Source organism: Flavobacterium frigidum (assembly GCF_048286795.2).
Genome location: NZ_JBLVPT020000001.1, coordinates 1 through 57671 on the forward strand (window position 1 = coordinate 1; position 57671 = coordinate 57671).

Annotated in this window: 52 protein-coding genes, 2 tRNA genes and 1 pseudogene (1 of these 55 running past the window's edge); 21 read left to right on the top strand and 34 right to left on the bottom strand. The window is 33.7% G+C overall.

The window, feature by feature from the left end; translation table 11 throughout:
* The first annotated feature begins 295 nt into the window (after positions 1-295).
* Positions 296-811, top strand: a complete 516-nt coding sequence (locus ACNQGB_RS00005) for a hypothetical protein (protein WP_417946265.1) — start codon at positions 296-298, stop codon at positions 809-811.
* Between the two features lie 117 nt (positions 812-928).
* Here the strand turns inward: ACNQGB_RS00005 and ACNQGB_RS00010 are convergent, their stop codons facing one another.
* Positions 929-2452 carry a DUF4394 domain-containing protein gene (locus ACNQGB_RS00010; protein ID WP_417946263.1) on the bottom strand — a complete coding sequence of 508 codons (1524 nt, stop codon included), beginning with the start codon at positions 2450-2452 and terminating at the stop codon, positions 929-931.
* Positions 2453-2720: 268 nt separating this feature from the next.
* Between ACNQGB_RS00010 and ACNQGB_RS00015 the strand changes: the two genes are divergently transcribed.
* Entirely contained in the window at positions 2721-3185 is a 465-nt protein-coding gene (locus ACNQGB_RS00015; protein WP_417946261.1) for a hypothetical protein, read from the top strand.
* Between the two features lie 63 nt (positions 3186-3248).
* Here the strand turns inward: ACNQGB_RS00015 and hemL are convergent, their stop codons facing one another.
* From hemL to ACNQGB_RS00035, 4 genes are all read right to left on the bottom strand, one after another.
* On the bottom strand, positions 3249-4535 hold the full coding sequence (gene hemL, locus ACNQGB_RS00020) for a glutamate-1-semialdehyde 2,1-aminomutase (protein ID WP_417946260.1): 1287 nt from the start codon (positions 4533-4535) through the stop codon (positions 3249-3251).
* 29 nt (positions 4536-4564) lie between these two features.
* Entirely contained in the window at positions 4565-5473 is a 909-nt protein-coding gene (locus tag ACNQGB_RS00025; protein ID WP_417946258.1) for a glucosaminidase domain-containing protein, read from the bottom strand.
* Positions 5466-6362 carry a 1-aminocyclopropane-1-carboxylate deaminase/D-cysteine desulfhydrase gene (locus tag ACNQGB_RS00030; protein WP_417946256.1) on the bottom strand — a complete coding sequence of 299 codons (897 nt, stop codon included), beginning with the start codon at positions 6360-6362 and terminating at the stop codon, positions 5466-5468. Before ACNQGB_RS00030 ends, ACNQGB_RS00025 begins: the two co-directional genes overlap by 8 nt.
* A gap of 89 nt (positions 6363-6451) precedes the next feature.
* Positions 6452-8284 carry a T9SS sorting signal type C domain-containing protein gene (locus tag ACNQGB_RS00035; protein ID WP_417946254.1) on the bottom strand — a complete coding sequence of 611 codons (1833 nt, stop codon included), beginning with the start codon at positions 8282-8284 and terminating at the stop codon, positions 6452-6454.
* A gap of 890 nt (positions 8285-9174) precedes the next feature.
* Between ACNQGB_RS00035 and ACNQGB_RS00040 the strand changes: the two genes are divergently transcribed.
* The 5 genes from ACNQGB_RS00040 (at position 9175) to ACNQGB_RS00060 (ending at position 13631) form a co-directional block, all read left to right on the top strand.
* Positions 9175-9351 (top strand): DUF5522 domain-containing protein, encoded by a 177-nt coding sequence (locus ACNQGB_RS00040; RefSeq protein WP_309756217.1) that lies wholly within the window; start codon positions 9175-9177, stop codon positions 9349-9351.
* 76 nt (positions 9352-9427) lie between these two features.
* A complete protein-coding gene (locus tag ACNQGB_RS00045; RefSeq protein WP_417946251.1) occupies positions 9428-11410 on the top strand; it encodes a urocanate hydratase in 1983 nt (660 codons plus the stop codon).
* Between the two features lie 38 nt (positions 11411-11448).
* Positions 11449-11985, top strand: a complete 537-nt coding sequence (locus ACNQGB_RS00050) for a DUF4136 domain-containing protein (RefSeq protein ID WP_309756215.1) — start codon at positions 11449-11451, stop codon at positions 11983-11985.
* A gap of 59 nt (positions 11986-12044) precedes the next feature.
* A complete protein-coding gene (locus ACNQGB_RS00055) occupies positions 12045-12446 on the top strand; it encodes a group III truncated hemoglobin (protein ID WP_417946249.1) in 402 nt (133 codons plus the stop codon).
* 153 nt (positions 12447-12599) lie between these two features.
* Positions 12600-13631, top strand: coding sequence for an esterase-like activity of phytase family protein (locus ACNQGB_RS00060; protein WP_417946247.1), 1032 nt, complete (start codon positions 12600-12602; stop codon positions 13629-13631).
* Positions 13632-13688: 57 nt separating this feature from the next.
* Here the strand turns inward: ACNQGB_RS00060 and ACNQGB_RS00065 are convergent, their stop codons facing one another.
* Complete coding sequence (locus ACNQGB_RS00065; protein ID WP_309756209.1) at positions 13689-13982, bottom strand: type II toxin-antitoxin system RelE/ParE family toxin; 294 nt, start codon at positions 13980-13982, stop codon at positions 13689-13691.
* On the bottom strand, positions 13979-14296 hold the full coding sequence (locus ACNQGB_RS00070) for a hypothetical protein (RefSeq protein WP_417946245.1): 318 nt from the start codon (positions 14294-14296) through the stop codon (positions 13979-13981). Before ACNQGB_RS00070 ends, ACNQGB_RS00065 begins: the two co-directional genes overlap by 4 nt.
* Positions 14297-14545: 249 nt before the next feature.
* On the opposite strand from ACNQGB_RS00070, the gene ACNQGB_RS00075 reads away from it, so the two are divergent.
* Positions 14546-16303, top strand: a complete 1758-nt coding sequence (locus tag ACNQGB_RS00075) for an aromatic amino acid hydroxylase (protein ID WP_417946243.1) — start codon at positions 14546-14548, stop codon at positions 16301-16303.
* A gap of 70 nt (positions 16304-16373) precedes the next feature.
* On the opposite strand, the gene ACNQGB_RS00080 is transcribed toward ACNQGB_RS00075, so the two are convergent.
* From ACNQGB_RS00080 to alaS, 6 genes and pseudogenes are all read right to left on the bottom strand, one after another.
* Positions 16374-16994 (bottom strand): DUF4230 domain-containing protein, encoded by a 621-nt coding sequence (locus tag ACNQGB_RS00080; RefSeq protein ID WP_417946241.1) that lies wholly within the window; start codon positions 16992-16994, stop codon positions 16374-16376.
* A gap of 2 nt (positions 16995-16996) precedes the next feature.
* Positions 16997-17947 carry a GSCFA domain-containing protein gene (locus ACNQGB_RS00085; protein ID WP_417946267.1) on the bottom strand — a complete coding sequence of 317 codons (951 nt, stop codon included), beginning with the start codon at positions 17945-17947 and terminating at the stop codon, positions 16997-16999.
* A gap of 126 nt (positions 17948-18073) precedes the next feature.
* Complete coding sequence (locus ACNQGB_RS00090; RefSeq protein ID WP_417946240.1) at positions 18074-18829, bottom strand: hypothetical protein; 756 nt, start codon at positions 18827-18829, stop codon at positions 18074-18076.
* Positions 18830-19094: 265 nt separating this feature from the next.
* Positions 19095-19424: pseudogene (locus ACNQGB_RS00095) on the bottom strand (DHHA1 domain-containing protein); the annotation flags it as partial.
* 238 nt (positions 19425-19662) lie between these two features.
* A complete protein-coding gene (locus tag ACNQGB_RS00100; RefSeq protein ID WP_417946239.1) occupies positions 19663-20400 on the bottom strand; it encodes a hypothetical protein in 738 nt (245 codons plus the stop codon).
* Positions 20401-20685: 285 nt separating this feature from the next.
* Positions 20686-23367, bottom strand: a complete 2682-nt coding sequence (gene alaS / locus ACNQGB_RS00105; protein ID WP_417946237.1) for an alanine--tRNA ligase — start codon at positions 23365-23367, stop codon at positions 20686-20688.
* Between the two features lie 339 nt (positions 23368-23706).
* Here alaS and ACNQGB_RS00110 point away from each other — a divergent pair, with 339 nt between their 5' ends.
* The 6 genes from ACNQGB_RS00110 to ACNQGB_RS00135 all read left to right on the top strand — a co-directional run bounded on the left by ACNQGB_RS00110 (position 23707) and on the right by ACNQGB_RS00135 (position 27834).
* Positions 23707-24684: a M23 family metallopeptidase gene (locus ACNQGB_RS00110; protein ID WP_417946235.1), complete on the top strand. Its 978-nt coding sequence runs from the start codon at positions 23707-23709 to the stop codon at positions 24682-24684.
* Positions 24685-24757: 73 nt separating this feature from the next.
* Positions 24758-25090 (top strand): MerR family transcriptional regulator, encoded by a 333-nt coding sequence (locus ACNQGB_RS00115; RefSeq protein WP_091165014.1) that lies wholly within the window; start codon positions 24758-24760, stop codon positions 25088-25090.
* Between the two features lie 68 nt (positions 25091-25158).
* On the top strand, positions 25159-25758 hold the full coding sequence (locus ACNQGB_RS00120; protein WP_417946232.1) for a LemA family protein: 600 nt from the start codon (positions 25159-25161) through the stop codon (positions 25756-25758).
* A 9-nt stretch (positions 25759-25767) separates the two neighbouring features.
* Positions 25768-26205 (top strand): TPM domain-containing protein, encoded by a 438-nt coding sequence (locus ACNQGB_RS00125; RefSeq protein WP_417946229.1) that lies wholly within the window; start codon positions 25768-25770, stop codon positions 26203-26205.
* Positions 26202-27011 (top strand): TPM domain-containing protein, encoded by an 810-nt coding sequence (locus ACNQGB_RS00130; protein ID WP_417946227.1) that lies wholly within the window; start codon positions 26202-26204, stop codon positions 27009-27011. The genes ACNQGB_RS00125 and ACNQGB_RS00130 overlap by 4 nt, the downstream gene beginning before the upstream one ends.
* Before the next feature lie 79 nt (positions 27012-27090).
* On the top strand, positions 27091-27834 hold the full coding sequence (locus tag ACNQGB_RS00135) for a DUF2490 domain-containing protein (RefSeq protein ID WP_417946224.1): 744 nt from the start codon (positions 27091-27093) through the stop codon (positions 27832-27834).
* A gap of 537 nt (positions 27835-28371) precedes the next feature.
* On the opposite strand, the gene ACNQGB_RS00140 is transcribed toward ACNQGB_RS00135, so the two are convergent.
* The 7 genes from ACNQGB_RS00140 to era form a co-directional block, all read right to left on the bottom strand.
* On the bottom strand, positions 28372-29025 hold the full coding sequence (locus ACNQGB_RS00140; protein WP_417946657.1) for a SatD family protein: 654 nt from the start codon (positions 29023-29025) through the stop codon (positions 28372-28374).
* A 369-nt stretch (positions 29026-29394) separates the two neighbouring features.
* Complete coding sequence (locus ACNQGB_RS00145; RefSeq protein ID WP_417946656.1) at positions 29395-30393, bottom strand: hypothetical protein; 999 nt, start codon at positions 30391-30393, stop codon at positions 29395-29397.
* A gap of 519 nt (positions 30394-30912) precedes the next feature.
* Positions 30913-31323, bottom strand: coding sequence for a hypothetical protein (locus ACNQGB_RS00150; RefSeq protein WP_144889162.1), 411 nt, complete (start codon positions 31321-31323; stop codon positions 30913-30915).
* A 110-nt stretch (positions 31324-31433) separates the two neighbouring features.
* A complete protein-coding gene (locus ACNQGB_RS00155) occupies positions 31434-32222 on the bottom strand; it encodes a hypothetical protein (protein ID WP_417946654.1) in 789 nt (262 codons plus the stop codon).
* A 56-nt stretch (positions 32223-32278) separates the two neighbouring features.
* Positions 32279-32761 (bottom strand): hypothetical protein, encoded by a 483-nt coding sequence (locus tag ACNQGB_RS00160; protein ID WP_417946652.1) that lies wholly within the window; start codon positions 32759-32761, stop codon positions 32279-32281.
* 99 nt (positions 32762-32860) lie between these two features.
* The gene (gene der / locus ACNQGB_RS00165; RefSeq protein ID WP_417946650.1) at positions 32861-34171 is read right to left on the bottom strand and encodes a ribosome biogenesis GTPase Der; all 1311 of its coding nucleotides are present in this window, start codon (positions 34169-34171) and stop codon (positions 32861-32863) included.
* Positions 34172-34631: 460 nt separating this feature from the next.
* Entirely contained in the window at positions 34632-35513 is an 882-nt protein-coding gene (era, locus tag ACNQGB_RS00170) for a GTPase Era (RefSeq protein WP_417946648.1), read from the bottom strand.
* A gap of 117 nt (positions 35514-35630) precedes the next feature.
* Here era and ACNQGB_RS00175 point away from each other — a divergent pair.
* Positions 35631-35703: transfer RNA gene (locus ACNQGB_RS00175), tRNA-Met, on the top strand.
* A 34-nt stretch (positions 35704-35737) separates the two neighbouring features.
* Positions 35738-35810 (top strand) — tRNA-Met (locus ACNQGB_RS00180).
* Between the two features lie 135 nt (positions 35811-35945).
* On the opposite strand, the gene ACNQGB_RS00185 is transcribed toward ACNQGB_RS00180, so the two are convergent.
* From ACNQGB_RS00185 to ACNQGB_RS00200, 4 genes are all read right to left on the bottom strand, one after another.
* Positions 35946-36482, bottom strand: a complete 537-nt coding sequence (locus ACNQGB_RS00185) for a hypothetical protein (protein ID WP_417946646.1) — start codon at positions 36480-36482, stop codon at positions 35946-35948.
* 36 nt (positions 36483-36518) lie between these two features.
* Positions 36519-37475, bottom strand: a complete 957-nt coding sequence (locus ACNQGB_RS00190; protein ID WP_417946645.1) for a hypothetical protein — start codon at positions 37473-37475, stop codon at positions 36519-36521.
* Positions 37475-37999 (bottom strand): hypothetical protein, encoded by a 525-nt coding sequence (locus tag ACNQGB_RS00195; RefSeq protein ID WP_417946643.1) that lies wholly within the window; start codon positions 37997-37999, stop codon positions 37475-37477. The genes ACNQGB_RS00190 and ACNQGB_RS00195 overlap by 1 nt, the downstream gene beginning before the upstream one ends.
* A gap of 738 nt (positions 38000-38737) precedes the next feature.
* Positions 38738-39592: a leucine-rich repeat domain-containing protein gene (locus tag ACNQGB_RS00200; RefSeq protein ID WP_417946642.1), complete on the bottom strand. Its 855-nt coding sequence runs from the start codon at positions 39590-39592 to the stop codon at positions 38738-38740.
* Between the two features lie 179 nt (positions 39593-39771).
* Between ACNQGB_RS00200 and ACNQGB_RS00205 the strand changes: the two genes are divergently transcribed.
* Positions 39772-40254 (top strand): DUF1761 domain-containing protein, encoded by a 483-nt coding sequence (locus ACNQGB_RS00205; protein WP_417946641.1) that lies wholly within the window; start codon positions 39772-39774, stop codon positions 40252-40254.
* A gap of 52 nt (positions 40255-40306) precedes the next feature.
* Here the strand turns inward: ACNQGB_RS00205 and ACNQGB_RS00210 are convergent, their stop codons facing one another.
* Complete coding sequence (locus ACNQGB_RS00210) at positions 40307-40582, bottom strand: 4a-hydroxytetrahydrobiopterin dehydratase (RefSeq protein ID WP_417946639.1); 276 nt, start codon at positions 40580-40582, stop codon at positions 40307-40309.
* A 97-nt stretch (positions 40583-40679) separates the two neighbouring features.
* Here ACNQGB_RS00210 and ACNQGB_RS00215 point away from each other — a divergent pair, with 97 nt between their 5' ends.
* On the top strand, positions 40680-41828 hold the full coding sequence (locus ACNQGB_RS00215; RefSeq protein WP_417946638.1) for a peptidogalycan biosysnthesis protein: 1149 nt from the start codon (positions 40680-40682) through the stop codon (positions 41826-41828).
* Here the strand turns inward: ACNQGB_RS00215 and ACNQGB_RS00220 are convergent.
* Positions 41821-42711, bottom strand: a complete 891-nt coding sequence (locus ACNQGB_RS00220; protein WP_417946636.1) for a diacylglycerol/lipid kinase family protein — start codon at positions 42709-42711, stop codon at positions 41821-41823. The genes ACNQGB_RS00215 and ACNQGB_RS00220 overlap by 8 nt on opposite strands.
* A gap of 64 nt (positions 42712-42775) precedes the next feature.
* On the opposite strand from ACNQGB_RS00220, the gene ACNQGB_RS00225 reads away from it, so the two are divergent.
* Positions 42776-43741 carry an App1 family protein gene (locus tag ACNQGB_RS00225; RefSeq protein ID WP_417946635.1) on the top strand — a complete coding sequence of 322 codons (966 nt, stop codon included), beginning with the start codon at positions 42776-42778 and terminating at the stop codon, positions 43739-43741.
* Between the two features lie 165 nt (positions 43742-43906).
* Here the strand turns inward: ACNQGB_RS00225 and ACNQGB_RS00230 are convergent, their stop codons facing one another.
* Positions 43907-45814, bottom strand: coding sequence for an ABC transporter ATP-binding protein (locus ACNQGB_RS00230; protein WP_309756159.1), 1908 nt, complete (start codon positions 45812-45814; stop codon positions 43907-43909).
* 84 nt (positions 45815-45898) lie between these two features.
* Between ACNQGB_RS00230 and ACNQGB_RS00235 the strand changes: the two genes are divergently transcribed.
* Positions 45899-46276: a DUF983 domain-containing protein gene (locus ACNQGB_RS00235; protein ID WP_417946634.1), complete on the top strand. Its 378-nt coding sequence runs from the start codon at positions 45899-45901 to the stop codon at positions 46274-46276.
* 2 nt (positions 46277-46278) lie between these two features.
* Here ACNQGB_RS00235 and ACNQGB_RS00240 read toward each other — a convergent pair whose 3' ends face one another.
* The 7 genes from ACNQGB_RS00240 to topA form a co-directional block, all read right to left on the bottom strand.
* A complete protein-coding gene (locus tag ACNQGB_RS00240; RefSeq protein ID WP_417946633.1) occupies positions 46279-47331 on the bottom strand; it encodes an NAD(P)/FAD-dependent oxidoreductase in 1053 nt (350 codons plus the stop codon).
* Between the two features lie 97 nt (positions 47332-47428).
* Positions 47429-48319 carry a type IX secretion system ring subunit PorN/GldN gene (porN, locus tag ACNQGB_RS00245; protein WP_417946659.1) on the bottom strand — a complete coding sequence of 297 codons (891 nt, stop codon included), beginning with the start codon at positions 48317-48319 and terminating at the stop codon, positions 47429-47431.
* A 52-nt stretch (positions 48320-48371) separates the two neighbouring features.
* On the bottom strand, positions 48372-49913 hold the full coding sequence (porM, locus tag ACNQGB_RS00250; protein ID WP_417946632.1) for a type IX secretion system motor protein PorM/GldM: 1542 nt from the start codon (positions 49911-49913) through the stop codon (positions 48372-48374).
* A 54-nt stretch (positions 49914-49967) separates the two neighbouring features.
* Positions 49968-50618 (bottom strand): type IX secretion system motor protein PorL/GldL, encoded by a 651-nt coding sequence (gene porL, locus ACNQGB_RS00255; protein ID WP_417943600.1) that lies wholly within the window; start codon positions 50616-50618, stop codon positions 49968-49970.
* A 44-nt stretch (positions 50619-50662) separates the two neighbouring features.
* A complete protein-coding gene (gene porK / locus ACNQGB_RS00260) occupies positions 50663-52069 on the bottom strand; it encodes a T9SS ring complex lipoprotein PorK/GldK (protein ID WP_417943599.1) in 1407 nt (468 codons plus the stop codon).
* Positions 52070-52329: 260 nt separating this feature from the next.
* On the bottom strand, positions 52330-53481 hold the full coding sequence (locus ACNQGB_RS00265) for a formimidoylglutamase (RefSeq protein ID WP_417943598.1): 1152 nt from the start codon (positions 53479-53481) through the stop codon (positions 52330-52332).
* Positions 53482-53563: 82 nt separating this feature from the next.
* Positions 53564-56095 carry a type I DNA topoisomerase gene (topA, locus tag ACNQGB_RS00270; protein WP_417943597.1) on the bottom strand — a complete coding sequence of 844 codons (2532 nt, stop codon included), beginning with the start codon at positions 56093-56095 and terminating at the stop codon, positions 53564-53566.
* 368 nt (positions 56096-56463) lie between these two features.
* Here topA and miaB point away from each other — a divergent pair, with 368 nt between their 5' ends.
* On the top strand, positions 56464-57671 hold the 5' portion of the coding sequence (gene miaB, locus ACNQGB_RS00275) for a tRNA (N6-isopentenyl adenosine(37)-C2)-methylthiotransferase MiaB (RefSeq protein WP_417943596.1). 238 nt of this gene lie beyond the right edge of the window; the window shows 1208 of its 1446 coding nt (coding positions 1-1208); its start codon is at positions 56464-56466; its stop codon lies off the right edge, out of view.

Consider the following 57671-nt stretch of genomic DNA (forward strand, 5'->3'; position numbering starts at 1 on the left):
TTGTAATTTAAAAGACATTGAATAATCTTTTTGAGTCCGCTTCACATAGTGTGTTTCTTTATGTTTTTCCATTAGGATACTTTTTGTGTATCGCTATTTCAGGACGGGACATATATCAGAATATTAAAAAGGAACTTCGTAATGGAGTTCCTTTTTTTTATGCCTATTTAAGATTTAAAATACTTTCCTTATGATAAAAAATTAAACCAATAATCACAAAAGGTTAAATAAGTCATAAAATTCATACGTTAATCAATTTTAAAACTATTTTTGGATGAACAAAAAACAAATCAATATGAAAAAAATTACTGTATCGATCTTAGCCTTATTTGCTTTTGCCTTTGCCAATGGTCAAGCCAAAGAAGGTCAAGTATCAAAAGGAAAATGGCTTATTGAAGCGAATACTGGCTTTGGTACAAATGTAGGAACTACCGCAATACATTTTAGCTCTTCAGACGGGATCACTTCCTACAACATTGGAGCTGAAGGAGGTTATTTTATCAAAGATAATCTGGCGCTTAAATTAGGTTTAGGTTACGGTGAAATAGATGGAAATGGAGAACCGATTGCTTACAAAATTGGAGCCAAATATTATTTGAAAACGATGATTCCTATCGAACTATCTTATAATGGAGTAGGTTTTGGTGACGCAGATGCTAATCCAACCTACCTAGGTGCGCAAATTGGTTATGCGGTATTTTTAGGGAAAAATGTAAGTATCGAACCCGGTATTCGTTATAATCTAGCTACTCACAAACAATATTACGACAACAGTTTGCAATTTAATATTGGTTTTGCTTTGCATTTTTAAAATAGTCAGTGCAAAATCATAACAAAAATAACACTAAATACTTATTGCTTTATCAAAAAAAACCGACTCTAAAATAAAGAGTCGGTTTAATTACTAAATCAAAACTATTTCTTTATATTAAAAACCTAAACCTACAGCCATTGCTGTAGCTTGAATATTTAAATCTCCCACTTTAGTTGCAGCGCCAGTTACCGTGTTAATAGTATAGATACCAGTAACATTGTTTACTTTTAGTAATGCAAAAGCAGTAGTACTCGTTCCACCAATATCAAATCCGCTATCTGCATCAACATTTACTCCTAAATTTCCAATAGAAACTAATGTTCCGTTATTTGGGGGATCTTGACGAAATAAAGCATCCATCTGAGAATCTATTACAAACAAAGCAGTTGTTGTTGCTCCCGCAAAATTATTAGTGTATGCAGCGCCTGTCACGAATGGAGTTCCTGGATTCAAGTTCACATCAGTAGCCACTACTGTACCTAAATCTGGATGTAATCGTAAGTTTTGGCCTGTGTTACTCACCAATCTAATTCGATCAACTGTTGGATTAAAATCAAATCCAAAAGACGTACCTGATAATGCTGGCGTCAAACCTGCTCCAATAGCAGTTAATGCACCGCTAGCTGTATTTACAGTAAACAATCTACTCTGGTTAGAAACTGCATACAAACTTCCGTTTGCTGGTCTAAAATCGATACCAACAATCGTTTCATTTGTTGCTAAACCTGTTAACGCTACCGAATTATTATTTCCATTGGTTGGGTTAAAACGTACCAACATATTTGTCGCAGTTGTAGCATAAGCAATTGGATTGGTTTTGAGTGCAATACTGATTACTGACGCAGTGAATTTACCAACATTAACCGCTTTACCAGTCATTAAATCTATAGTGAACAAGCTAGAAATTGAATTACTATTTGTTACCGCAAGAGCTGTAGTATTGTCCGGCATAATATCCATATCGCCTACTCCTTCAAAATTTACTCCTAAATTACCTACTAGTTGCAACGCTCCATCATTCGGTGGATTTTGCATATATAGTTTATCTTGATCAAAATCAATATCATACAACACAGTCGTTGAAGCGCCAGCCATACTATTGGTATAAGCTATCGCACCAATTTTAGCATTAGCTCCACCATTTATAACTCCATCAGTAGCTACAACGATACCAAGCTCAGGATGTAATCTTAAGTTCTGTCCTGAATCAGTTACTAATCGTATTCTGTCTACTGTAGGATTAAAATCTACAGATGCATTGGTACTTGCAATTGTAGGAGAGAAAGAGGCAGATCCTAATGCTGTTGCTACTCCACTTTTTTCATTAATTAGATAAAGTCTACTTGAAGACCCTAGTCCGTACAATTGACCTGTAGCTGGTCTATAATCAATACTTACAATATTTTCTGATGCTGGTAAACCAACAATTGCAGTGCTTGAAGTTGATGTAGCTAAATTTTTAGCATTGTACGTAAGAATCGTGTTATTACTTGCTAATGCTGTAAAATTTACATCTGGTGCCGTAGCCGAAGACATCATATCGCTTGTATCATCATTATTACAAGAAATTGCAGTAAGAGATAACAAGGCCAATCCCATAATGGAGGCAATTCCTAAATTGACGGTTTTGTTTTTCATTGTTGTGTGATTTATAGTTTATTGAATTAGTTACGATATAAACCTATTTTTGGTTTTAAAAGTTGTAATAAGTATCAAATTACGTTACTTCCTTCGCTGCTAATACGTTTTCAAGCTGCTCAAAACTTTGCTACAAATGAAGTTTTAAGTTCTTAAAACGATGATTCATAGACTATGTAATCAAGACAATTAAACGATAAACTTTTGTTAACGATTAAACTTTTTAAGTATATGATTATCTTATAACTATAAACTTTAAAAAATACAAATGAAAAAAGTACTTATCGCCTTAGTCTTACTTGTTGGAATGACAAGCTTGGCACAAGAAAAAAAAGTAAGATTTGAAAGAACCCAAATGGAACAGATGACCTCTGAACAAAGAAATGAGTTACACTTAAAAAATATGACTTTAGATTTGGACTTAACAGCCACTCAACAAAAAGAGATGAGCAAGATTATAGCCGAGCAAGGCACTAAAAAAGAAGCTCGAATGACTGAACGCAAGGCTAACAAGGATACAACTAAAATACAACTCACTGCTGATGAAAAGTTTGCTAAAAAAAGTCGAATGCTAGACGAGCAAATCGTGATGAAAGAAAGAATGAAAAAAGTACTTTCTGCTGATCAATTTAAAAGATGGGAGACTATGAAAGACCAACGAAATCATCGTATGAACAAAAGAATGGCCTATCATAAAAACCGAAAACCAGCTACAATGCATGGAAAAAAGTAGTTCATTCACGAGACTTATTTCATCACATATCATAAAAAAGACCCTTTCGGGTCTTTTTTAATTTTAAAATGTTTTTGAAACTTTATTAATAGCCTGAATCGTAAAATCAAGGTCTTCGTAGGTTAATGCATCGGTGATAAACCACGTTTCATATGCCGAGGGAGCAATATAAATCCCTTCGTGTAACAAGCCATGGAAAAATTTCTTGAATGTTTCGTTATCACCCTTTGCTGCGGTTTGAAAATCAACCACTGGAGCAGCATCAAAATGTATTGAAATCATCGATCCAATTGTATTTATGGTAAAAGCAACACCGTTTGCTGTAAGCACTTTATCAATTCCTGCAGCCAAATATGCTGTTTTCTCTGCTAAGCGGGTGAAAATTTCACGGTTTGCATTTAACGCTTGCAACATGGCTAATCCTGCGGCCATGGCCAAAGGGTTTCCTGATAATGTCCCTGCTTGGTAAACAGGACCTAGTGGAGCTAAATAATCCATTATTTCAGCACGTGCAGCAAAAGCGCCAACAGGTAATCCTCCGCCTATTACTTTTCCAAAGCAAACAATATCTGAAGTAACGTTTAGCAATTCCTGAACACCACCCGCTGAAAGTCTAAATCCAGTCATTACCTCATCAAAAATCAACAGTATGCCATTATCAGTACACATTTGGCGTAAGCCTTCTAAAAATCCATTATTTGGCGGAATACAGCCCATATTCCCTGCTACCGGTTCTACAATAATAGCCGCTATTTCATCTTTATTGGCTTGAATCAATGTTGCTACACTTTCTAGATCATTGTAACGAGCCAATAACGTATCCTTTGCAGTTCCTGCTGTAACTCCGGGACTATTTGGTGAACCAAATGTAATCGCTCCACTTCCCGCTTGAATTAAAAAAGAGTCGGAATGACCATGATAACAGCCAGCAAATTTTATTATTTTATCTCTTTTTGTATATCCACGAGCTAGTCTTATGGCGCTCATACAAGCCTCAGTACCCGAGTTTACAAATCGAATTTTATCGATTCCTGGGACCATGGCAACCGCTAAAGCTGCAATTTGCGTTTCTAATTCTGTTGGCATTCCAAACGAGGTACCTAACTTCGCTTTCTCTATCACGGCTTGTACTACCGGTTCATACGCGTGTCCTAAAATCATTGGTCCCCAAGAATTGATATAATCTATCAAACGGTTTCCATCTTCATCATATAAATAAGCGCCTTTCGCACTTTTTACAAAAATTGGGGTTCCTCCTACTGCTCTAAAAGCTCGAACAGGAGAATTGACGCCTCCAGGTATTACTTTTTCTGCTTCAGCAAAAAGCTGACTACTTCTTTGATATAACATGTAACGAAATATATTTTTGTGTTATTTACTTAATTCACGACTAATCTTTGTCCGATGGAAAGGGTATTATCAGGTAGATTATTTTTTTGTTTTAAAACCTCAACTTTTAAATCGAATTTTTTTGAAATAGAATAAAGGGTATCTCCTTTTTGAACCACATAGGACAACAAATCGGTTGCTGCTATTTCCCTTGATTCGACTGTTAAATCTTCTACCATTTCTTTTTCTTTTGCCACATAATTATCATCCAAAACCTGCTTGTCATATTGATTTAATTTGTAACGTTCAATGTAAGAAATCAGTTTGTCTGGATATCTAGGATCTGTAGCATAACCTGCAGTTCGCAGCCCTTTGGCCCAAGCCTTGTAATCGCCTTTTGAAAAATCAAACAATTTAGAATATCTAGGGCGTCCAGTCAAAAACAGGGCGTGATCTTTAAATGATTCTGATGGATTGTTGTATTTTCTAAAACACTCTTGATCAGAGTCATCATCGTGTTTAACGCTTTCTCCTTTCCAACTTTCATGACATTTGATTCCAAAGTGATTGTTTGCACTTACAGCTAGATCTCCTCTTCCAGCACCAGATTCTAAAATCCCTTGAGCCAAAATAATACTGGCCGGAATTCCATAATTTCTCATGTTTGCCATTGCAATTTCTTTAAATTTGAAAATGTAAGAAACAATCACATCATTTGTAACTACTGTCTTAGAAGTGGATACAATTACTTCTGTTTCTCTAGTATTGGCATCCTTTTTCACGGGTTTTACAACAGTTGTAATTTCTTTAGTAATACTTGGCTCTGAAGGTTTTTTTATTGCACGAGCTACCTCAGATTTAGGTTTTAAAGGAGGCTTCTTTGTAACTATAACTGGCTTTGTAGCATTGCAAGCTATCAAAGTAAGTAGTACAAAAATTAGTAGTATTTTTTTAACCATTATTATTGATTGTTGGTAAATGTTTGTTTTTTAATTTCATATTCATTCCTTGAATCCCTTGAAGTCCACCAGTGTGAATTAGTAAAATTTTTGAACCAGCACGGAAATAGTTTTTCTGAATCAAATCTAAAACGCCAAAAACCATCTTACCCGTGTAAATGGGATCCAAAGGAATTTTATATTCAGCATAAAAATGATTAATAAACTGTATTAATATTGGGTTAACTTTCGCGTACCCTCCAAAATGATACTCGTTCATCAACTCCCAATTGTCATTGTGGACAAAATTACGAATTTCATCTTTCAAAAAATCACCTTTTAAAGCCGGAAATCCTAAAACTTTTTGGTGCGGTAAAACACTATTGATAATTCCTGAAATCGTTCCTCCTGTTCCTATGGAGCAACAAATATAGTCAAATTCAGCATCTTCCGGAGTTAGAATTTCCTGGCAACCCTTTATGGCTAGTGAATTTGTCCCGCCTTCAGGTATTAGATAAAAAGCACCAAATTGCTGTTTTAAGTTTTCTAAAAAAGACGTTTCGCTTTTTGACCGATACGCTTCTCTTGAAATAAATTCAAATTGCATGCCACAGTTTTGAGCAAATAGCAAGGTTGGATTTTCGGTTATTTTATCTTGGAGCTCTTCGCCACGAATGATACCGATTGTTTTAAATCCATTTTCTTTGCCAGCATAGGCTACTGCTGCAATATGATTTGAAAAAGCGCCTCCAAAAGTAAGCAGCGTTTCATATTTTCCCTTTTTAGCTTCGAGCAAATTATACTTCAGCTTTCTAAATTTATTTCCGGAAACAAAAGGGTGAATCAAATCTTCCCGTTTAATGGCTACTGAAATGGAGTCTAGAAACGAAGCTGCTAGGTGTTGATTCAAGATAAATAATTTTGGCACAAAGGTAAAATTATATATACCAAAAATGCAACCTAAAGAGATTGCATTTCGTTTAATTCGTGTCTTTCTTTCTATTCGATAATTATTTTTTGACCCACTTCAATTTTATCTTTAGTTGCTATTTTAACAATGTAAATACCCGCGCTAAGTCCCGAGGTAGGAAAACTGTATGTGGCATTGGCTCCTAAATTTTTTTTACTGAAAATTAATTTTCCTGCCACATCATAAAGGTTACATGCTGCTAACTCAGTCAATAATGGATTACTAATCATTAAATTCTTTGCCTTGTTATCTTGATAGACTACAAAGCTCTCACGCGTTGTTTCGTCTACACCTAGGGTTACATTTTTTTTAAAAGTTATTTCGAAACGGGTATTGTTTACTCCCCCAGGCAATGTTAAATCGTAAAAACTATTTTTAATATCATGGTATAAGTCTGTTGTTTTATCGTGTAAATAAACCGCGTTTGTACCTGTAAAATTTGCTATTCCTTTGACCGTAATCTTGAAATTTGCTGTATCCGTATTTTTAAATCCGATTGGAATTTTTTTGTCTATATCAAAATTTACTGCATTGATAAGATACTCATCGTCGTTGATAACAAAATACACATCAGCTGGCATTTCATCACTGGAGGATAGGGCATCCATGGCTCGATCTACACCATCTGTAGCTCCAGGGATAAATGCCAAGACCATTTGGCGAACCCCTTGATTATTCAGCAATGTATTAAATCGTATTTGTGGCGTAGGTGCTATGCTAACCGTTTTATAATCAAATCCAGATACCGATTTAATACTAGAAAGGTAAGCCTCAGTTGTTTTTGGTTTACTAGAATTGGAGGTTCTTTCAAATTGAGAATTGTTTGCTATTCCCTCTTTTACAAAAACTCTGTAACTATTTTTCATTTGTACAGTACCGTTTACTAATCCATCAATTATAAAACCCTGCCCAACCGGAGAAAAACGTCTTTCAAAAGGGTTTCCTGTACCGGTCGCCGAACCTTCATTACCAGAACCATCATAGGAATAGAAGGTTGCTGGAACATAAATACCCGTCCCGCCTCTTTCAACTGGTGAAAAAATACCATAACCGCCTTTATAATCCGCAATAAAATGTGAATTTACTGTTTTGTCTTGTTCCCAGAAATAGGCAATTCCAGTACAGTTGGTTTGTTCAATTAAAAAAGCTGATAAATCGATTGCAGATGGATAAGGGTTTCCTGTCAAGGTAAATTGCAGATTTAAAACAGTAATTGGAATATTACCATCATTAGGTTTTCCTCTAAAATCATAGCGCTGCTTGCTACCTGGATTATTTAGAACCCCATTTACAGTAGTTGTGTTTACTCCTGAAGTTCCTTTCATCGTAAATCCTTCACCTGCATTTATAGCTGAAGATGATCCAACTTGTGCCCAACTGGTGTAACCTGATGAAGCCACTAGCTTGTTTATCCAAAAAGGGGCAATTGCAAAAGGACTTGCTGTCCCATTATAGTTGTTCATTGCCAAAATACCCGGATTATTACTCGTTGTTAAGTTCACTACATCTTTGAGTTGAATTATCCCAAAAGGAGAATTTCCTGCTGTGGCAACATTTCCACCTACAGGAGAACACCAATAATTATATTGAAAATTGTTGGTAGAACCTTCTTGAAAAACCGATAGATTACCTACTCCACTATTTGTACTAGCAGTTGTAGCGCCTTGCACTAGTTGAGCATCATTCCTTAAATAGAAATTACTATTCGCAGCATTTAGCTCTAATTGTTGCTTAACAAAAACAACCTCATTGCTTGCAAAAACAGAACTACCAGGACTTACGTACAATTGCGCATTCGCAGTTTGCTGCAAGAATAATACACTACTTATAAACAACATTCTTTTGAGTAATTTTGGGTACATAAATTTGTATTTAAAATTAATTACCTAGAAATAAATAATATTCTAATTCTCCAATTGAAATAGTATTAATGTTTAAAAATCCACTAAACCTCTAATGAGTTTTGAAACAGCTAATTAGCAAATGGATTTTCCAAATAAGACCTAATTCAAATTGTTTTAATAAAATTACAAAAAAAAGAACATACATAATTGATTAAACACCGTTAAAAAGTGTAAAAAATCGATGAAATACATATATTTTAATTTTAAGAATATAATTTCTTACAATTAAATATAAATAAAAAAGATACCTTTATGGAAGGCTTATAATTGAAAAAACTAAAAGTTAAGACTAAAATAGAAGTAGAAAAATTCAAAAAAAAAACTAAAAAACATTTTTGAAAGCGTGTTTTTATATGTAATTCTGGGTCAAAAGAATACTTAGCGCTGATAATACTGCAGTTATTAAAAAAATTTACAAAAACGATAAAAAGGTCTGTTATTTAGATATAACAAATTTGATTCCTCTGAATAGGCCTCTCTTTCAAAACTAATGTTTCTATAGGCCCGATTTGCATTCCTATATTGAAGCAACCGAACAAAATATTCTGATAAGTACCAGATAAAAAAAGGAATAATTAAAAGTTCAACTTGCTGCCGTATGTGAATTTTTTCATGATTGATAAAAATACTATCATTCAAATCTTCCCGATATTTTACCAGAACAAATGGGTAAATTGTTACCCCACGAAATCCTTTCGGTATTAAATATTTAGCAACAATCAGAAACATTCGCATTAAAATTATAAATTTGTGATACTATTTTGATTCTATTTAGAAATAAACGCAATAGTTTGACTGCCTTATTTTCTTGACCAAAGGCAATCTCTAACACATCAACACCACCGTATATGATGCACCAAAGTAATGAAAATAAAATGACTGAGGGCGAAGATTTCTATTTTACACCTGAAGGATATAAATGCTTTACCGCAAAATACCATTTAAAACGAGGTCATTGCTGCAAAAGTGGCTGTCGCCATTGTCCGTATGGCTTTGATAAAAAAACAGGAACTAATAAAAAGTAAGCATTGTTCAGTATTCTTTTTCAGTATCATTAATTGTATAAATGCAGTTTTACAACAACACAATACACCTCTAAAAATGACTTTTCAAGAACAAATACAACAAGGAATTCCGTCGGTTTTACCAAAACAAAAACCCTACGAAACAGATATCAATCACGCACCAAAACGCAAAGAAATTCTTTCGTCTGAAGAAAAAAAACTGGCACTACGCAATGCCTTACGGTATTTTGAACCGCAACATCACGCCGAATTAATTCAAGAGTTTTCAGAAGAACTGGAAACCTACGGACGCATTTACATGTACCGTTTGCGTCCTGATTATGAAATACGTGCGCGTCCAATTAATGAATATCCCGGAAAATCTGAACAGGCCAAAGCCATTATGCTCATGATTCAAAACAACTTGGATTACGCCGTGGCACAACATCCGCATGAATTGATAACATACGGAGGCAATGGCGCTGTGTTCCAAAACTGGGCGCAGTATCTATTGACCATGCAATACCTATCTGAAATGACCGAGGAACAAACCTTGACCATGTATTCAGGTCACCCAATGGGACTTTTTCCTTCTCATAAAGAAGCGCCACGAGTGGTAGTTACTAACGGAATGGTAATCCCGAATTACTCTAAACCAGATGATTGGGAGAAAATGAATGCTTTGGGCGTTTCTCAATACGGACAAATGACGGCAGGAAGTTACATGTACATAGGACCGCAAGGAATTGTGCATGGAACTACAATAACCGTTTTAAATGGTTTTCGTAAAATAAAACGCAGCCCAAAAGGTGGATTATTCGTTACCTCTGGGTTAGGCGGAATGAGTGGTGCACAACCAAAAGCAGGAAATATTGCAGGTTGCATCACGGTTTGTGCTGAGGTAAATCCAAAAATTACACACATTCGTCACAGTCAAGGCTGGATCAACGAAGTGATAGAAAATGTGGATGAATTAGTAAAAAGAGTTGCTTTGGCGCAAGCCAATAATGAAATTGTTTCTATAGGATATCGAGGGAATGTAGTTGACGTTTGGGAAAAATTTGAGCAAGAAAACATCCACATCGATTTAGGCTCTGATCAGACTTCGCTACACAATCCTTGGGCGGGCGGTTATTATCCTTCTGATATTTCCTTTGAAGAAGCGAATATAATGATGGCTGAAAAACCTGAATTATTCAAAATAAAAGTTCAAGAAACACTACGCCGTCATACTACAGCAATTAATAAACATACCGCCAAAGGAACGTATTTCTTCGATTACGGAAATGCTTTCTTGCTAGAAGCTTCTCGATCAGGTGCTGATGTTATGGCTGAAAATCACATCGATTTTAGGTATCCAAGTTATGTACAGGACATTATGGGACCCATGTGTTTTGATTACGGTTTTGGCCCTTTTCGTTGGGTATGTGCTTCGGGGAAACCAGAAGATCTGGTCAAAACTGATGCTATTGCCTGTGAGGTTCTTGAAGAAATGGCAAAAACTGCTCCAGAAGAAATTCAGCAACAAATGCAGGATAATATTCAATGGATAAAGGGTGCACAAGAAAATAAATTAGTAGTAGGTTCACAAGCCCGAATCCTTTATGCGGATGCGGAAGGACGCGTAAAAATTGCCGAAGCATTTAATCAGGGTATTGCCAAAGGTGAAATAGGTACTGTGATTTTAGGTAGAGATCATCATGATGTTTCTGGGACTGATTCACCGTATAGAGAAACGTCAAATATTTATGATGGCTCCCGTTTTACCGCTGATATGGCCATTCAAAACGTAATAGGAGATAGTTTTCGTGGTGCCACTTGGGTATCTATTCACAACGGCGGAGGTGTAGGTTGGGGCGAGGTAATTAACGGTGGTTTTGGTATGGTTCTTGATGGTTCAAAAGAGGCTTCAAAACGCTTAGCATCAATGCTTTTCTGGGATGTAAACAATGGGATTTCAAGACGAAGCTGGGCAAGAAATGAAGGTGCCATTTTTGCAATAAAAAGAGCAATGGAAACGCAACCTTTATTAAAAGTAACCATCCCTAATCTAATTGCAGATGATTTATTAGAATTCTAAAATTGAAAAACAACGTTAATTACTTAATACTATACATTATGAAAACTATCAAACTACTCACCGCAGTATTTCTCCTTGTATTTGCATCCTGCACTTCTGTTCGGGTATATTCTGATTTTGACAACAAAGTAGATTTTACTCCTTATAAAACCTACGCTTTTCACAAAAACGGAATTGACAAAGCCGAAATATCACAATTAGACAAAAAAAGAATATTGAACGCAATAGATCGTGAACTAAGCAATAAAGGCATGACCAAAAGCGAAAATCCTGACTTATTGATCAATATTTTCACTAAAGAACGAGAAAAAATAGATGTCAATCAATTCAATATGGGTTGGGGATACGGCTGGGGCTGGGGTTGGAATCCTTTCTTGTGGGGTGGACAAAACACTTTTGCTACTTCCTCTACTGAAGGCACCTTGTTTATTGATTTAATTGATGCCAAGAAAAAAGAACTGGTTTGGCAAGGCGAAGGTATCGGTTATCTTAACCAAAATCGGGGAGATAAAGAAAAACGAATCAATGAATTTGTTGCAGCGATTTTAAAACAATATCCACCGCAAGTAAAATAGTTTCTCTTAAGATTCAAACAGAAAAGCCTACCTTTGCGTAGGTTTTTTTACACCCAATTATGACTACAAAAAACGATATTGCTTCACTCGAAGACATCAAATTATTAGTAAATACTTTTTACTCTCAAGTTCAAACAGATGATTTCCTTGGTTCTATTTTCAATGAAAAAATAGGCAATCGATGGCCAGAACATCTTGAAAAAATGTATCGCTTTTGGCAAACCATCTTGCTAGAAGTACACACGTATTCTGGAAGTCCTTTTCCGCCTCACAAACAATTACCTGTGTCAAAAGAACATTTTGACCGCTGGATGGAACTATTTACTCAAACTACCGATAGTTTATTTACTGGTGCGCTAGCTGATGAAGCTAAATTTCGCGCAAAGAACATGGCAGAAATGTTTAATTACAAAATTGAATATTTCCGAAACGAAGAGAAAAACCAAAAGAATCATTCCTAAATTTTACCTGAAGTATCAAGCTGATTTTTTTTAATTGTAACACCTATTTCTATGCGCAAATTAACGTTTCTTTTAATTTTTTCTTCTTTTATTTTTTCGTGTTCAAATTTAAAAAACAGTACTAAAAACGGATCGGTTCCCAGTTTAAAATTAATGAGTGTTACCGAAATCCCCTTTGACAAAACTTTTCAAAATACAAAAGTGGGCGGTTTATCAGGTATCGATTATGATGCAAAAAACGATTTGTATTACCTGATATGTGATGACAGATCGGTGTTTAACGATTCCAGGTTTTACACCGCTAAAATTCCGCTATTTGAAAATAAAATACAAAGTGTCGATTTTCAAAGTGTTACTGCTTTAAAAAATGAAAGTAGAACTGCTTTTGGCAATTGGAATTCCAGTCCTAGCACCTCAGCAGATCCCGAAGACATTCGATTCAACCCAAAAACAAATACTTTGATTTGGAGTAGCGAAGGTACTCGAGTTGTCACTGCTGAAAAGCAAATCTTGCAAAACCCTTCGTTGAATTTTATGGATTTAAAAGGAAATTTTCTAAACGCTTTCACCTTACCAGATAATTTAAAAATGCAAGAAGTAGAAAAAGGACCAAGAAATAATGGAACTTTAGAAGGAATTGCATTTGATTCGAAATTCAAAACGATATACTCGCATACTGGAGAACCTTTATTTGAGGATGGTGATCAAGCTACTACCGGCAAAGGAGGTTTAATCAGATTGTATCAATTTGATGTCAAAACTAAAAAGAACATAACACAATTTGGTTATCAGTTAGAACCTATTGCTCTTGAACCCGATCCGAAAGGTAGCTTTGCTGTCAATGGTGTTTCGGCGATTCAGTATTATGGTAAAAATCAGTTATTGGTAGTAGAACGTTCCTACTCGACCGGGACACAAGCTTGCACGGTAAAAGTATTTTTATGCGATATGAATAATGCAACCAATGTTATGGATTATCCTTCCTTACAGAATCAAAAATTCAAATTAGCTTCAAAAAAACTAATTCTGAATATGGATGATTTGGGAATTTTTATTGATAATGTTGAGGGAATTACTTTTGGTCCAAAACTGGCTAATGGCAATCAATCTTTGGTTTTAGTAACCGATAATAATTTTTCTGACAAACAAAAAACGCAGGTTTTAGTGTTTGAGGTAGTGAAGTAGTAAAATACAACTTTAAAACACATACGTAAAAAACCGTAATAGTAACGTTACGATTTTTTAATATTTTTTTAGTTTATCAGGATTTTGTTTTCCGTTAAAAATATCCAAAATTAAGACTTTATTTGTTGTTCGCTCATATATGATTTTGTAAGTCCAAATACTTATATGGCGGAATTTCTCTTTATTGATAATAGGGTCAATTGCATAATCATAGCGCTCATCCTGCAACGACTCTGCCAAATCAATTATCTTATTCAACACTTTCTCTGCATTTTGTGGACTATCTTCAAAAATATAATTATAAATTTCAGAAAGCGATTTTTTAGCTTCCAGAGACCAAACTACAATCACTTCTTTCGAGATAAAACATGACTTCTAACTTGTTCCGAAGTATAGGTTTCTGCTCCATCTGCCACAGATTGACTAATAGATTCTATGTGCTCTATGTACTGGGATTTAGTCAAAGACTTACCTTCAAAAGTATTTGCAACAACAGAATTTCCGTTTAAAACAGATTCTATTTGCTCTAATAGCTTCTGATCTTGAACATCTATTAATTTAGCGATTATCTGGTTTTTATATGCCTCAATATTCATTTTATTTTTATTTAATATAGTAAAGGTACGAATTTTATAACGCACCGTATAGCTGACGATATCGTGCATTTGTAACCCTTAGAAAAACCTAATAAAATTTGAATGGTACTATTTCATGAACCCGAACTCCCTAGCCCCGAGTGAAATGAAAAGCTTTTTGCGAAAGCCGTTTTTGTTTTTCTTGTTTATAAAAAGCGACCGGAGGAAGCTCTTTTATGAACTTTGGAAAAACTAACGGGTTTGCAAAAACTTGCAATGAAAAGCGGGAAATAGCTCCTGAAATTCGTACTTTTGCAACTGAACTACAACGTTTTCGATATGAACTCAACAATAGAAAGCAATCTGTTATTAGAACGATTGCCTCAACACTTACGACAATTTATTAAGCCTCAGGATTATAGCGATTACACGCCTATAAACCAAGCAGTATGGCGTTATGTGATGCGCAAAAATGTAGATTATTTATCGAAAGTGGCGCATAGTTCGTACTTGGAAGGTTTGAAGAAAACAGGAATTGAAGTAGATAACATTCCGAGTATGTACGGAATGAATCGGATTTTAACCGAAATTGGTTGGGCTGCCGTTGCGGTAGACGGTTTTATTCCGCCTAATGCGTTTATGGAGTTTCAAGCGTATAATGTGCTTGTTATTGCATCGGATATCCGCCAACTAGAACATATAGAATACACACCTGCACCAGATATTATTCACGAAGGTGCTGGACATGCACCCATTATTGCGAATCCTGAATATGCAGAATACTTACGCCGTTTTGGAGAGATAGGCTGCAAAGCAATCTCTTCGCACAAAGACTACGAAATGTATGAGGCTATCCGATTGCTTTCGATTGTGAAAGAGGCCGAGGATACGCCACAAGCTACGATTGATGCCGCTGAAAAAGCAGTAGAGCATTTGCAGCATAATATGGGAGAACTGTCTGAGATGGCCCAAATACGCAACCTTCACTGGTGGACGGTGGAATACGGATTGATTGGAACGGTAGAAAATCCAAAGATTTATGGTGCTGGATTGCTGTCATCTATAGGCGAGAGTGCGCACTGCATGACTCCTGAGGTTACTAAAATTCCTTATGATATTTCGGCTGCTACACAAAATTTTGATATTACTAAACTCCAACCGCAGTTGTATGTTACGCCTACATTTGCGTATTTGAATTTGGTTTTAGAGGAATTTGCGAATAAAATGGCGTTGCGCACCGGTGGTTTATCTGGAATTAATAAATTGATAGACTCGAATGCTTTGGGAACAATTGAATTGAGTACCGGTTTACAAATTTCGGGGATTTTCAGCTCGGTTATTGAGTATGAAGGCAAACCAATTTACATACAAACAACTGGAAAAACAGCGTTAGCTTACCGAGAAAAAGAACTAGTAGGACATGGAACTTCGACACACCCAGAAGGTTTTGGAAGCCCGATAGGAAAATTAGAAGGAATCAATCTTGCTATTGAAGACATGAGTCCAAAAGATCTAAATGCGTACGATATCTTAGAATCTAAAACAGTGAAGCTGGAGTTTGAAGGCGGTATTATTGTTGAAGGTGAGATTGTTACAGGTTCTAGAAACTTACAAGGAGAAATCACGCTGATTCGCTTTAAAAATTGTATTGTGACTCACGGCAAAACCGTTTTATTTCAACCAGAATGGGGCGTTTATGATATGGCTGTAGGAAAGAAAGTGACTTCTGCTTTCTCAGGTCCAGCCGATGTAAATAGCTTTGACTTGATTTCACATCTTCCGTCTAGCAAAACGATTAAAGCCAAACATTCTGCGGAACGTGATGATCTTGAAATTTTATACCAAACGGTTCGAAACATAAGAGTAACCAATGATACGCAAACGTCATTAGCTCCAATTTTTGAAAAATTAGTTACCAATCATCCAAAGGATTGGTTGTTGGCCATTGAGATTACTGAGCTTTTGAAAAACCGAAACAAACCTCAATTACTTCAGGAAATAATGGTTTATCTGGATCAATTAAAACAAAAAAGACCCAAAGTGGCACATTTAATTTCAGGTGGTTTAGACTTGATTTTTGATAAAGAGAAAGCTTAAAAAAAGGAACTACAAATTCACAAACTTTAGACAACTCTTATAATTTGTGAATTTGCGGTTCCTTTTTTAATTATAATTTTATTTGCTTTCCAAAATCTTTCTCGCTTTCGATAACTTTTCCTTCGTATTTTAAAGTCCAACCCAATTGACTCGTTGTGATTAATAGTTTAGACAATTCACTAATTAATCTATTTTGAGCATTCGTTTTTAAGGACGATTTTTCAATTTTTTTGGCTAAGTTCGCTTTTACTGATTTATTAATTTTATTGTAATCGTCTCCCGTAAATGGATTTAACTTGCTTTGCTCTACATCATAAAACTGAATATCCGGGCTGATTTTAATTTCTTCTTTAGGAATGCTTACAATCGTAATGGTCTTGTTGACCTCATCAATGTCGTATTTCATTTTGTGCAAATCATACGCAACGGTGACATCAGCATTGACAATTACTAACGCTTTTTTCTCAAAAGAAAGCATATCCATCAAGTATTTTTGCTGATTTTTATAGGTAATAACCTCAGAAAAATGCCCTTCAGTTACAACCAATTTCCCTACGTTTAGGATTTGTTGTTGAATTAAATTCGTATTATAGGTGATGTCTTGATCCTCATTTTTTTTAAAATCGCAATTTTTAAACAATAAAAATATTCCAACTATAACTCCTACCACTATAAGTATTCTTTTAAGCATAACTAAAATTTCATGAATGAATATTGATTCTCCAATGTAGTGATTTTTTCTTTGACTTTGGACTCAAACTTTAAATGACTTTCAGAATTTGGGTTAAAAGGCTTGTGTGACAGGCTTTTTTGAATACTTTCTACTTCTTCCATCACAGCAAAAGCAGCTTCAGAAATAGTAGTTTCTACGAAACGTTTCCAGATATAATCGATTGCCACTTGATTGGGATGCAACATATCTTCGGCATAAAAGCGGTAATCCCGTAATTCATCCATCATGATTTCGTAGCTGGGAAAGTAATTTATTTTCGAAAGTCGAAAGTCAAATGTCTTATGAAGCGCACTAATTATATTGGCTTTGCTCCATTGGTTTTCAACAAAACCATCTTTGATGTGTCGCACCGGCGAAACCGTAATAAAAATAGTACCATTTGGATTTACAGAATGAATTAATTTGATTGTATTTGCAATACTCTTTTCTATTTCTTCAACAGAAAGTAATTCCTTCTTAAATTGTTTTTGTGGCACTTTATGGCAATTCGCCACAATGGCATCCCTTTCTAAATTCCGATATACCCATGAAGTTCCATACGTGATGATACTATGTGTTGATTCTGTTAATTGCTGATTTGTTGATTCGAGTATGGAGTTTAATGATTTTAATAATCCCTCTTTACTTGAATTACTCAAATCAGAATGCACATCAAAACAATGCCAGCGTTCATTAAAGAAGAAAACATCCTCCTCGGTGAATAATGTTCCATTTACGGCTTTGTGGATAATTTTTTCAATAGAAACTGGATTGAAAATGATTCCGAACGGATTTATGAAATTTTGGAATTTATAATAGTGGAATTTATCTCCCATATTTTCAGCAAAACAGGAGCCTAATGAAACTATTTTGGAATTATAGTCTAAAGTGGAACTACTTTTAGGAATTGGAATTTGAGTTCTAAAATGCATCGCCGTTTTATTTAATGCAAATTTCAATTATTTTGAACAATAAAATTGAATTTAAATCTTTTTTCATAAGTACAAAAAACCCTTTCATCGTTTGGCACCAATGAAAGGGTTTTGATAACATTTTTTTTAATAGAAATATTCTGTTTTTAGATATCCCGTTTTCCCATTTGATAACACAGCTGTTTCTGAAATTTTTTCTAAAGGATATCCTGCAACATCATATTTAAAAAAAGTAATGTGCATTTTAGCAGAAGAAGTAATTTGATCATTCGGATAAATAGTGCTATCCTCTACAATACTCATTAGACTATTATTGACAGACATTAAATCATCGCAGGTTAAAAGCTTTTCAAAACCAAAAATATCCAACATTGGATTGATTTTTTGATCGTATTTAAAAGTCCTATTGTTTTTAACAATTAATCCTTCTTTAACATTGTCAAAAATTCGTTTGTCATACATTAAATTACCATTTTCGATAGATAAAATACCATGATATTCTTTACGTATTTGATTGTTTGTAGTACTTGAAAATCGTTCATAAGCAATCGTTTTATCTGGATTATGAATGTATTTGATAATATACTTCCCCTCAGATTCAACTTGAACTAAATTACCTAGATCGTATGAATATTCAATTATCTCTTTAATCTTATTTTTCTTATTCAGCAATACCATCTTGGAGATGAGACCATCAGTATATGTAAAAGCTGTACGACTATTAGCACTGTTAATTGAAGTTATTTTGTTTCCATCGTATGCAAACAAAGTTGTTTCTGAAAGACCATCTTCTGTAGTTTCCACCATCTTCTGTAGCAATTTTTGACTACTAACATTTTCATTAGAACATGAATAGAATGCTATTATAAAAAGTGATAGCATCCAAAATATATTTTTTGATTTTTTCATCTTACATAAAATAAAGTCATTCTGCTAGCACACCATCACATCCAGCAACGAATTTAAAATTATAGATTTAAAGTAAATACCGCAATAATTATCGGTACAAGCCCAATATTATCGATAAACTACTATCGATAAACACTTGCATAACAACTACATACAATCAACCCTGTAATTACCTGTAATAAAAAACCCTTTTAGAATTTAAGTTCTAAAAGGGTTTCAATGATAAAAAATATAAATCCTACTTTACAAAATCAATTGCTTTCTCTAAAGCTTGAGGAATACCCGAAATATTCTTCCCTCCTGCTGTTGCAAAAAACGGTTGTCCACCGCCACCACCTTGTATAAATTTACCTAATTCACGTACTACTTGACCGGCGTTTAGGTTTTTCTCTGCCACTAATTCTTTAGAAACATAACACGTTAACATTGGTTTTTCTCCCGAAGCTTCGGGATTCACTGTTGCCAAAACCAGAAATAAGTTATTCCCTAAATTCCCTAATTCATACGCCAAATCTTTTGCTCCTTCCGGACTCAAATCGACTTGTTTTGCTAAGAATTGTATGCCGTTTTTTAACTAGTATGCATGATGATAAAATCTTAGTATTAATAAGGCTAAATTATTAAACAATATAAAAACGAGACACTATTGAAAGAAAAAAAATTGTACTAAGCCATCTGGCGACAGCAGATTGGTGAGAGAAAAATAGTTTTAAAATACAATCGGGTACAATTTAGGAATTTCTTAAACTATACCAAAGCTCTTTCATCTGCATGAAAGGGCTTTGGCTTTTACAACACTTTTTTTATTAATACGTGTACTCGTAAGTTTCATCACCCTGTACAGCTTTAATTAGGTATTTGTAAGAATTATATGTATTTACATAATTAAAAGTATTCGCAGAAAATCCCATCTTTGTTTCTGTAACTTTTGAGATATTATTAACTGAGTTAGTTTCCTGATCAAAAATAGATGAATCTAACAACAAAGTGTAACCTGTTATACTTTTAAAAGGGCTGTTATTAGTGTCATAATCAACTATATCTACTAAATCATCAAACTCCGCTTTAATTACATTACCATTAGCATCTAAAGTTAATATGCTAGTTTCATATTTTGTCTCTTGCAGTGTAATTGGATCAATTAAAACTGTAATTGTTGAGATTGTACCGTTAGCATTATAAGTATAAGTTTTCTTTCTTCTTTTTGCGTTTTCTGGGACCTCCAAAAAAGACTTCAATTTATTATTTTCATACGTAAAAGTTGTAGTTGTTGAAAATACGTTAGCTCCATCTATTTCAGTATAAATTGCTTTTGTTATAAGTTCTCCCGTATAAGTAAACACTACTTTACTGCCGTCATCATACGTATAATCAACAATTTTGTTTGCATCATAAGAATATGTTATTGAATTATTCTCCAATGGTTGAGAGGCATTCGTGTATATCTGTGTTTTAGGTAAAAGCGATTTTTCTTCAGAATCATCATTCGTACAGGACGTAAGTACTACTATAAAAGCACCAAATAAGGATAAAATTTTTTTCATTTGAAAAGGTTTTAATTAAAAATTTCTTACAAATTAAATGCTATTTAAATAAAAAACCTAACTCATTTTAAAATAAAACCCAAAAAAGTTAAGACACTTTTTTGGGTTTTTACTATCCAAACTTATGAAAATAAATTTAATCTAGACTCTACTTCACAAAATCAATTACTTTCTCTAAAGCTTGTTGAATTCCTGCTGCATTTTTCCCTCCTGCTGTTGCAAAAAAACGGTTGTCCGCCGCCAAATCTCGGATGTGTTTTTTTCCAAAATCAGATGTAAAAGTTATTAATTACGAATCAAAATGCTAGCAACACTATTTAATGCTTCAGTAATTCCAGCTACATTTTTTCCTTTTCCAGACGCAAAAAAGGGTTGACCACCACCATTTCCATCGATATATTTTCCTAATTCTTTGATTACTTTATTTGCATTTAAACCTTTTTTCTCAACCACATCTTTAGCAATATAACAATGAATATTTGGTAAACCATCTTCAACAGAAGCTAAAACAACAAATGAATTTGGTTTTGCGTTTCCTAGTGCTTGTGTTAAATCTTTAGTAGCACTCATAGATAATTCCACGCGTCTATCTAAAACATTAACGCCGTTAATTTCATGAAATTCCAAAAGCAATTTATTTTTTAATCCATCGATTTTTTCCTTTAACAATTGCTCCATTTGTTTTTTTAATTTGGCATTTTCTTCTTGCATCGAATGAACGGCTTTCAAAATATCCTGAGGATTTTTCAAGGCTGTTTTTACTTCATTCAATGTATTTTCATACGAAGCAAAATATGCTTTTACCGCATCACTTGTAATGGCTTCTATACGACGAATTCCAGCAGCAACTGCTCCTTCAGAAACGATTTTGAAATGCCAGATTTCAGCCGTATTTTTTACATGGATTCCACCACAAAGTTCCATGCTTTCGCCAAATTTAATCGCACGCACCGTATCTCCATATTTCTCTCCAAACAACGCCATTGCGCCTTCCTCTAATGCTTGCTGAATAGGAATACTTCTTCTTTCTATAAGTGGTAATTGCTCCTGGATTCTTGCATTTACAAAATCTTCTACTTGTTGCAATTCGGTTTCTGTCATTTTAGCAAAATGCGAAAAGTCAAAACGCAAATAGTTTGGGTTTACCAAAGATCCTTTTTGTTCTACGTGAGTTCCCAAAATACTTCTCAAGGCTTGATGCATCAAGTGCGTAGCCGAGTGATTTCTAGAAGACAAGCCTCTCAGATCCTGATTTACTTTAGCAACAAAACCAGCGTTTATATTCTCCGGCAATTGTTTTGCAAAATGCAAAATCAGGTTATTTTCTTTTTTTGTGTCGATGATTTCGATCGTTTCATTGGCAGAAACCAACGTTCCTTTATCACCAACCTGTCCTCCACCTTCTGGATAAAATGGGGTGTTATCTAAAACGATTTGGTACAAAACTCCATCTTTTTTACTATCCACTTTTCGAATACGAGTGATTTTCACGTCACTTTCTGATTGATCGTAACCTACAAAAGTTTCTACATTTCCGGGAATTAAAACCGACCAATCTTCGGTGGAAACTTCAGATGCGGCACGAGAACGTATTTTTTGTTCTTGCATATTTTTTTCAAATCCTTCAATATCGACCGAGAATTCATTTTCTCTAGCAATCAACTCTGTTAAATCAAGTGGAAAACCATAAGTGTCATAAAGTTCAAACGCAAGATTACCGTTAATTAATTTTTCTGGATGAGCTCCTTCTTCTTTTAACCCTTGGATTAATCCTATATGAAAATTAATCTTATTTAGCCCATTCTCAATTGTTCTCAAGAAAGAAGCTTCCTCTTCACGAATTACATTTGTAACTAATTGTTGTTGCGATTTAATTTCTGGGAAAAATTCTCCCATTTGATTCGCCAAAACGCCAACTAATTGATTAACGAAAGGTTCTTTGGTGTTCAAAAACGTAAATCCGTAACGAATTGCACGACGTAAAATTCTACGAATTACATATCCTGCGCCTGTGTTTGACGGCAATTGTCCGTCGGCAATAGCAAAAGCTACGGCACGAACGTGATCGACCACTACACGAATAGCGATATTAGTTTTGTTTTGCTCTTCAGATTCTTCACTAGCGTTCAGAATGACATCATTGGTAGTGTATTTTAATCCCGTAATTTGTTCTACTTTTTCAATAAGTGGTGTAAAAACATCCGTATCATAATTGGAAGTTTTTCCTTGTAAAGCCATACACAAACGTTCAAATCCCATTCCGGTATCAACGTGTTTTGCAGGTAATTTTTCGAGAGAGCCATCGGCTTTACGATTGAATTCCATAAATACATTGTTCCAAATCTCTACTACTTGCGGATGGTCATTGTTTACTAAACTCTTTCCTGAAACTAAAGCTTTCTCCTCTGCTGAACGAATGTCAACGTGAATTTCTGAACACGGTCCACAAGGTCCTTGATCGCCCATTTCCCAAAAGTTGTCTTTCTTGTTTCCAAGAATAATACGGTCTTCGTCGATTAATTCCTTCCAAATATCCCAAGCTTCCTGATCGAATGGTACGTTCTCGGCGGGATTCCCTTCGAATACAGAAACGTACAAGTTTTCTTTTGGAATTTTGTAGACTTCTGTCAAAAGTTCCCAAGCCCAGTTGATGGCTTCTTTTTTGAAGTAATCACCAAAAGACCAGTTGCCTAGCATTTCGAACATCGTGTGATGATAGGTATCAAAACCTACATCTTCCAGGTCGTTATGTTTTCCTGACACACGAAGACATTTTTGCGTATCGGCGATTCTGTTGCTTTTTGGCGTTCCGTTTCCCAAAAAATATTCTTTGAACTGAGCCATTCCTGAATTGTTGAACATTAAGGTTGGATCATCTTTTAGAACAATAGGAGCCGAAGGAACGATTACGTGTCCTTTTGATGCGAAAAATTCCAGAAATTGCTTGCGTACGTCTTGTGATGTCATTGGTTTAATTTAAATATTTAAAGATTCCAAAATTTAAAGATTGTTTAGGATTGAAATTTTTCAATCTTTTAATCCTCAAATCTTTTATTTTTTTGCCCCAGATAAAAGTGGAAAGCTTTGAAGTTTTGAAATCTATTTTTTCTTGAGTGGGCAGAGCGACCGCAGGAAGCTCCTGCAGACTCAATAGAAAAAAAGATTTCAAGACGAGAACTTGCAACGAATAGCTGGAATAGGCACATTAATTTATTTATTCCTAAAAAAAAGGTGGAGCGAATGAAACATTTCTTAAATTTGTTCGTCTAACCTCTTACAGTGTGTAAAAATAGGGTATTTTAAAATATGTCGAAAGTAAAATATTATTACGATTCTGAAAATCTAGCGTACAGAAAAATAAAAACACGAAAAAGAAGAAAATTGGGTGTTATTGTTCTTTTTTTATTGGCAGCAGTATTGTTTGGTTTTTTGAGTTTTATAATTTTATTGAATACTCCTTATTTTGAAACGCCAAAAGATCGATTGCAAGCACGCGAAATTGAAAATTTGAGATTGAATTATGCGTTACTGAACAAAAAAATGGATCAGATTACCGGTGTTATTGAGGCAATTGAAGATCGAGACAATAATTTGTATCGAGTTTATTTCAATAAAGCTGCTATTCCAGATTCAGTTCGGGAGTCAGGATTTCAGGAAAAAAACAGGTATAAGCTACTAGAAGGATATAATAATTCGCAGTTGGTCATTAATACCACAAAAAGGATAGACGTTTTGAGTAAGGAATTAGCCATACAGTCCAAATCGTTAGATGTTATTTTGAAATTGGCAGAGGCAAAAAATGATTTTTTATCAGCTATTCCGGCTATTCAGCCCGTTCAAAATGAAAATTTAAAACAAATGGCTTCAGGTTTTGGATACCGAACCGATCCTTTTACCAAAGCAAGAAAAATGCATGAAGGAATGGATTTTACGGCCAAAACGGGTACTCCTATTTATGCAACTGGTGACGGAGTTGTAGCAAAAGCAGATAATACCGCCTCTGGATATGGAAATCATATAGTGATTCGGCACGGATTTGGATACGAAACTTTATACGCACATTTGAGTAAATATAAAGCTCGTGCAGGACAACGGGTAAAACGAGGAGACGTTATTGGATATGTAGGGAGCACGGGGCGCTCTGAAGCACCTCACTTGCATTACGAGGTGTTGAAGGATAAAAAAGTGGTGAATCCACTTAATTTTTATTACGGGAATATTTCAGCAGTAGAATATGTGGTTATTGCACAATTAGCCAATCAAGAGAACCAATCGCTTGATTAATACTATAAAAGGGTGATCAAGTGCAGGAGTAAAAAGTTTACAGGTAGCAGCATTAAAAGTCAAATAAAGAAATATGCACATTGAACTTTCTAAAGATAAAAGGTATTACAGCATTGGCGAAGTAGCTAAAGCGTTTGATGTAAATGCGTCATTGATTCGTTTTTGGGATAATGAATTTGATATTTTAAAGCCCAAAAAGAATGCAAAAGGCAATCGAATGTTTACGCCGGAGGACATTACCAACTTACAATTGATTTATCACTTGGTAAAAGAAAGAGGATTCACTTTGGAAGGTGCCAAAACCCATTTAAAAGAAGGACAAAAGAAAACCTTGGATAAGTTTGAAATTATTCGAAAATTAGAAACCATACGCACACAATTAACAAATATTAAAAACGAGCTTTAAATTGTTTAACACAACCCGCTCAAAAGCAATAAATAAAAACTAAATAATAAACATTAAATTAAGTAAACATGAGAAGATTTTTGCCTTGGATTATAGTAGCAGTTGTAATTTTTGTGATGTACAGCTGGGTTAAAGGAATTAATAATACTGCGGTAACTTTAAATCAAAACATCGAAGAAGCTTGGGGAAATGTTGAAACAACATATCAAAGACGAAACGACCTAATTGTGAATTTAGTTAAAACGGTACAAGGTGCTGCAGAATATGAAAAAGGTACTTTGGAAGCTGTTGTTCAAGCAAGAGCAAATGCAACTAAAACAGTTGTAGATCCAACTAATATTACGCCTGAACAATTGGAGAAATTCAGTCAAAATCAAAGTGCGCTATCTAGATTATTGGTTACCGTTGAAAATTACCCAAGTTTGCAAGCCAATCAAGGATTTCTAAATCTTCAAGCGGAGCTTACAAGTACTGAAAATCAAATTCTTACAGCAAGAACTCGTTTTAACGAAGCTGTAAAACCATACAATACGCATATCAAAACATTCCCAAATAGTTTGTTTGCAGGAATTTTTGGATTTGCAGAAAAACCATATTTCAAATCGGTTGAAGGTGCAGAAAAAGCGCCTAATGTAGAATTCAATTTTGACAAAAAGGAAGCTAAATAACATACTAAAATGTCAAAAGTAGAAGATTTTTTATCTAAAAAAGAAGAGCAAGAAATTGTTGACGCTATCCAAATAGCTGAAAAAAATACTTCTGGCGAGATTAGAATTCATATAGAAAAATCGACTTCCACAGATTCGTTTACGCGTGCTGTGGAAGTTTTTCATCTATTGGAAATGGATAAAACCAAAGATTCTAATGGCGTTTTGATATATGTTGCTGTAAAAGACAAACATTTTGTAATTTATGGTGACATAGGAATTAACGAAAAAGTAGCGCCAGATTTTTGGGATACTACTAAAGACGGTATACAATCGCAATTTAAAAATGGTAATTTTAAACAGGGTTTAATTGACGGAATTTTAAAAGCTGGTGAACAATTGAAGCACTACTTTCCATATCAAGTTGATGACACTGACGAATTATCGAACGAAATATCTAAAGGATGATACAAAGTACACATAAAAAATCGTTCTTAATTCCGCTATTATTTTTAGGCCTTTTGCTTTCGCAAATGGGTTTCTCCCAATTTACAATTCCGCCGAAACCCGATTTTCAAACTTCGGTTTACGATTATGCAAATCTGTTAAATTCAACTGAAAAATCGCAGCTAGAAGAAAAATTAGTTCGTTATTCTGATTCTACCACAACGCAAATTGTTGTAATAACTGTTAATGATATAAAAGGAGAATACATTGCTACGGTTGCAACCGATTGGGCGCAAACTTGGGGAATTGGCGATGCTAAAAAAGACAACGGAGTTTTAATTCTTGTTGCTAAAACAGAAAGAAAAATATGGATTTCCCCTGGTTATGGTGTTGAAGATCGCTTAATTGCCGCAACAACTGCTAACATAATTAGAAATATAATTACACCCGAATTTAAAGCTGGAAGTTATTATAACGGATTGGACAAAGGTTCTGATGCACTTTTTGAAGTTTTAAAGGGTAAATACAAAGGAGAACGTGTAAAAAAAACCAAAGATAAAGGATTCCCTATCTTACCTTTAATTGTAATTATAATCATCATAATCGCACTGATATCCAGAAATAAAGGTGGTGGCAATTCTGGAAACAGAGGAGGTGGCATAGGCCCAAGTTTATTGGATGTCATTATTTTAAGCAGCCTTGGAAGAAACAGCGGCGGAGGCGGTTTCGGCGGTGGTTCCTCTGGTGGTGGATTTGGCGGCGGCGGTTTTGGCGGTGGATTTGGCGGTGGAGGTTTCTCTGGCGGTGGATCTGGTGGAAGCTGGTAATAACTTGATTTTATAAAATATTAATACCCTATCAAAACGATAGGGTATTTTTTTTTATATTTGATGCAAATAAAAACCAATGAAGTTTTATTATCTTTTTCTGCTCCTTATTTTTAAAACGCTACCCACAAATGCCCAAACTAGTAAAAACGTTGACCACCAAAACATACTTTGGACTCGATACTACAATCAATTATTCTTTAATGAAAAATGGGCGTTGCATACTGAAATTGACAATAGAGTATTTTTGAAACCCATACAAGAAAATGTATTTGTTGCCCGGATACAAGGGCGATACAAGATAAATGAGCATTTAGAAGCTGGAGTGGGCTTTGCCTATTTCTCTGTAGACACCCAAATACCAGAGGTAAATCCAAATTTTAATATTCCTGAATACCGAGGACAGCAAGATCTTACTTGGAAAAAAACTGTTAAGAAATTTGGAATTAATCAACGTCTTCAAGTAGAAGAACGATTCATTCACAATGCTAATAAAGAAATGCTACTTCCGGGAACCATTTTTTCATGGCGTTTCAGGTACCGACTGCAAGCTGATTATACTTTTTGGCAAAAAAACAAACAACTATTAAAAGCTGTAGTGTTTGATGAAATTATGTTTAATGTTAGTCGCAATAAAATAAAAAATACCTTTGATCAAAACCGAATTTATACTGCACTGCACTATGGTTTAAATTCAAATATAGCGTTTGAACTAGGTTATCTCAATAGTTTCCAGAGACGGGCCAGCGGCGTTGATTTCTTTAATCGTGATATAATCCGATTGAGTGTTTTTCATAAGATTAAGCTAAACAAAAAAGTCTAGTCCAAAAAAAATCCCGAATTTCTTCGGGACAATAGTTCTGCGGCTTGGCGCATTAGCGGCTGCGTGGAACGATTTTTTTCTTGCTAATATAGATTTTCTAGCTGAAAATCGAACGTGATATTTATTGATTTGTATCTATTAAAGTAAACCGTTGGTAGTCGAAGTTTTTATATACAAAAATGTTTAAAGGCATAAAAATAAATTAGTGCAACCAAAATGGAGCTTAAATTTCCAATAAGAAAGTAATCATTTTTAATCTCTTTATGTTCAGAAATTCTAGTTCCTAATTTCAAGGTACCAAATACTATCAAAATTGGAGGAAAATTTGAAATTAAAAATACTGAAATAATCAATCTTTCCATAACTCCTTTGAAGGTTGAAATATTCAAGTGAAGAAATTTCTTATTGTTATTTTCATTTTTTATCTCTTTTTCTTGTGCAATTACGCTCTTCTCAAACTATTTCCTGAGATATGCAAACCAAGTAAAATTGAATAAAAATTCTCCACTGATAAATATTATTACAAAGACTAAAATTTTACTTAGGAAGATCATGCTCGTATAGATAAGTTAAATTATTGATTATTCGTTTTACAGTTTCAAATTCCTCTATATTGAGACTTTTTCGTCTACGCCATGCAGTTGATCGATTGATTCGAAGTTTATCAGCAATAACTTTGTAGTCATCATGCATGATAAAATTGCTAGCTATTTTATAATCATTTACTTTCCAAGAGTCAATATAATATTGAAATATCTTAAACGTATCATTTAACATTTTTTCAATTCTCAAATCCTCTTTTTTAAATTTTATTAGAAATCGACTTTCTGAGTTTTTCAAATCGGTTAACGCTTTTCTTGCATCAGTTAAGCCTTCTCCTAACATTTCATAAGCTATTTCTCGATTAATTTTGGTTTCTATTTTTCCAAAATTTAAAACATAACGAAGTTTGAAAGTGAATCCTTTTGCGATAATGAATTCTTCTATTTCAATGATAATATTTACAGCATTTTCGACAGTATCAATAATTGCTTGAAACTCGTCACCTAATGTAATCGTTAGTGGAGAAATTATACTTTTTTGCCATTTATCGTTAATATATTTGACAGTTTCTTTAAACTCCAACATCAATTCATTAGCATCCTTTTCTCGGCTTTCAAGAATATCTGCCATTAAAATTACATAGTCCATTGTTGCGTGTTTTGTACAAAATTACATAAATTGCATTAATTATGCAACAAACGCATTTATTGTTTAAATTTCGCAATATTTTCAAGCCAGCAACCATTTTTCATATGAGTTAGGCTACCTCAACAGCTATCAAAGGCGAGCTAGCGGCGGTGACTTTTTTGATCGTGATATTATTCGATTGAGTGTTTTTCATCGTTTAAATTGGAAAAATAAATCCTAAAAAAAATCCCGAATTTCTTCGGGACTATGGTTCTCGCACTACAGCGGGTTTGGAATTAAATCAAGACCTATTTTCGGATTTGCCAAATCATTCCAAATACAAAACTAATTTCAAATTAAGCCTAAAACCCAAATTACTTGTCGCGTGTGTTAGCTAATGGCTTTTTTGTTAACTTCAATTATTTTTTCAAATTCAGAGTATCTTTTCATAGCAGTTTCTTTATTCAAATGACCAGGAAAACTATGTAATATTTTTTCATAGTCTATTTTCCCTAAAACTTTACAAATATAAGCTTCGTGAACAAAATTTAAATAATAAATAATACTACTTAAAGATTCGTGAAATGTTTTGAAATCTATATCTGCATTTATAAAAGTTTCAACATCGTGATAATTTGCCTTTATTCTCAATCGATACATTATGTTCAAAATTGTCGTTTCGGGAATTGTTTGATAGATTAAATTCCAATGATTTTTTGAAAATGATTTTCTGAATTCACCTTTTGCATTAAGAAACTTTTTGTCTTTATTGTTTTTTAATTTCTCTCTTTTATTTTCGGCTATTTTTTTTCGTGTAGATTTGAGAAACAATGCAATTTGTAATTGAGCTTCATCTAATGATTGAATTCTCGTTAAACCACAACAATCTTTTGGAAAACCGTTAAATGTTTCAATTCCGACATATTCATATTGTTCGTGTAACCCTTTACTAAAAAAACTTATCGCTTCTGGATAATGTCCGTCTTTTATAGAGTTTCCAAATATTTTTATTGATTTTTCGTGTTGTTCATTTGCTAATCCTTGAGTTTCGTGAAATGCAGTTAATGAAAGATAAATTGAATAATAAGCTTGTGGAAAGTTCCAATGCAAAGCAAACTTATAAAATTCTTCATTATTCGCCAAAGTTGTTAATGTAAAAGCATATTCTGTGCTCCACGAATTCCACAATAATTTTCTAATGGTATCCAAATCAAAATTTTCATTCCTCAATTTTAAACCATTAAAAAAAGCATTTTTTTTCAAATCAAAACGTTCTGTATTGCATTCAATATGATATGATACAGCAAAAAAATGATTAAAAAAAACTTGAGAAGGAATAGCTTTTTTTCTTTTTTCTTGTGCTTCTTTAAGTTTTTCGAATACGGTCATTTTATAAATTTCGGTTTTGATTTCTCTTCAGTTTGTTAAGCTATCACCTAATAAATACTTGCCATGAAACAAATCCAATCTATCCTAATACAGATAGCTTCATGCCAATACAATAGCTCTAATTTTTACGAATATAACTACAATAATTATAGTAAAATAAAAAATCTACAAACGGTTAATAAATCTGTTAATTGGTTCAAATACAAACAAAAAAAGCCCAAAAATAAAATCTTAGGCTTTAAGCATCTGTGATAACAAAAAAACCACTTCTTTACAAAGTGGTTTTCTATTCTTATTTCTCTCTAATATAAATATTTAATACTAAAAATCAATTACTTAAAATATAAAAGTACAAATAAGGTACAGATATTTACAGATATTTCATTTTTACAATGTTTTAACTTATTTAACAACTTTAAACAGGAGCGTGAACAACTCCCGTTTTTTTATGCTCATTTTTGAAATAAAAAAAACCGCTCACTTTTGAACGGTTTTAATTGGTTTATTTTAATTGTGGAATCATTTTAATTTATTGATCAAAATTATATTCATCTCATTTGTACATCCCCAAAAAATTTGAAAATTATCATTGGTTCTCCATGCCATTGTGATTACAGAATTTTCAAGAAATAAAGAAATACTTAAATTGTGAAAATCTCTCAATCCATCAATATTCTTATCAATTAGTGATTTATCAACTTCTGCTTCCATAATATCTAAATCAAAGTGTGCAAGTACGTTTTTTAATTCGTCATAACTTTGTTTATAACCAACTGGTGTTGGTTTCGTTGCAAATGTTTCTACACCCTTATTTAAAAACCAATTGTTGAAAATGAAAGTAGTACTTTTTAATCCCTTGTTATAAGAACTTATTTGTGCATTTATTGTTGAGCAAAATAAAATGAAGATAAATATTAACGTGTTTTTCATTCTGTTAGTTTTTTATATATTACAAAGTACGCTTTTCAAGAACGTAGCTACAATACCCATTTTTAGTGATATTAAAATAAAAAAAAAGGCGTTCCGCTATCGTTCGTATTTTATTTTAACATTAACCTACCATTTTCATCTCTTAGGTTTTTTGGATGATAAAAACATCTGTGAAAACCATTTGTAATTTCACAATCTTTCAATGGAATAGGCATTTTTAGTAATGCATCTTCAAAAGTCAATTGTACTCCGTCTAACTTTTGACATTTTCCACAAGCAGGTGAATGACCATCTGAAGAAGCTATAATTTGAACAACAGAAACAAATCTAGATTCTAAACTTTCCAAATGCATTCTTTTTAGGTCAGCCTTACATTTTTCTCTTAACAAATAATCAAAGGGCTTTCCCTCTTGGAATAAGTAGATAGCCATAGAGAGATATAAATTTGATTGTGCATGATAATCATTTGAGTTCTTAATTAACAAATCATTAAATAATGACCAAATAACATCATTGTCATTATTTTCAATACCTGATTTTAAGATTAATTCTTTTTTTCTAGCGTAAAATGTCTCTTCTTTTACTCCAAATGTATTTAATTCGCTTAACCACCTATCTCTAAATGAAATTCTTTTTTGTTCAAATTCATAACTATTTTTTTCCTCTTCTGTTACAAGTTTTTTTTCTGCATAATTATTGAATTTCAAAATATAAATAATCTTTCCGCAATTAAAACATTTCGTCTTTCTAACTGGGAATTTCTTTAATACTATTTTACAATAAGGGCATATTGCTTCAGGTTCAATTTCGTGTTTTACAATCTCAAAATTATTTTCTTGACTTTCAATTTGTTCTGCGTCCTCATTATTATTACCAAATAGCCATTTTATAATTCTCATAAAAATATCAGCTTTAAATTTAGGGGTATAAATTCAGTTATAATTCACTTTTTATTTCACCATTCTGATTTAATTAATTTCTTAATCGTAAACAATTCTACTAAATGCGGGTTCAATGTTTCGGTCAAATTATAGCCTAATGACGATTCTCTAATTTGACCATTTTTTTTCATCAAAGACTTCTCTATTGTAAATTCTGAAATTGTTTGCATTGAAATTCCTCCAGAATATAATCCAACAGGCTCTACAAAGAATTTAAAATTAAATACTGATACACGATACTTACCTCTCTTAGATTCGATCTTAAACTCTGCAGTTAATTGATTAAGTTTTTTATCATTAAAATTAGTTTTTTTAATCCTTCCAGTTGAATCTGTTAAAAACTCAATTCGCGGATTAGACTTTAAATTAGATATACTTGTTGAATCTTCATAAACAAGTTTCCAAAATATAAGCTTGTCTTCAATTGTAAAGTTCTTATTTTGACCAAAACTGAATGAACTACCGACTAAGCAAAACCAAATTAATAAATTTTTCATATTCTTACTTTTCTTCAAATATAACAATTTCGTAGGTAAATATTTATTTTAATTAAAACAAAAAAAAAAAACCACTTCGTTATGAAGTGGTTTTCTAATTTATTTTTCTCTAATATAAATATCGATTGGTACTCCTGAGAAGTCCCAGTTTTCTCTAATTTTATTCTCTAGATAACGTTTGTAAGGTTCCTTAACGTATTGTGGCATGTTGGCAAAAAATACAAACTGAGGCGTGTGCGTAGGCAATTGCATACAATATTTAATTTTTACATATTTCCCCTTTGTTGCCGGCGGCGGATACGCTTCGATAACTTTCAACATAAACTCATTGAATTTTGAGGTAGCAATACGTTGTTGTCTATTTTCATACACTTTTACAGTAGCCTCAAGCGCTTTCAACAAACGTTGTTTGGTCAAAGCCGATACAAAAAGAATAGGCACATCTGTAAAAGGCATTAATTCTTGCTTGATTTTCTCTTCGTAATCACGGGTAGACATAGTTTCTTTTTCAACTAGATCCCATTTATTAACCAAAATCACAACTCCTTTTCTATTTTTTTCTGCTAACCAAAAAATACTTTGATCCTGACCTTCAAAACCACGAGTAGCATCAATAATCAAAATACAAATATCTGCATGCTCAATAGCACGCACAGAACGCATTACCGAGTAAAATTCTAAATCCTCTTTTACCTTAGCTTTACGACGGATTCCCGCAGTGTCAACCAAGTTAAATTCGAAACCAAAACGGTCAAACTTAGTATCAATAGCATCACGAGTTGTACCCGCAATGTCTGTAACCATGAAACGTTCCTTACCAATTAAAGCATTGATAAAACTAGATTTTCCAGCATTAGGACGTCCAACTACGGCAAAGCGAGGCAAAACAACTTCTTCTTGAACTGGTTCTGGTTTTACCGGAAACGCATCAATTAATGCATCCAACAAATCACCTGTTCCACTTCCAGAAATACTGGCAAAGGTATAGTATTCACCTAAACCAAGGTTGTAAAACTCAATAGCATCTTTCTCACGCATCGCGTTATCTACCTTGTTAACAGCCAATAAAACCGGCTTAGTCACTTTACGCAACAAGCGGGCAACAATATCATCCATTGGGGTAATCCCTTCCTCAACATCAACAACAAAAATGATAACATCGGCTTCGTCTATTGCAAGTTCTACCTGCTTGCGAATCTCTCCTTCAAAAACATCATCCGATCCACGCACATAACCGCCCGTATCTATTACAGAAAACTCTTTTCCGTTCCACTCGCTTTTACCATAGTTCCTATCGCGGGTCACCCCAGATACTGAATCTACAATAGCTTCTCTTCTTTGTATCAGCCTATTAAAAAGGGTCGATTTCCCTACATTAGGTCTTCCTACTATCGCAACAATGTTATTCATAATAATTTATTCAAATATTTACTTCGTCCGTCCAACCGCTCTGCAGTTTCGGGTTGCAAAGGTAGTGTTAAAAAATGAATTATTAGATTTTTAAACCACCTGATTTATTGACGTTCAAATTACTTAACTATTTAATAATCAATCGCTAATTCGGCACTAACTTTTACCTAAGAACACACTTCAATTAGGACATAGAAATTTTTAGAAGCCAATCCAGCCCTACATTACAACTCCTCGCTCAAAAAGGAGTAGTTCCAATGTGGTTGCAGGAACTTCCTCTGGTCGTTCTGCAACCACAGGAACAACATTCTTTTTTCTCTGCGGGGTTTTCATTTCGATCTGGGCTAAAAAAAAATCAGTATAAGAGACTGACTCTAGTACTGATTTTAAATATTGTAGTTAAGTGAAAAATAAAAGATTACAATCAATTCACTATTCACCTCTCACTCCCAACTATTCACTATTGATTATATCCAAATCGTCTTAACATATTTGTATTGCTTCTCCAGTTTTTATTCACTTTCACCACCAATTCAATATGAATTTGTTTCCCAAAGAATTTCTCTAAATCAAGACGAGCATCTACTCCTACTTTTTTCAAAGCAGCACCTTTATGACCAATAACGATTCCTTTTTGAGTTTCACGTTCCACCATAATCAAAGAACGAATACGAATGATGTTTTCATCTTCAAAAAATTCTTCGGTTACAATCTCTACAGCGTACGGGATCTCTTTGCTGTAATTCAATAATATTTTTTCACGAATGGTTTCATTAACAAAGAAACGTTCTGGCTTGTCTGTCAATTGATCTTTTGGATAATAGGCTGGCGATTCTGGCAATAATTCAATAATTCTACCAAAAACTTCTGGCACATTAAAATTTTGCAAGGCAGATATTGGAAAAATTTCGGCATTAGGCACTTTGGCTGTCCAAAAAGCCACTTGTTCCTCTAGTTGCGCCTGATTCGAATTGTCAATTTTATTCAACAGCAATAAAACAGGAATTTTAGCATGAATAATTTTATTGAAGAACGCTTCGTCTTTCAACTCTTGTTCGCCTATTTCGACCATGTAAATCAGCACATCAGCATCCTCAAAAGCAGACTTAACAAAATTCATCATGGATTCCTGCATTTCATAGGCTGGTTTGATGATTCCTGGCGTATCCGATAAGATCATTTGAAAATCTTCACCGTTTACAATTCCTAGGATTCTATGACGTGTTGTTTGTGCTTTTGAAGTAATAATTGATAATCTTTCTCCAACAAAGGCATTCATTAATGTTGATTTACCAACATTTGGATTCCCGATGATGTTTACAAAACCTGCTTTATGTGACATTTCTACTATAATTTATGGCACAAAGGTAGTCATATCAAGTTAATAGATGAAATAAAACATTTTTTAAAAATTTAATTGGAAATACAGAAATTCGTTGTACATTTGCACCCGAAACAACGCGGGATAGAGCAGTAGGCAGCTCGTCGGGCTCATAACCCGAAGGTCACAGGTTCGAGTCCTGTTCCCGCTACTAAGTAGCCTTATTGAGATTACAAAACGCACATCGCGGGATAGAGCAGTAGGCAGCTCGTCGGGCTCATAACCCGAAGGTCACAGGTTCGAGTCCTGTTCCCGCTACTAGAAAAGCTTCAGAGAAATCCGAAGCTTTTTTCGTTTATCTTATATTTAATAAAGCTTTATTCAGATTACGGGTGCGAAGTCAGAGACATTCGCACAGCTTTTGATAAGACAGCCTAAGGAGAGTGAGTTTCACTAGATTGGACTATCGTTGTATTTTAAATGTCCTATCTCTCGGTCTTTATTTTCAATACATTTCTGTAAAATTCGTTTTTTAACAAAGGGCAGTTTCCAAAGATTATAATATTCTAAGTTTTTAAATAGCTCTTGCTTTTTAAGTTCATCAAATAAATCATACGAATACATCCAACCGTCATTTAATTTATATTCGCCAAGGATTCTTTCAACTGCACCACTTAAGTTTTCAATTTCCTTATCGGCCATAGCCTTCTCAGGAAATAAATAATCTTGCAGTAAAAAATTTATATAATTTTTGATGTCCTCATTTGAATAATTTTCAGGAGTTATTAATAATTGACTTTCCGTTGATAAATTTTTCCAATCAAAACCCAATTCTGATGTAACTGCTAAATATTCTGATACTAATTTTTCTTTATTGATAGTACCGTTTGTAATAGACCAATTAACACTTCCTATACTGTCCTCATATGGAAGCCAATTGGCTTCCATAAAGGCGGCTAAAGCATTTATTAAATTCGTTAAACTCTTCATAATTAAAAATCGGGAAACATGGTTAATAATTGCCAATCACCTGATACTGCTTGCTGATATAGCTCTAACTTTAGTTGATTGCTGGAATACTTGCCCATCCTTTGGAACTCCTTTACCATAAGTACTACCATCAGTCAATGTATGATAAACTACTTTGGTGTTACTTCCTGTTATTGGTGCAGAATTAAAAGCAGCAGTACCAGGTTTTGTATTATTCAATGCCTTTTGTAGTTGCTGTGGATTCTCAAACTTTGAACTATAAGGAGGTTTTGTATATGGCATAGTATTGCCAATATGAGAGCCATCAGGAGCAATACCATCATTAGCACGTTTAATTAATGCTTCATCAGTTACATCATGTCCATGTCTTTCTAAAACGTGTGCATTAGGATGTTGTGTTAGTTCTGTTAACTCACTAGAAGAATAAGCCGATTTATCAGGCATACGCTTAACCACTAAATCATCACCTTTTTTAAATACTTGATAACCGTTTGTAGGCTGACCAATTGGAGTTGCTCCACTATTTGCAACATCATCAAAATATTTATTTGGTAAGATTTTTCCGAATGTTATCTGTGCAACTTCATTACCATTTTTACTTAGTAATTTTAGAATTCCATTGTTTTCAACAACGCTTCCTCCAGATCGAAGAATGTCATCATAAGTACTTTTTAACGGTGCTGTAAGTCTTTGTACTAATTCTTGCAGAGATTTCCACTTCAAATATCCACCAGCTTTACCAATTTCATCTAAATTCTTTGAAACAAGGTTAAGTTCTTCTAGATTTTTTGCAAGACTAGCTTTTTCATTAGATAATACTTTCCAGGAATCAAATGCTTTTTGTGGATTTTTTTCTGCGAAAGCGACAAGTTCTTTAGATGTATACACGTCATCTTTGAAGAATTTCATTATAATTTCACATTGTGCATTTACATTTAAGAATGTAAATAACACAACCCATAATGTTAAATATAATTTTAATTTGTTTTTCATTATCCTTTATTTTTAATTTTTGCGATTATCTCGTCTGTTAATAGTGGATTTTCCCATATGCCAACTATATAACTAATATCTTCTCCTAATTGATCTTCTCCTGCACTACGAGGTTGCTTTTCTGAGCTCCATCTACTAAATTCAATTAATATATATTCTTTCCCTTCTTCTTCAATTAAAATAATTTCTCCAGGAGTAGTATATAATGAATTGATTTTTAAAACACTTAAAAAATAACCTTTATGAATAGTATGTTCTTCAATTTCAAATCCATATGCTTTGGATAAAAATAATAATTCGTTTATATTAAAATACTCATTTGAATCTACAAATGGATTAACTATTATTTTTTTTCGATAAGTCTTCCTTTTTTTAGAAGATATAATACTTCCATCTGAATTTAAAAATTTAATTGAGGGTCTAATTAATTCTGTTTTTATAGAAACTATCCCTTCTTTAATTTTTTCAGAACCATCACCAAAAATTTCAGTTTGAATACAATAAGATTTTTCTATTAGTTTCATTTGCAATCAATGTTTTTTATTAATTTATCGACTTTGAAAGTTAAGTCTTCAATTTTAACACCCTCTGGTGCTCGTTTGCAACGAGTGCCTGCCTACTTAATTAAAGAAAATAAAGCGTTTGAAACGTGGCTATATTAAATGAATAACCATAAAATTCAACATTTCTGGTACAAAAAACTGCTTAATTTTCAAATATAATTATTTACCTACTAAATAAAAAAACAGCTGCTCGAAGTATTCAAAAAAACCTACTCAAAGACTGCGGGCTGCTTCGCAAATGTCGCCAACTTAGCGCCATTTAAAATATTTTTTCACCACAAATTTGCAGATTATGGTATTAATTAATCTGCGAATCTGCGGTTATCATAGATTTAATAAAGCTTATTCATATTGCGGGTGCGAAGTCGGAGACATTCGCACAGCTTTTGATAAGATATTTTTCGAAGAGCGGGGGAATTCGTATGAAATAAATTATGCGTTAAAAAGCTTCTCATTTCTATTTTACACTAAAAACTTTCACTATATCTTTAAAAATCTAAAATCATTAAGCTGTATCAATCCACATTTACTGGTTTCGCTATCAGTTACTTTAAAAATAACAACTAATCAACAACTATTAAATACTCGTTTTTTTATAATAAAAAACCCGTGAATAAATCACAGGTTTAGAAAACTAATTTATTAAACAACTAAATATGCAAAATTAAAGAGTAGTGCAAACTCTTTGTATCAACTAAACTAATCCTCTGAAGCTATAGCTGTGTTTTTACTAGTACTAACCTCTAATAAAACCGCTACTCCTTTATCATTTAACATCGTCATGTTTAAGGTATCTAAAATCGCTAAATTTCTAGAAATTAAACCATTAAACATATTATAAGATATATTCATTTCTTTCAAGTTATCTAACTTTTCAAGCTCTAGAGGTACTTGACCATTCATCTTGTTATCAAATAAACTAAGGTTTTCGAGTGAAGCCATGTTCTGTACTTCATTGCTCAATACTCCAGAAAGTTTATTGCTATTTAATAGTAGTGTTTTTAATGTTTTAATATCATACAAAGAAACTGGAATTTGTCCAACTAACTCATTATTGTATAACGAAAGTGTTTCTAATAGCTTCAAATCCCCTATGTGCATTGGCAATTCACCAGTAATAGCATTCATATACAATTGTAAATCTTTCAATTTACTAATATCACAAATTGAGGACGGAATTGTTCCGGTTAATCTATTGAAAGAAAGATTTAAAACTTTTAGTTCTTTTAACTTTCCGATAGAAGAAGGAATTGTACCAGTTAATTGATTTTTATGTAAATCTAATTCTTGTAAGTGTACAAGTTTTAATATTTCTTGAGGAAGTTCACCAATTAGATTGTTATTTTGTAATACAATAGCGATTACTTTGTCGTCTTGAAGGGAAACACCGTACCAAGTTGCGATCGGCGCTGCTAAATCCCATTTTACTTCCCACTGACTACCATTGGTAGCATGATACAATTTTATTAATGCATCTTTTTCATTTTGTGATACAACAGCATACATTGAAAATGAAAACAATAAAGTTAAAAATAGAGCAGCTATCTTTTTCATAACACTTAATTTAATTATTAAGAACACTTAAAAGTACTACCTTAAAGGCTAATCAACAAATAAAATCGATGAAATACATTGTATTTATATTTTTATAAAGTCATAACCTACAAAATTACACTTTAACGTTTAAAATATTAATTTGTAAGTTTGATTTACTAACCTTAATTACCAATTCTATGGAAATCAATTTTTTAGCACTTTTAACAGCTGCTTTTTCTACTCTTGTAGTCGGTTTTGTATGGTATAATCCAAAAGTTTTTGGCACCATTTGGATGAACGAATCTGGCATGACCAATGAAAAAATGCTAGGACGAAATATGCTCGTTGTACTTGGAGTATCATTTGTGTATGCCTTTTTCATAAGTTTTATTATTCAAATACTTACGGTACATCAATTTGGCGCATTAGGTATGATTGGTGGCGATCCAAGCATTGCAAAGCCTTCTTATGTTGCTTTCATGGCCGATTATGGCACCGAATTTAGAACTTTCAAGCATGGCGCCTTGCATGGTTTTTTGAGCGGATTATTTTTAGTATTTCCCATTATTGGTACTAATGCGTTATTCGAAAAAAGAAGCTTCAAATATACTCTGGTAACAGGTGGTTTTTGGATCGTATGTTGTACAATTATGGGAGGAATAATTTGCGCTTGGCAATAAACAATCCATATAAAAAAGTTCGTCTTGTACTTTAGCGAGACGAACTTTTTTATTAAATTTCTTCGATCGCTTTAGCTAAATCCAAATCCTTATCGGTAACTCCTTTTGCATCATGCGTTGTCAACGTAATGGTTACTTTATTGTACACATTAAATAATTCTGGGTGGTGGTTTCTTTTTTCTGCCATAACGCCTACTTGCACTATAAAACCTAATGCTTGCGTAAAATCTGAGAAAACAAACTTTTTCTCAATTCCATTCGCGGTAAATTCCCAACCTTTTAATCCTTTTAACTCGGGTTGAATCGTCTCTTCTGAATAGGTTTTCATGATTTACTTTTTTAATTGGTTTAAAGTTAGTTAATTTTATACTATTGCCGAATACTTTAACTTTATTAACTAATTTTGAAAAAAATTATTCTTCGATTTGAACACTGATTATTCTTTTAAAATTTATAATAATACTGCACAACTTCCTTCAAACTGGGATGACTTAACAGTTTCTACTATTTTTTTATCCAAAAAATATTTAGAGATTCTAGAAAAGTCTGCACCAGACAATATGATCTGCCATTTTATAGGATTGTTCAATCATGAAACTTTAGTTGGTGTCGCGCTATCGCAATTTTTAGATTTAAATAAAATGCAATCTTTTGGCAATCGTGACCAGTGCATTAAAACTACTATTCGGAATTTAGTTTTTAAAAAATTTGGTTCTCATGTTCTAGTCATTGGAAATAATATGTTGACCGGTCAAAATTCTTTTGTACTAGCTGAATCAGTAGATAAAAGAGAAGTCATGCAAACTTTGGTCACTGCAACGAAAGCATTGAAAAAAAAATTTCAAACCAAAGGAAAAAAAATTCATATCACTACTTATAAAGATTTTTGTAAAGAAGAAATCAAAAATTTTAATATCCCAGAATTTAAAAATGAATATCAGTTTTCGACACAACCTAATATGGTTTTTGCAATTAATGAAAATTGGAAATCAGAGCAAGATTATATCGATTCCCTTTCAAAAAAATACAGAGATCAATACAAAAGAGCTCGAAAAAAAGCTGCAGATATTGAGAAAAGAAAATTGCATCTGCAAGATATCATAGCTTTAGAGGATACTATTTATGATTTGTACCTTCATGTTGCTAAAAATGCTCCTTTTAATACTTTTTTCTTGCCTAAAAAACACTTTAGAACCTTTAAAGAAATTTTTAAAGACAAATTTCTTTTTTACGGTTACTTTGTTGATGAAAAATTAATTGGTTTCAATACTTTAATAAAAAATGGCTCCGTCATGGACACTTATTTTTTAGGTTATGATGATAGTATTCAACGCGAAAAAATGTTGTATTTAAACATGCTTTATGACATGATTGCATACTCAATTAATAAAGGATATAAAGAAATTGTATTTGCTCGTACAGCATTGGAAATCAAAAGTTCTGTTGGTGCCAAACCAGTTCAAATGTATGGGCTCATAGGACATGCGAATCCAGTAGTTAATGTCTTTATGCCAAAAATATTTCGTTATCTAGAGCCTGCAACACAATGGCAAGAACGCAATCCATTTAAATAATACCACTGTTTGTATTTGAAATAGCAACCTTTAATTGTTTGGGCAAAATCTCAATATTTAAATTGGTTTCACTGCCGCAATATTCTCCATCGATTTGAAAACTAACAGGAACATTTGTTGAAACTGTTGCTTTATCTGTAGAAATAATCTCGACGTCTACCGAATCTAATGGCATATTTCCTGAAATAATTTTTCCAAGTACAACCAGATCTAAATTTTTCAATATAACCAGTTCAAACTTTCCGTCATCCATAGCGCCATTTGGATTGATGGTAACACCAGTTCCATACTTTTGAGAATTTGCTATAACAATCATTCTGGCAGTACATTCAATAGTTTTAAAATCGCCTGTTATTCTTGCAGTAAAAGGATCGTCTAAATCTATCAAAGTAGTAAATGTTTGTATTGCATAACCCAGTTTACCCCGAATAGTACTATTTTCATAGTTTTTAATCATTTCTGCATTGACTCCTAAATCACTTAAATGAATGCTTTTTTTTCCGTTGATTGCAATCATGTCGATTTCCATGTAATCATTATGAAAAACGATTTCTAAATTTTCTTCTATTGTAGTTGGTAAATTTAAGTCTACAGCTAAACCATTAGCCGAACCTGCTGGTAAAATCCCAATGATTACATCGTAATTTTCCATGGCCTCAGCAACCATTTTTATAGTTCCATCGCCACCAGCCACAATAATTCTTTCCGGATGATAGGTTTCATAGAGTACTTGTATGTTCTCTAAATCTGAAGCTCCGGAAGTATTGAAAATAATAAGATTTAAATTTACATTAGCCGCAAAAAGTGTTACTGCCTCTATTAACTCTGATTTATCCACATCTCCAGAAATTGGATTTACCACCAATATGATATTCTTTTTCAAAATTTTACTTCATTTATTGGTTAAAAACAATTACTTTCATATTTATTCAAAAGTACTACAATAAATGAAACCAATTTTAAAATTATATCGCGGTTATGCTAATGAACAAGAATTAATTGTCATGGGACACGTATTTAAACCCACTACAATTGAAGAATATAATTTTCAGAAAAAGAATCTCAAGAATGCTACTTCAGTGATAAAAATGTTCCAAATAAAAACACAAGCTAATGCAGATGTCTATTTGGATCACAATAATGTTAAAATTCACACTAAAACGCTTAACGATGGTTATTTTAAATTCTGCGTTCCATTAGATCAATACACAACTTACGGTTGGATTGATTACGAAGTGAGTATTACGTACAATAATGAGAGTATAACAACCCGCGATAGCTACATTAGGCCGCACAAAGGAAATTTAGGAATCATATCGGATATTGATGATACTTTCTTAGTTTCGCACACATTGAATCCTCTAAAAAAATTATATGTTTTATTGTTTAAAAACATCAATAAGAGAAAAATATACGAAGATGTTGTTACTCATTATCAAGCTTTAAGCACCGCAGGAAGGGAAAACAAAGAGGAATTCAATGCTTTTTTCTATGTATCTAGTAGCGAATGGAACCTGTATCGTTTTATAACAAAATTTACTGAAATTCATAAACTACCCAAGGCCGTTTTATTATTGAAAGATATTAAAACAAGTTTGACTGATTTTTTCTTGACTGGCAGAGGAAACCACAATCATAAATTTGAAAAAATAAAACACATTTTAGAGTTTTACCCTAACCTTGAATATGTATTATTGGGAGATGATTCTCAGCACGATCCTTATTTATACGAGGCAATTTGCAAAATTTTTCCAGTTACAGTTAAAGCAGTTTATATAAGACAAACTGGAACTAGCAAAAAAGAAAAAGTCATTTCGGTTTTAAATAATTTAGAAACTCTTAAGGTATCTGTATGCTATTTTAAAAATAGTAGTGAAGCCATTGCGCATTCTAAAGCGATGGGATTGATTTAATAAAATTTTTGTGTTGCCATTGTTTTTTAGCCCAGATTGAAGTGAAAATCCTTTCTAGAAAAAAACTATTTTTTACTGATTTTGTAGAGCGACCGCAGGAAGCTCCTACAATGTCTTGTAAAAAAAGATTTTTTCTAGAAAGATTGAAACGTAAAGCTGGATTGGCTACAAATTATCAATTTCTTCTTGAACAACCTCCCAATCTAACAATAGCTTGTCTAACTCCGTTTTTTTCTTGTTGTAAGCTGTGAAAAACTTAGCGTCTTCGATGTGCTTGTCATAATTAGAAGCGAGCATTTTATCGTCTTGCTGAATGTCTTTTTCTAATTGCTTGATTTGGCTCTCTACTTTGCTTAATTTATTCTGCAATGCTTTCCCCTTTTTTTGATCTTCGTAGGAAGCTTTGTTGCTCTCTTTAGGCACTGCTGCTTTTTCGGCATCTTTTTTCTCGACTTCACGCATGTTTTCCATATTGCGTTGTTCCAAGAAATAGTTAATATCGCCCAAATATTCTTTTATTTTTTGATCTTTAAATTCGTACACCAAATTTGACATTCCTTGCAAGAAATCTCTATCGTGAGAAACCAGCAACAAAGTTCCACCAAATTTTTGTAGTGCTGCTTTGAGAACATTCTTAGATTTGATATCCAAGTGATTTGTAGGCTCATCCATCAATAAAACGTTAATGGGCTGCAACAACAACTTACACAATGCCAGACGGTTTCTTTCGCCTCCAGAAAGCACTTTTACCTTTTTCTCCACATCATCCCCACGAAATAGAAATGAACCTAGCATATCGCGCACTTTCATTCGGTTCGTATCCGCAGCGGCATCCTCCATGGTTTGCAACAAAGTGATTTCGCCATCTAGATATTCGGCCTGATTTTGTGCAAAATATCCTAATTGAACGTTATGCCCTAACTTGATATTTCCCTTGTATTCAAATTCATCAACAATAGCTTTGATGAAAGTCGATTTCCCTTGTCCGTTTTGTCCCACGAAAGCAATTTTACTTCCACGCTCCACTAATAAGTTGATATCCTTCAAAATCGTTTTATCCCCGTAGCTTTTAGTTACGTTTTCGGCTTCAATTACCACTCTTCCTGGCTCCTTAGAAACTGGAAAAGTAATATTCATTACCGAATTATCATCTTCATCTACTTCAATACGCTCTACTTTATCTAATTTTTTAATTAAAGATTGCGCCATGGACGCTTTAGAAGCTTTGGCACGGAATTTCTCAATTAACTTTTCTGTTTCTTCAATTTTTTTGGCTTGATTTTTTTGTGTTGCCAACTGTTTCTCCCGAATTTCATGACGTAATTCTAAATATTGAGAATACGGCTTATTAAAATCATACGCTTTACCAAGGGAAATTTCGATCGTTCTATTGGTCACATTATCCAAAAACATTTTATCGTGCGACACAATAACTACCACTCCAGGATAATTACGAAGGAAACTTTCTAACCAAATGATACTCTCGATATCCAAGTGATTCGTTGGCTCATCTAGCAACAAAACATCATTTGCCTGTAATAATAATTTGGCTAATTCAATACGCATTCTCCATCCACCAGAGAAAGTTTCTGTTTGATTGTCAAACACGTCTCTTTTAAAACCTAAACCCAATAAAATTTTCTCTGTATCACCTACATAATTATAACCTCCTAATAATTCAAAACGATGCGTATAATCAGATAAGTCTTCAATGATTTGACTGTATTCGTCACTTTCATAATCCGTTCTTGTAACTAACAAGTGATTGATTTCTTCCAACTTTTTCTCGACAATTTTAATCTCTGTAAAAGCTTCATAGGCTTCTTCAAGAACAGTTCTACCCTGCTCAAAATCGATATCCTGGCGCAAAAATCCCATTCGAAGATCTTTCTCTTGAGAAATAACACCTGAGTCAGGAGCAAAATCTTTGGCTAACATTTTAAGCATGGTAGATTTCCCAGCTCCGTTCTTTCCAACAAGACCTACGCGGTCTCCAGCACCCAAACGAAAGGTAACTTCCTCAAATAAATAAGTACCACCAAACGAAACAGATAAATTGTGTATATTAAGCATGTATTGTTATTTTATTCCTTTTGAAATTGTAATTTTGTAACTTAGTGTATAGGTATTAAAAAGGAAAAATTAAATTTTTTGCAAATGTTAAAAAAAGGATCCAAATTATATAGCATTTTAACAGGAACTTGTCCTAAATGTCAGAATGAAAGTATGTATTTGGATAAAAATCCGTTACATCTCAACAAAATATTGAAAATGCATGATAATTGTAGTCATTGTGGTTTAAAGTATCAAATCGAACCTTCCTTTTTTTATGGCGCTATGTATGTTAGTTATGGTTTAAATGTGGCAGTTGGAATAGCGGCTTTTATTATTTCATTTTTAATATTTAGCTCTAGCCTAAAAGTGGCATTTATTACTATAATTGCCACACTTATTATCTTGTTCCCATTTGTTTTGCGTTGGTCCAGAAATATTTACATCAACATGTTTGTTTCCTATGATCCAAATACAAAATAACTCTATAGTTTTTCTTTGGGCAAAAATCTTTTAATGTCAATTTCAGTATTTAACGGAACTTGATATTCAATATTCTCATATAATGCCTTAGCCATTGCAGGTCCTAGCATAACGCCTCTAGTTCCTAAGCCATTCAAAATATGAACAGAATTATAATTTTGATGGGTTCCCACCAATGGTCTTCTGTCTTTAACAGTAGGCCGAACACCTGCAAAATGCTGAACAATTTCAAAATCACAAGTGATGATTTCTTTTATTCTATCTATTAATTCGATTTTACCTTCCTCAGTAGGTAAATCGGTTTTATCTTTCCAATTATAAGTAGCGCCAACCTTGAAACAATTATTTCCTAAAGGCAAAATAAACACGCTCGTATTTACAATTACATCAAGATTCAATTTAGGGGCTTTTATAATAAAAAGCTCGCCTTTTGTCCCATCTAATGGCAATTGATTGAAAAAGGGATTCGAATGCATCCCGAAACCTTCAGCAAAAACGATGTGTCTTGCATGAATATCATTATACTGAATACCATCAGCATTAATTTGCAATTCATCATAATCAAAGGTTTCATTTAAAAACCAATTATTATCTTTCAAATACGCTCTATACTCTTTCAGAAGTAAGGCTGTATCCACAAAGCCCGTTTGTAAAACTTCACCATAACCGTAAGGAGAATCAATTCCAAGATATTGTTTGGCGATTAAGTCCAAGGATAAAAAAGGAGCTAATGCCTTTTTATCAGAAGCAGCAAACCAATTATTTTGTTCTTCAATCGAAAAAAATTTTCTCAAAATTGGACTTTTGAAATCAAATTTAGTTTTTAGTTTTTCTTCTAGCAAAGTATAAAAATCATTCATCAACAACAATTGCTCTTGCGCTAGCCAAACCTCACTAAATCGCTTTAAAATAACAGGATTATACAAACCTCCAGCAATTTTTGAGGAAGTCTGAGAATCATCGTCTACTACAAAAATAGACTTACCGTTACCCAACGCAACTTCAGAAAAGGAAATTCCTGCTAAACCAGAACCAACAATTAAATAATCTATCATTAAAAATAATTTTTAAAACAGTTACAAAGAAAACACTTTAAACAAAAAAACTCTCACCAATACGGTGAGAGTTTATAATAATTTTATAAGATTAAAATTAATAATTCCACATATCTTGCTCGAAATTACGAATTTTTTCTTTAACTCTTTCTGACTCTAAAAGTTGATTTTGAGCATTGTCTTTCATGTATTCTTCAATAGTTCTATCTCCGTATACATTCTCTTCTTTATAAATAACAGCATTAAATCGTCTGGAATTTAGAATCTGATCAAATGAAACTGGCATCGCTGAATTTTTATCATTGAATGCTTTAGCTTCATGCAGTACATCACGAGCAGCTGGGAAAAATACCCAGAACAACTCAATGTAATCTTTTTCTTCACTATTCATTGTGTAAACATCAGGAGTAACCGGACAAATACCTAATAAACGATACTTCAATTCACTTTGACGCTTATCAAAATACCAATATCCTTTGATTTTGTATTGCGTTACGTCTTGAGCAGACAAATCTTGTCTTAAAATATACTCATCAGAAATCTTGTTTCCAGCATTAATTTGCTCTCGACCTGCATCCGTAGTGTCTATACGAGTCAATGAAGTCTGAATATCTTGAGTAGACTTTTTGGTGTTAAAATAACTATCAGTATATACCTCAGTAATTTTACCATTTTTCATTGCTCTAGTAAGCACATCGTACAACGATCTTCTGTCAGAACCAATGTTAGCAGTATCAATAGGAAAATACAAAGCAAAATTAATTTTTTCACTTAAATCAATAATTTCCCATGTTGTCTTACCCATTAAAACATCTCTATCGTGAACATAACCATATGCTAACGGTTTATCGTTGTCAGAAATGAGTTGAGCTGCAGTCTTAAGTCCAATTTGGTCTGGAGTTTTTGCATTAAGCAAATTAGACTGTCCAAACGAAGCAAAACTACCCGTAATAGTGACAATTGCGATTAAAAAATTTCTTACATTCATCATGGTATCATAATAAGTTATTGAAGTAGGCAAAATATTAACGTACTTTTATTTATTGTATTTCAAAAATTACTGGAGCAGTTCTAGGCAATAAATAACTACCAGCACCTACCAATTTAGTTTTTATTTCAGAAATGGTAACTTGATCACCTCTTCCAGCTTTAGATAATGCAGCCTTACATTGTGCATTTAATCTGTTTCCTTGAACTACTACTGTAGCTTGTCCAGTAACTTTAAGATTAAATCCGATAACATTTAAGCCAACTTCAAAATCAAAATCCTCTAGTTTGGCACCAATAGTTGCTATTTCAAGATTTGATTTAGGACCTTTAACAACTCCTGTTTCACCTCTAATAGTTCCTGTAGGACCTGGAATACCTTTAATTCTAAACACTTTTTTGTCGGAAGCAACTTTGCCATCAGCCATTTTACCTGAAACATTAATTACTACCTCGTTTCCACTTTGAGGACTCATACTAAATTTTCCATTTCCAACTTTTGTCAAACCTGGTGCGGATGCATTAACATCTTGATCGGCAATTCCTGCAAATGATATAGAGATTGGATTCACTACACCCCTATACACCACATTCATTTTATCAGCAGATATAGTAGCTGAGTTCGGCCTTGGAACAACCACATATTTACCTGAAAACTTAAGAGCAATAGGATTGCCATCCTCAACAAAATTAAATTGTCCACCAATTGATTGTTCACCTACAACACCTGCAGTCAAAGCGATTTTTGCTGTACCAGTTGCCGGATCTAATTTTGCACCAGTTACACTCGTTGGTTTAGTGTTTTCATCATAACGACCTAAAACAACTTTACCTGTAACAGCTTCACCTTGAAAATAGGCATTTTTATCTAAAACAACAATAGCTTGGTAATTGCTATAAGAAGCAGCAGCTACAGCCGCCTTTCCTAAAGCGATACTGTACACATCAGACTCTGCTTTGTTGATATCATTTTGCCAAGTAGATAATTTTGCTACTGAAGCAATTGCTGGAAATCCTTTGAAGTGGTAAGACAAATACTTGTCTTTTAAACCTTCAGAATTTTTCACATCCGAAACGTCAAATTTACTTTCAACTTCACTAATAATTGAAGCATACTTTTTGTCAGTTCCCAAAGCAGTTTTCATATCAGCCTTGTACTGAGTAATAGCTGCTATAATTTCGTTTCCTTTTTTACCGTAACCTTCTCCAGTAAACCAATCATCTATATTGTCACCTTTATCCATGTCTTCGTATGGAAGTTTACCAGTTTCTGGATCGACAACAAAGCCTTTACTTGCTTGCTCTTTTAAAGATGCTATATAATTAAAGAAATTATCAGTGATTACTTTAACTTTATGCGCTGTTTGAGCAGCTATTGCAAATTCTCCTTTAGCTTCAGCTGCTTTAGTATCTAAGGCTGCAAGCATTTGATCAATGCTTTGTTTTGAATTTACATTTGAACTTTCAAATTTTTCATTCATTAATCCAAAACCCGAAATTACCTCTTTTGAAACATTCATTGCCAACATAGCGATAAAAACCAGATACATCAGGTTAATCATCTTCTGTCTAGGGGTTAGTTTTCCTCCTGCCATATTTTCTACTAATTAGTTTGTTAATTATTTTATAGTTCGAAACTAATTATTTGATTATCCTTTGTTACCCATTGCAGAAAGCATACCACCATATACATTGTTCAATGAAGCGATGTTTGCAGTCATTGATTGCATTTGTTCTTTCAATTTTCCTGCGTTCTCAGCAATTTCTTTATTTGCTTCAGCATTTCTTGAAGCACTTTCTAATTGTACTTTGTATAAACTATTCAAAGACTCCATCTGTGCAGCTGCCATAGACAATTCTTCGCTGTATTTTTTAGTAGCTGAAATCGAATCTACTGTAGGTGAAATTGCTTTTGCAGCTCCTTCGAAATTTTTTATACTGTTTCCTAAACTTGACATTAATTCGCCATCAATTTTAGCCTCCTTAAGCATTGCGTCTAATTTCTGAGATAATAAACCTTGTGTGTCAGCAGGAGTTTCAACTTTAGCTTTTTTGGTACCTTCAGATTTACCATTAGCAAGTTCAGGATACACTAAAGTCCAATCTAATTCATCATCAACTGGTTCAAAAGCAGAAAGCGCAAAAATAAAAGCCTCAGTTAACAATCCTACAGAAAGCATAACTGTTCCTGTTAGTGGACCCAATTCGAAGTGTGTTATTTTAAAAAGAGCTCCAACAATAACAATTGCTGCTCCCATACCGTATGCAAAATTCATTGCTTTTTTTCCTAGTAATGCCATAATCTTAGTTTTTTTTAATGTAGGTTTATTATTAAAGGGGTTTATTATTTTTTCTTTTTATTGTTACCAGTAGTTTGTAATCCCATGTAATCTTGTACGGTTCTAAAACCAATGTAACTCCTAGCAGAATCAGCATATTCATGATCACGTGTACTTACTTGTAAAAAATAAGCAACATCTTTCCATGATCCGCCACGAACTACTTTTCTTTGATTTTTATAATCCTGTACATTTGGATTCATTGATGAAACGTATTCATAAGCGTTTGGATCATAAGATGAGTTAGTCCATTCAGCAACATTCCCTGCCATATTATACAAGTTATAACCATTTGGCTCATACGATTTTGCTTCTACGGTATACAAAGCATCGTCAGCTGCATAATCACCTCTGTTTGGCTTAAAGTTAGCCAAAAAGCACCCTCTATCGTTTTTAGTATACGGACCACCCCAAGGATACGTTGCAGATTCTAAACCACCTCTTGCTGAATATTCCCATTCTGCTTCGGTTGGTAATCTAAAAGAAGGAATTTGATCACGTCCTTTTGTTCTAGACTTGATATAAGAATTTTTCTTTAAAGTTCTCCATGCGCAAAAAGCTTTTGCTTGTGTCCATTTTACACCTACTACTGGATAATCTCCATAAGCTTTATGCCAGAAATAATCATTGTGCATAGGCTCGTTGTATGAATAAGCATAATCCTTGATCCAAACAGTAGTGTCAGGATATACTTTCACCTCTTCAGATTTAATAAAATCTTTCCTGTTCCCAACTTTAGCTTTTGCAGCAGCTTGAATATCCATCCAGGAATAACGGAATTTCAATTTATTCACATCAATAGTTCTTAAGCCATTGTAAGACGCTTCGATAGGCAAATACATAGAATCCATCACTTCGGCATAAGCAGCATCAGGATATTTTTTAGTATCTTTTATAAGTTTTACTTTTTTGTTTAATTTTCTACCAGCATATTGATCATCAGCAGTTCCTACACTGTAATAATTGTCATACATGTATTTGTCATACGCTGTCATTTTTTCAGGATCAGAATCGTTGAATGCAAAATCAGCGATACTTCCAGCATTTTTACCTTTTGCTTTCGGATCCGTGGCTGCTTGTCCACTCTCATCAGCTAAAATTGCCAAACGTACTCTAATTGTAGAATCTTTAACCCATTCTACAAATTCTCGGTACTCACTATTGGTGATTTCTGTTTCATCCATGTAAAAAGAACGAACTGTAACCGTTTTTGTTGGAGCATCTTCTACATTAGCTAAATCACTGTCTGACTTACCCAAAATAAAGGATCCACCTGGAACTAACGCCATCCCATAAGGCTTTTCAGGATGCCATTTCCCGCCGTTAATACCAACTAATTCTCCCTTGTCGCCTGATTTACCACAGCCAATTAAAACGGCTAAAAGTGATGTATATGCAATGAACTTCTTCATATAAATTTGGTTATCTATTCATTATTTTTAAGTGTGTAAACCTATTTATTATTTATTAATAAAACAATATTTTTTGGAATGAAATTATTTTGAATTCAAAAATAATGTTAATTAAAATACAAAAAAAATATTTGATCGATAAAATAACAAAATAATCGCTAAAAAACATAAAAAGTAAATGTTTATATATTTTATACAATTTAGCTTATAAAACTTTATCATCTTTAAAGAATTTATATGAATGGTATTATAAATAAAAGCTACAAAGTGTTTTTTCGTTGTGCTTTCCACCATCTTTCTGGCAACTCTTGATTACATGCCATTAAATATTCTTCATAAGAACATGGTAATAACGTATTTCTTTTCAATTTATTACTCCCATTCGAAATAAATGGAATTTCTATCCACCAACGGTCTGTTTTATCACTTTTATAAAAAATTAGCTCTTCATCCTCTAACGGAACAATATATTTCAAGTAATTTTCCTTACTACCAAAAGGATATTCATTAGAACGATAATGAAACCCTTCTATAAAATACCAAATGATCTGAGCAATAAGAACAGATTCATGTACCGAGTTGTTATGATTAAATACACCAAACGAAGATACTTTATCGCTTATCCCTGCATACCGCGAAAGCGAACAAATTTCTTTACCATTAAAACCATTCGGTGCAAACGAATTAAAATTACCAGAATCCGAAGATTTAACCGAATTCAAATCGATACTCACAAGATCAGCATCTCTAAATACAGGCTCCGAAATAGAAATTGTATTGGAAACCTCACCCAACCTGTAGGCATCAAAAAATAATTTCTCAATCAAATCTATTTCTTCCTGCGAGTTAAAATACGTTTGATACCCAATATTGCAATAATTGAAAAGATTATTAGGCTCCTCTACAATTATTTTTGTCAAGTAGGAAGATGCTGAAACTTCCTCTTCCTCTTTACCAAAATCAAACTTATTATCTATAGCAACTAAATTTACCATTTGTTCTAAATCATCGTACGCTCTATAAATAGCGTACGTTAAATCTTGAGAACCACCAATTACAATCGGGATAATTTTTTTCTTAATGAGACTTGCAACAACTTTCTTTACAGCAAAATAGGTGTCTTCAGCAGAATTACCTGCTAGGATATCTCCTAAATCAGCAATCGATGCGTCCCAATTTCCGGGAAACAAACTATACAATTCTTTTCTAAAAGGCAGCAAATCAACATCTGACAAAGCTTTATTGTCTCCTCTATTTTCTAATACACCAATGAAAGCAATTGTAATTTTGTTTAAATCTGGAAATTGCTTTTCTGTATGCAATACTATTTTACGCCCTAATTGCTGAGAGGTCAATCCATCAATATAATGAAGGATTTCATCGTCTACGGGTTTTAGAAAATCAAATTCCATTTTTACTTCTTTTTTACCTCTCGCTTACCAATTTTAAGATCTCTAAAAAAAGGAGGTCGAGCTGTTACAATTTATGATTCTCTTATTTCTTTTTGGCCACTACTTTTTTTACTGGAGCTTTCTTCGCTGCAGCTTTCTTTGCAGGTGTTTTTTTAGCAACTACTTTTTTAGCAGGCGTTTTCTTAGCGATCATTTCCTGAACTTCGTCCAAAGTTAATTTAGTAGCATCAACATCTTTGCTTAACTCGATTTTAATTTTTCCTTTGGTTATAACCGAACGACCCCAACGGGCTTTTTCAACTAAAATCCCTTCCTCTTCCCAATTATGTAAGACCTTATCAATATTCTTTTGCAATTTATCCTCTATCAATGCTTCGATATCGCTTTGAGACAAATTATCAAAATTATATTTTTTACTTACATTAATAAAAGTACCATTCCATTTAATAAAAGGACCAAAACGACCAGTTCCTTTCTGCACTCCTTCGCCCTTGTAAACAGCTATCGGCGCATCAGCGAGTGCTTTTTCATCTATTAATTCTTTTGCTCTATCAAAATCTACATCTAGTGGATTTTCGCCTTTTGGTAAAGAAACGAATGCAGCTCCATGGCGAATATAAGGTCCATAACGCCCATTACTTACCTCAACTTCTTCGTCTTTGTAATTCCCAAGATTTTTGGGTAATAAAAATAGATTCAAAGTTTCTTCTAAAGTAATGTTTCCTATGTTCTGATCATTCATTAAACTAGCAAACTTTTTTTCCTCATCATCAGCAGCTCCGATTTGTGCCATTGGGCCAAATTTTCCTAAACGTACCGAAACCGGTTTTCCAGTTTTAGGATCTGTCCCCAAGATTCTCTCCCCACTTTCCCGTTCTGCATTGGCTTCAACATCCTTTACATTTGGGTGAAATTGATCGTAGAATTCCTGCATCATTTTTGACCAAACTAGATTTCCTTCAGCAATTTCATCAAAATCCTGTTCTACTTTTGCTGTAAAATTGTAGTCTAAAATATTTCCGAAATTCTTTACCAAGAAATCCGTAACAATCGTTCCAATATCGGTAGGAACTAATTTTCCTTTATCAGAACCCGTATTTTCTTTCAATAACTTCTCCCCTACTTTTCCGGATTGCAAAATCAATTGTGTGTAATTGCGCTCTTGTCCATCTAAATTTCCTTTCTCAACATAATTTCTGTTTATAATAGTAGAAATCGTTGGTGCATAAGTAGAAGGACGACCAATTCCCAATTCCTCTAATTTTTTTACCAAAGAAGCTTCAGTGTATCTTGCAGCAGCACGAGAATATCTCTCTGTCGCAGTAATGTAATTATTTTGTAATTTTTCGTTGACTTTCATTGCTGGCAACATGCCTTCTTGTTCTTCTTCATCTTCATCATGACCTTCCAAGTACACTTTTAAGAAACCTTCAAAAAGCAATACTTCACCTGATGCAGTAAAAATTTCACCGTGATTGTTCGCTTCAATTTTCACGTTAGTACGTTCTAATTGCGCATCACTCATTTGCGAAGCCAGCGTTCTTTTCCAAATCAAATCATACAAACGCGCTTGATCTCTGTCGATATCTACCGTATGACGCGACATATCCGTAGGACGAATTGCCTCATGGGCTTCCTGTGCGCCTTTGCTTTTATTAACAAATGTTCGAGGTTTTGAGAACTCTTTGCCATAGGATTTTATAATTTCAGCCTGAGCAGCTTCCATTGCATCTTTGGATAAATTCACACTATCCGTTCTCATATAGGTTATAAGTCCGGCTTCGTACAAACGTTGTGCTAGTTGCATTGTAATTCCAACAGGCAAATACAATTTACGAGCAGCTTCTTGTTGCAAAGTTGAAGTCGTAAATGGACCAGTTGGTGATTTTTTAGTAGGCTTCGTTTCTAAATCGGCTACTTTATATGTAGAACCTATATTTTTATTTAAAAAATCGTCGGCTTCTTTTTTAGTATTGAAATTTTTAGGCAGTTTGGCTTTGAATGACTTTCCCGCTTCGTTTGTAAACTCTGCCACTACAGAATATGTTGCAACAGCTTTAAAGTTCTGAATTTCTCTTTCACGCTCCACAATTAAACGAACGGAAACAGATTGTACCCGTCCTGCTGAAAGTCCGCCTTTGATTTTTCTCCAAAGTACAGGCGATAATTCATAACCAACCAATCGATCTAAAACACGTCGCGCTTGTTGTGCATTGACCAAATTATAATCGATTTCTCTTGGATTATCAATCGCTTTTAAAATTGCTGTTTTAGTTATTTCATGAAAAACAATTCGTTTAGTTTTAGCTGGATTTAAATTTAATTCTTCAGATAAATGCCAAGAAATAGCTTCTCCCTCGCGATCCTCATCACTTGCTAACCAAACCATTTCCGCTTTTTTTGCTAAACCTTTTAATTTGGTAACCAATGCTTTTTTATCCGCTGAAACTTCATATTTAGGTTTGAAACCATTTTCTACATCTACACCAATTTCTTTGGATGGCAAGTCGGCAATGTGCCCGTAACTAGACTCCACTTGAAAATCACTTCCTAGAAATTTCTCGATTGTTTTTGCCTTTGCAGGGGACTCAACTATAACTAAATTCTTTGCCATTGCTCTATTTTTCTGGGACAAAAGTATCTATTTTTTTTAAATATTGAGATTTTGAATTCAATTTTAAAACTATTACGCTACGATTTACAAAGAAATGATTCGGTCTAGAGATGTTTTTTTAGTCCCGATTACTTCACAATACATTTATTCTAGTTGGAGTTCAGTGAATTTCATTTGCAGTGAAAATCCTTTTTTATTTTCCTTTTCGGCAAATAAAAAGATTGAAACGAAAAGCGGGACACTAGCGAATCGTACCGACGAAGTAAATAGCTCCCTAGAAAAAATGCCTTAAAATAGTGTTAATTCTTAATCTGACATCTTGTCATATTTATTTGAATTGCGTTATCTTTGTCTTTTGAAAATACATAATGGAAAAGATCATTGAAGAAAGTAAACAAGGCGAGAGCCTTGTTCTAGAGAATAAACCTGAGAATACTAAAAAGCTCTTTATCGAGAGTTACGGCTGCGCAATGAACTTTTCGGACAGCGAGATTGTAGCCTCCATTTTATCAAATGGTGGTTATAATACCACTCAAATTTTAGAAGAAGCCGATTTGGTCTTAGTAAATACGTGTTCCATTCGCGATAAAGCGGAGCAAACCATACGCAAACGTTTAGAAAAATACAATGCGGTAAAACGTATTAATCCCAAGATGAAAGTGGGTGTTTTGGGTTGTATGGCAGAACGTTTGAAAGACAAATTCCTAGAAGAAGAAAAAATAGTAGACCTTGTTGTAGGGCCCGATGCCTACAAAGATCTGCCAAACCTCTTACAAGAAGTTGAAGAGGGGCGCGATGCGATTAACGTGATTTTGTCTAAAGACGAAACCTATGGTGACATTTCTCCCGTTCGATTAATGAGTAATGGCATTACCGCTTTGGTTTCAATCACGCGTGGTTGTGATAATATGTGTACGTTTTGCGTGGTGCCTTTTACCCGCGGACGCGAACGCAGCCGTGAACCGCAAAGTATCATGACCGAAATTCAGGATTTGTGGGACAAAGGTTTTAAGGAAATTACGCTTTTAGGACAAAACGTGGATAGTTTTCTTTGGTATGGCGGCGGATTGAAAAAAGATTTTGAAAATGCGTCCGAAATGCAAAAAGCAACAGCTGTAGATTTTGACCAATTACTCGAAATGGTTGCGGTTGGTTTCCCCAAAATGCGCATCCGATTCTCGACTTCAAACCCACAAGACATGCACGAAAGTGTTTTACATGTAATTGCGAAACATCCTAATATATGCAAACACATTCACTTGCCAGTTCAATCTGGAAGTAATAGAATTCTAAAAGAAATGAACCGTTTGCATACGCGCGAGGAGTACATGACTTTGATTGATAAAATTAGAACTATTATTCCAAACAGTTCGATTTCACAGGATATGATTGCTGGTTTCCCTACAGAAACCGAAGAAGATCATCAAGACACTTTGAGTTTGATGGAATATGTGAAATATAATTTTGGTTATATGTATTCGTACTCCGAACGTCCTGGAACATTGGCAGGAAGAAAAATGGATGATGACGTGCCTGAAGCAACCAAAGCAAGAAGATTGCAAGAAATTGTCGATTT

Excerpts from the sequence above, each read along its gene's own strand:
- ACNQGB_RS00005 (WP_417946265.1), top strand. The coding sequence starts at position 296 with ATGAAAAAAATTACTGTATCGATCTTAGCCTTATTTGCTTTTGCCTTT.
- ACNQGB_RS00010 (WP_417946263.1), bottom strand. The coding sequence starts at position 2,452 with ATGAAAAACAAAACCGTCAATTTAGGAATTGCCTCCATTATGGGATTG.
- ACNQGB_RS00015 (WP_417946261.1), top strand. The coding sequence starts at position 2,721 with ATGAAAAAAGTACTTATCGCCTTAGTCTTACTTGTTGGAATGACAAGC.
- hemL (WP_417946260.1), bottom strand. The coding sequence starts at position 4,535 with ATGTTATATCAAAGAAGTAGTCAGCTTTTTGCTGAAGCAGAAAAAGTA.
- ACNQGB_RS00025 (WP_417946258.1), bottom strand. The coding sequence starts at position 5,473 with ATGGTTAAAAAAATACTACTAATTTTTGTACTACTTACTTTGATAGCT.
- ACNQGB_RS00035 (WP_417946254.1), bottom strand. The coding sequence starts at position 8,284 with ATGTACCCAAAATTACTCAAAAGAATGTTGTTTATAAGTAGTGTATTA.
- ACNQGB_RS00040 (WP_309756217.1), top strand. The coding sequence starts at position 9,175 with ATGATGCACCAAAGTAATGAAAATAAAATGACTGAGGGCGAAGATTTC.
- ACNQGB_RS00045 (WP_417946251.1), top strand. The coding sequence starts at position 9,428 with ATGACTTTTCAAGAACAAATACAACAAGGAATTCCGTCGGTTTTACCA.
- ACNQGB_RS00050 (WP_309756215.1), top strand. The coding sequence starts at position 11,449 with ATGAAAACTATCAAACTACTCACCGCAGTATTTCTCCTTGTATTTGCA.
- ACNQGB_RS00055 (WP_417946249.1), top strand. The coding sequence starts at position 12,045 with ATGACTACAAAAAACGATATTGCTTCACTCGAAGACATCAAATTATTA.
- ACNQGB_RS00060 (WP_417946247.1), top strand. The coding sequence starts at position 12,600 with ATGAGTGTTACCGAAATCCCCTTTGACAAAACTTTTCAAAATACAAAA.
- ACNQGB_RS00070 (WP_417946245.1), bottom strand. The coding sequence starts at position 14,296 with ATGCACGATATCGTCAGCTATACGGTGCGTTATAAAATTCGTACCTTT.
- ACNQGB_RS00075 (WP_417946243.1), top strand. The coding sequence starts at position 14,546 with ATGAACTCAACAATAGAAAGCAATCTGTTATTAGAACGATTGCCTCAA.
- ACNQGB_RS00080 (WP_417946241.1), bottom strand. The coding sequence starts at position 16,994 with ATGCTTAAAAGAATACTTATAGTGGTAGGAGTTATAGTTGGAATATTT.
- ACNQGB_RS00085 (WP_417946267.1), bottom strand. The coding sequence starts at position 17,947 with ATGCATTTTAGAACTCAAATTCCAATTCCTAAAAGTAGTTCCACTTTA.
- ACNQGB_RS00090 (WP_417946240.1), bottom strand. The coding sequence starts at position 18,829 with ATGCTATCACTTTTTATAATAGCATTCTATTCATGTTCTAATGAAAAT.
- ACNQGB_RS00100 (WP_417946239.1), bottom strand. The coding sequence starts at position 20,400 with ATGAAAAAAATTTTATCCTTATTTGGTGCTTTTATAGTAGTACTTACG.
- alaS (WP_417946237.1), bottom strand. The coding sequence starts at position 23,367 with ATGACATCACAAGACGTACGCAAGCAATTTCTGGAATTTTTCGCATCA.
- ACNQGB_RS00110 (WP_417946235.1), top strand. The coding sequence starts at position 23,707 with ATGTCGAAAGTAAAATATTATTACGATTCTGAAAATCTAGCGTACAGA.
- ACNQGB_RS00115 (WP_091165014.1), top strand. The coding sequence starts at position 24,758 with ATGCACATTGAACTTTCTAAAGATAAAAGGTATTACAGCATTGGCGAA.
- ACNQGB_RS00120 (WP_417946232.1), top strand. The coding sequence starts at position 25,159 with ATGAGAAGATTTTTGCCTTGGATTATAGTAGCAGTTGTAATTTTTGTG.
- ACNQGB_RS00125 (WP_417946229.1), top strand. The coding sequence starts at position 25,768 with ATGTCAAAAGTAGAAGATTTTTTATCTAAAAAAGAAGAGCAAGAAATT.
- ACNQGB_RS00130 (WP_417946227.1), top strand. The coding sequence starts at position 26,202 with ATGATACAAAGTACACATAAAAAATCGTTCTTAATTCCGCTATTATTT.
- ACNQGB_RS00135 (WP_417946224.1), top strand. The coding sequence starts at position 27,091 with ATGAAGTTTTATTATCTTTTTCTGCTCCTTATTTTTAAAACGCTACCC.
- ACNQGB_RS00140 (WP_417946657.1), bottom strand. The coding sequence starts at position 29,025 with ATGGACTATGTAATTTTAATGGCAGATATTCTTGAAAGCCGAGAAAAG.
- ACNQGB_RS00145 (WP_417946656.1), bottom strand. The coding sequence starts at position 30,393 with ATGACCGTATTCGAAAAACTTAAAGAAGCACAAGAAAAAAGAAAAAAA.
- ACNQGB_RS00150 (WP_144889162.1), bottom strand. The coding sequence starts at position 31,323 with ATGAAAAACACGTTAATATTTATCTTCATTTTATTTTGCTCAACAATA.
- ACNQGB_RS00155 (WP_417946654.1), bottom strand. The coding sequence starts at position 32,222 with ATGAGAATTATAAAATGGCTATTTGGTAATAATAATGAGGACGCAGAA.
- ACNQGB_RS00160 (WP_417946652.1), bottom strand. The coding sequence starts at position 32,761 with ATGAAAAATTTATTAATTTGGTTTTGCTTAGTCGGTAGTTCATTCAGT.
- der (WP_417946650.1), bottom strand. The coding sequence starts at position 34,171 with ATGAATAACATTGTTGCGATAGTAGGAAGACCTAATGTAGGGAAATCG.
- era (WP_417946648.1), bottom strand. The coding sequence starts at position 35,513 with ATGTCACATAAAGCAGGTTTTGTAAACATCATCGGGAATCCAAATGTT.
- ACNQGB_RS00185 (WP_417946646.1), bottom strand. The coding sequence starts at position 36,482 with ATGAAGAGTTTAACGAATTTAATAAATGCTTTAGCCGCCTTTATGGAA.
- ACNQGB_RS00190 (WP_417946645.1), bottom strand. The coding sequence starts at position 37,475 with ATGAAAAACAAATTAAAATTATATTTAACATTATGGGTTGTGTTATTT.
- ACNQGB_RS00195 (WP_417946643.1), bottom strand. The coding sequence starts at position 37,999 with ATGAAACTAATAGAAAAATCTTATTGTATTCAAACTGAAATTTTTGGT.
- ACNQGB_RS00200 (WP_417946642.1), bottom strand. The coding sequence starts at position 39,592 with ATGAAAAAGATAGCTGCTCTATTTTTAACTTTATTGTTTTCATTTTCA.
- ACNQGB_RS00205 (WP_417946641.1), top strand. The coding sequence starts at position 39,772 with ATGGAAATCAATTTTTTAGCACTTTTAACAGCTGCTTTTTCTACTCTT.
- ACNQGB_RS00210 (WP_417946639.1), bottom strand. The coding sequence starts at position 40,582 with ATGAAAACCTATTCAGAAGAGACGATTCAACCCGAGTTAAAAGGATTA.
- ACNQGB_RS00225 (WP_417946635.1), top strand. The coding sequence starts at position 42,776 with ATGAAACCAATTTTAAAATTATATCGCGGTTATGCTAATGAACAAGAA.
- ACNQGB_RS00230 (WP_309756159.1), bottom strand. The coding sequence starts at position 45,814 with ATGCTTAATATACACAATTTATCTGTTTCGTTTGGTGGTACTTATTTA.
- ACNQGB_RS00235 (WP_417946634.1), top strand. The coding sequence starts at position 45,899 with ATGTTAAAAAAAGGATCCAAATTATATAGCATTTTAACAGGAACTTGT.
- ACNQGB_RS00240 (WP_417946633.1), bottom strand. The coding sequence starts at position 47,331 with ATGATAGATTATTTAATTGTTGGTTCTGGTTTAGCAGGAATTTCCTTT.
- porN (WP_417946659.1), bottom strand. The coding sequence starts at position 48,319 with ATGAATGTAAGAAATTTTTTAATCGCAATTGTCACTATTACGGGTAGT.
- porM (WP_417946632.1), bottom strand. The coding sequence starts at position 49,913 with ATGGCAGGAGGAAAACTAACCCCTAGACAGAAGATGATTAACCTGATG.
- porL (WP_417943600.1), bottom strand. The coding sequence starts at position 50,618 with ATGGCATTACTAGGAAAAAAAGCAATGAATTTTGCATACGGTATGGGA.
- porK (WP_417943599.1), bottom strand. The coding sequence starts at position 52,069 with ATGAAGAAGTTCATTGCATATACATCACTTTTAGCCGTTTTAATTGGC.
- ACNQGB_RS00265 (WP_417943598.1), bottom strand. The coding sequence starts at position 53,481 with ATGGAATTTGATTTTCTAAAACCCGTAGACGATGAAATCCTTCATTAT.
- topA (WP_417943597.1), bottom strand. The coding sequence starts at position 56,095 with ATGGCAAAGAATTTAGTTATAGTTGAGTCCCCTGCAAAGGCAAAAACA.